This window comes from Candidatus Zixiibacteriota bacterium (assembly GCA_020853795.1).
In the GTDB taxonomy this organism is placed as follows: Bacteria; Zixibacteria; MSB-5A5; order CAIYYT01; family CAIYYT01; genus JADJGC01.
The window spans coordinates 1-46,509 of the sequence record JADYYF010000174.1 but is presented as its reverse complement, the minus strand read 5'-3'; the positions used below and the strand labels follow the sequence as shown (position 1 = coordinate 46,509).

Below are 46,509 nucleotides of genomic sequence, written 5' to 3'. Positions count from 1 at the left end.
TCAAGAATACCGGCGACGGCCGATTGATCTTGATCTCATCCATACCGCAATGTCAGAGTTGAATACTACCGCCATCTGACGCACACAAAATCGCCGCCCGGTCGATCCGACCCGGCGGCGGTGTCTTTTCGTGAGGTTTCGTCAAACCGCTTGACGCCTTCAATTCGGGAAGTGATAATTCACCGTCGTAAGCTCTGATGTTGTGAAAAAAGGAAGATGTCGAAACCCCGCTGCCATCTCAAAAGCTATGACTAGCTGCAGAACTTGCGTTGACGATGGGTCTTTACTATGATAAATCCTTATTACTACTTGTTCTACAAGCTGTCACGCTCTTTGAACCGGAAAGGCAATAACGAGTGGGGGCCCATAGGGGCCATGACGTGGTTTAACGGATGGTATGCTGTCGCTGCCTATTCGCAGCTGTTTCCTCCCTCGCAAGCGGGCTCTGTGAATAATCACAAGATCGTAATTGGTACTTTAATCTTGGGCCTTTTTGTCACAAACTCAGTCCTGTTCCTGAATAAAAAACGGGTTGAGAAGATCATGAGCCAGTACAAACGCGAGTCCGAGCGAAGCCGACGGATTGGCAGATTCTTGGTGATTCTCTATATCGTGCTGTCGTTTGCGCTGATCTTTCTTGCGTGAGACTGCTGCACGGCTGGCAACGGACTACTATATCGACTTTTGCGATCAGGAGCTCATTCATCAGGTGTTCGATTATAAAACCCCTAACGAAGTCGCGGCCATATGGCCCACCCAGCATGCTGCGTGAATCTGTCTTGACTTCAGGGGATCACTGCGACTCCAGGTGAGGCAATTGGTGGTATTGCCGGTGGCCTTATAGGCGGAATTTTTGGCGGCCTTGGGGGTTCCGAACCGGGTGCTGCTGTTGTGCGGTCGTATTACCAGTGTGAGGGTCTATGATAAAGTTTTGGAACATAGTTTACTATTTTGCCTATAGGGGCGATCATAAGCTCCGGCTACTTTTTGACAAGTATGTTCCATTAAAACATATTCTCAGAATTCCTTTGGTCAGGAACTTCTACGCTAAACGAGGAGTAACAGTTAACCACATCTACGATGCTGTAGATAAAGCATTCAAGAGACCCGATTTCGGTCTCAGCATTACGTTTGCAGGGGGCCTGATGTGCATTCTGATCTTCGCGATATGCTTTGGTCTTGCGCTTGTGTACGAAGGAATTCTTCGGGATAGTCACAGACTCTCGATTTACCATGAGGGTGGATTCGTCCTTGTATCCTTAATTGTAAACTACTTGCTGCTCTTCAGGCGTGATAAATACCTGAAGTACTTCAAGGAACTTGAAGAAATGAAAGGTGCCGAACGAAGGAAGTGGGCATGGATTAGCTTTGCCGTGATCTTCGGCATTTTGCTCTTTGCGATCGGTAGTTTTGTATTCATGGCTTACCGAACATAGTTCGTCAGTCGCCCCTCATCTCGCGGCTGGTTGTCTTCGATGATAGCTGAAGGGGTCTTGATCAACGAAAATGCTTCAGCCGCGTCACCGCCGCAGAATCTTCTCCATCGCTTTTCCCTTGGCCAGTTCATCAATCAGCTTGTCCAGGTAGCGAATCTTCTGCATCAGAGGATCTTCGATCTCCTCCACGCGAATCCCGCACACCACGCCCTTGATCAGCGCGCTATTGGGATGCAGGCGTGGTGCCTGAGCAAAGAAGGTCTCAAAGTCGTTTCCCAGTTCGATCTGTTTCTTCAATCCTGCCTGGTCATAGCCGGTCAGCCAGCAGATGATTTGATCAACTTCCTTCTTGGTGCGTTTCTTGCGTTCCGCCTTTTGAACATACATCGGGTAGACGCTCCCGAATTTCATCGAGAATACTTTATGCTTCGGCATCTTCATTCCTCCTGCGTGTGAATCGCCAAATCAATAGGCGTCCGAACCTGGTGAAAGTTAGTATACGATTCGGTCGTTGGCAATCACCTTTCGGCGGAGTGTAGACCTATGAAATCAACGCACCGGCGTGGGCAGGGATGATTGGGTGGCCGGCAAGACAAACGCCGCCGGGCGTTTCAGCCGGCGGCGTTGTCGCTGTAATCAGTACGAATCGCTGGTTCGCGTGTTTCCGAGGCTACTCGAATTTGAGCGTGAACGGCTGCGATCCCGAATGCCGTTGCATGTTCTGGCGCATGATTGCGAGGGTCGCTTCGTATGAGTGCCCGGCCTCGAAAGCGACATCCTCCGCCGGATTCGGCGCTGCCAGCGTGCGCCACAGCACGAGGTTCCAGCGGCTCATCTGCGCGTCGTATTCCGCCTGAGCGTTGACGTCATAGCGCGACTTGTTGCCCGTGTTGAAGGCTTGATTGTAGATGTAGCCGGAGATATGATCACCCGGTTGCCAGTTCTGACCGACAAACATCAAAAGAGTCGTGTCCTGTGTGAACAGCTGATCGCCGGTGAACAGCGGACCGGAGGTATGCATCAGCCGCGGCTCGCTGAAATTCGTGTCCAGGTCGCGGGCATTGCGCTGGTACAGCGCAACGTCGAACTGATCGTACTTCTGCTGCGCCCCCCAGAAGAAATCTTCCGCGATGCCGAAGGGATCGGTTCGGCCGGCACGCCAGATCCAGCAGTCGATATTGCCGCCGCCCGTGGTATAGTGCGTTTCGCCGATGTCATTGGGGGTATTGAGATGGCAGGTAGAACCGCAGTTGGCGCGCTCACTACCGTTATTGCCGTAGTCGATGAAGAGCGCCAGCGCGTCCTCGTTCTCCCAGAGGTTCCGAAGCCGCTCACCGATATTGAGCAGTTGGTTTCCGTTCTTACCCTTGATGGTGTCGGTGACCTGAAGGAATGGTGTCGGGCCCTCCTGGAAGATCCAATGGCCCGGCTTCTTCGTCTCCGACGAGTCGACCCAATTGAAGCGCATGTACAGATTCTGGCCATCCTGGATGGCTTGCACCCGGACGACACCGGGGCCGAAGTAACTGCCGTAAGCCGAGTCCGTCCCGATCCAGATCGACGCGATGTCGATGTCGTCCCAGACCGGGTCGTTTATGATGTCGCCGGTATTGGGCGGAGTTGTCACCGCCGCGACCTTGACCTCGCGGTCGCCGCCAGCCCCGACGACCGGCTCATCGTCTTTGCCGCAGCCGATCATCATGAATCCGGCCAGCACGACGGCCAGCCCGAGGGACAAGAGTTTTCTCAAGTTCATTATGTCTCCGTTCTTACGACGCTCTTTTCGATGGTAACCAGGGGAAACTAACACGGTGGTCGAGTTTAGTCAAATTCATTCGGCCTTGATAATCATCAGGGTCAGGTCGTCCGGCTGCGTCTCCGGATCGCGGAACCGGATCACCTCATCAACGATCGTCTCGCGAATTTCTCGGGCAGAGCGATTACCATTCGATTTTACCAACTCGACCAGACGGTCAGTTCCAAATAATTCCTGCCGGGGATTCTCGGCTTCGGTGACGCCATCGGTATACAGCACCAGGATGTCACCGCTCCTTATATGTATCGGCCGTTCCTCGTATTCCTTGTCCGACTGGATTCCCAGCGTCCAGCCGCCGGTCGTTAGGAATTCGACCTCGCCGGTCACCCGCAGATGAATCGGCGGGTTGTGGCCGGCGTTCGCAAAGGTAAAGATCCGGTTCTTGGCGTCCAACACGCCATAGACCGCCGTCACGAATTTCCCGCGTTCGACCGATTCGCAGATCAGGTTGTTTACCTTGCGCAGAATTGTGCGAATCGCATAGTTGTTGCGGATTTCGGCGATCAACGACGCCCGGTAGGAGGCCATGATCAGTGCCGCCGGAACTCCTTTACCGGAGACATCGGCAATCGTGACTCCCAACTGGTGATCGACAATCGGGATGAAGTCAAAATAATCTCCGCCGACCTCGTCGGACGAGATGTTCACGGCGTCAAAATCGAAACCCGGATAGCGCGGCGGTACCGCCGGGATGAACGACTTCTGAATTTCCCGCGCCACCTGGAGCTGGTCTTTGATCTTGTTCTTCTCCAACGTCTCCTGAATCAGTTTGGCACGCGTAATTGACACCGAGGCCTGATTAGCGAAAGCGGTCACCATCTCCAGATCGGACGGGGAATAGGCGTCGAGTCGGTCGGATTCGAGATTGAAGGCGCCGATCACCTCGTTGCCGGAGAAGAGGGGTACTACCAGCTCCGAGTTCGTGGTTTGGCGGGTCTTGACGTAACGCTGATCTTCGGCCACGTTCGGCACAATCACCGGCTCGCCGGTCTTGGCCACCCATCCGACCAGACCTTTGCCCGCTTTCAGGCGCAGCAGCGCCGGGGTGTCGTCCTCGTGATACCCCTGCGAAAACAGCTCGTCGATCATTTCGCCCTTGTGGCTGAGGATGTAGATTCCAACGGCGTCAAACGCAATCAGCTTCTCCAGTGCCGCCACGATGCTCTTGAAGACCTCGTCGAGCCGAATCGACATCGACAAGATCGTTCCGGTCTCCTGGAGCAACTCCAGCTCGAGTTCGATCCGGTGGAGGGCATCGATCAGCACGGCATTGCGCAGGCGCAGCTGGTACTCGCTGAGGTTCTCACCGACTTGCTCAACCAGACGCTCGAAGCCCGCGCCGCCGTACACCAGGAACATTGCCGGGATTGATTCGACTGCCTCAAAGGGGAATCTGCGGAGACGGTTGACCTCCAAGGCAGAATGCTTTTTCAATTCACCCACGATCGGGCTGTCGCCGATCTCCGGCTCCGCTGCGAAATGTTCGTATTCGGTCGAGATGATGTCCCGCAGCGAATAGCGCTTGCGCTCATCGGCCTCGAGCAGATGAATTTCGAGTTCCAGACGCTTGCGATGATAGACCAGTACCGCCAGCGAGGCGTCCGCAAGAAACGGGCGCAACTGGTCATGCAGCTCGGCAATATAGTTCAGCCGACTCTGGGAGAAAGCTCGTTCCCGATTGGCTGGTTTGGCTGTTGTGTCCGTCATTGATCTCCACTCTGCTCCGCTGGGACGTGCCTGCGAATATCCGTCGAGAATACACCCGACATCTGTCGGAGGCAAGTCCAAAAGCTTGAGTCAGTGTATACTCCGTTTGAGTAAGCTGGTTGCCGGTTACGAAATAAAAAGCAGCTTGACAGCGCTAACTCGATGATTTAGGTTCACTTTCAACATCGCTAACGATTTTCGGCGCTAATAGCTTAATCGGGAAGTGGGTGAAATTCCCGCACAGCCCCGCTACTGTAAGCAGCTACGAAATCCCCACCATGCCACTGGGAAACCGGGAAGGCGCGGGAGAGTAGGTTGGAAGCTGACAAGTCAGGAGACCTGCCGAGAGTCATCATCGTTCACTTATTCCTGCGCGGGTTCAGGAGTTGGTCCTGACCGACTTGACACAGGTCGGTTTTTTCATGCCCGCCCGTGGAGTTGTTGTATGACTGACTTCTTCCGGGCCTTTTTTCCGCGACGCACCTCGGCGGCACCCTCATTGCCGCAGCGATTCTGCCTGCGTCACTTCTTGGCCGCAGCTGCCGCCCCAACAATCCTGCTGTCGCTGCTGGCAGTCACCTCTGTACGGTGCCAGGACTTCGGGGAAATCACCGGCGTCGTCCGCGATTCACTGCTCGAAGTGCCCGTTGGCGGCGTATTGGTCACGGCGCTTCCGCAGGGAGTCACTGTCACCACAGATTCCCAGGGTCGATTTCGGCTCTCGCGGCTCACCCCGGGCGTGATGTCGGTGCGTTGCGAATCAGCGTTCATTGCGTCGAAGCAGTGGGAGGGCATCCTGCTGCGCGAGGGCATGAGCATCGATCTGTCGCTGTGGGTGCGGACCACCACCATCGAGTTGCCCACGCAGACGATTACCTCCAGCCGTTCCGTTTCGCCGGGAAGTGTCTTATACAGCCGAGTTCAGATTGCGGCATCATCGGCGCGTACGCTCGGCGATTTCCTGGCGCAAACGGGTGTGCAATTGGAATCCGATGGCCGCACACAGTATGCCTCGCTGCGGGGCTTTTCACCGCAAGGCGTACTCATCTTGCTTGATGGGGTTCCCCTGAATCCCGATGGTGGCGCCGCCGATCTCAGCACAATTCCGATTGAGAGTATCGAACGCATTGAAGTGGTCAAGACCGGCGGTTCGGCGCGCTTCGGTGCAAACGGTCTGGGCGGAGCGGTGAGTGTCACGACCCGGCGGCCGCTATTGATCAGCGATCCGGCGGTGCAGGTTTCGTTTCAGCGCGGGAGCTTTGACCAGACTGCTGCCGCTACGACGGCCGATGCACAACTCCTCGGCGCCGCTGTGGCATTGAGCTATGACTACTCGCAGCAAACGAACGATTACAGCTACACCCACCCGTACCTCGGCGAACTGCAGCGCCGCAACAACTTCCGTCGCACCTATTCGCTGTTTGCTTCAATTCGACCCCGACGCTGGCAACGGCTGTCGGTAATCATCCAACAAGCCAACAGCCACAGCGGGCTGCCCGGGGCGATCTTTCAAGAGACGACCGGCGCAACTCTTGCCAAGCGGGAAAATCTGCTTCTTGCAGCCAACTATGATGCGTCCGCCCTCCGGGTCGGTGTTGCTCTTCGTCAGATCGGTCAGTACTTCCGCGATCGTGAGGCTTATTTGCCTTATGAGAAGAACTACCTGCAGATCCTGCGGCGGTTCCACGTGGACTGGAGTCCGTCGGTCGCCTCGTGGTTCGAGCCGCACGTCGGTGGGGAAGTTGCCGGTGAGACATTTTTCAACGACGATCTCGTCACGCCGGGCCGCTCGCTGCCGCAAGGACGGCGGCGCACCGAGTCCTTCGTCAGCGGGATCAGGCTGTCGCCGGCTTATCGGTGGCTTGCTGGGTTGCTTGAGGGCAACTGGCGTCTGGATCGTATCGATGATAAGAGCCACGCTGCGCCGTATCTTGGTGCGGCCGTGCGAACGCGCCGGCCATTCGTTCTTGGTGTGCAGGCGAGCTATGCTGAGTCGTATCGACTTCCGCCGCTCGATGCGCTGTTTTGGCGCGATGATGTTTTCGTCGAGTCCAATCCCGACCTTAAGCCCGAAACAGCGGCTACGCGCGATCTCGGCTTCTTTTTTCGCCACGAAGCACCGATTATTTTCGAATTCAGGAACACTTGGTTTTCCAGCCGTCTCGCCGAAATGATTGTCTGGCGGCGGCAGTTTGACGGCAAGTACCGGCCGGTGAATCTCGATCGTGCCCGACATTCCGGTACTGAGTTCGAGATCAAATTGGCGACTCACAATCACCGGCTGGAATTGAGCTACACGCGCAACACTCTGAACGCCGTGAACGAGTCAACGGGTTCGGGTTACGCCGGGAACACGATTCCCTTCAAACCAAATCGCACCGAACGACTCACCGTGTCCGCGCTGCTGAAGAGGTTGCGGATGGATTACAGCTACAGCTTCACCGGTGAGCGCTACATTCGTGAGGCGAATTCCAAGGCGCTGCCGGGTTTCGCGCTGCACGATCTCATATTGGAATACACGCTTGCGGTCGGGCCGACGAGCAGCACGATTCGCCTGGCCGCCTACAACTTGTTCGATCAGCGCTACGAGCTGCTGGAGCGCATGCCGATGCCGCCGCGCAGCCTGGCGCTCTCATATCGTATCGCAATCTAACAACGGGGAGAATCAACTATGCTTCTTCGACATCTATCCTGGATCGTATTGCCAATCCTGATGTGGGGCTCATTGGCTGTGGCCGATCGCAATCTCGTCGTCGTCAATGGGCTGGGTGAGACGTTCGACTTAGTCAACTTGAGTGACAGCACTGTTACGCTTGGTGTCGATCAACTTGGTCTCTATCCCAACGACTTCGTTGTCAGTGCCAATCGGGGTATTGCCATTAATTCCGGCAGCAATGATCTCTACTTCTACGACATGACCACTCTGACGCGGGTCGGACAGCTCTTTGTCGGCGCCGGCCGGAACCCTTACAACGGTGCATTTCTCAACGCCGACACGTTCTATGTGACGAATCTGGTCGCTTCGACAGTGACCAAGATTGATGCCGGCGATCGCACGGTCATAACCGAGTTTCCCGTAGGGGACAATCTGGACAGCGACAGCCCGCAGGGAATCGTCATCCGAGAGCGCCGCGCCTACATCTGCCTGACCAGCTTCAACGAGTTGTTTGAATACGATCAAGGCAAGCTTGAAGTCTGGGACTTGAGCGCCGATACGCTGGTCAAACGCGTTACGGTGGGTGTCAATCCCCAACTTGCTCGCTTCGGTTACGATGGATACTTGTATATCCTTTGTACCGGTAACTATGCCGATATTGGGGGCAGACTGTTCAAGTTCGACCCGGCGACCCTGAGCCTTATCGACTCGCTTGACATCGGTGGTTCGCCGGGCGGGCTTGCCATCACCAAGACGGGGGTCGCCTTTCTCGCCGCTGGCGGCTGGCCGCCGCCGGTCAAACGCGATTCCAGAGGATTGCAGCTTGTGGAACGGAGACTTGCCCGATCACAGCAGTCCGGCGGACTCGTCTTCACAGTCGATCTCGCGAGTTGGAGCATCGTGCATGGACCCTCCAACCCCATCAACACTTGCTGGGGTGTGACGTCTGCGTTGGCGATAACTGATTCGACAGTGGCTGTCTGCTGCTTCGCCGATGATCGCCTGGTTGAGATCGATGCTCAAGGAGACGTACTGAAGTCGTTCGACGTTGGCGATGGCCCAGCTGTATCGGCCAAGTCACCTGATTGCCTTGTTCCCAAGGGTGACGCCGATAACTCCGGGGCGGTCTCCGTTTCGGATGCCGTTTACCTGATCAATTTCATTTTTGCCGGCGGCCCCGAACCGCAGGTCGAGGGGTCCGGCGACGCGGATTGCAGCGGTTCACTCTCGATCAGCGATGCCGTCTACTTGATCAACTTTATTTTTGCCGGCGGACCGCCGTCTTGCGGTTGTGCCGACTAACCGGTTATCGAACACTTGAGGTTGACTCAGGAACCTATGCATTTGTTTGCATAAAAAGCTCATCGAAAGGGGTGAATTCTGTCTCCGTTGCCGGCGAGACAGATCCAGCGTCCGCATGTCATTGTAAGTTGCTGTAAGGCAAAACATTCAAAGACTGTCCTTAAGTGACTCTTTAGCAATTTCGGCACTCGAATTGCTCCGAAGTTGAGGTTGCGTACTTCTGTTTTTGATTGCGACTCGCCAGGAATTCTGGGAGTGGTGCGCGCCGGACCAACCGGCCGCCCGAAGTTGACTTCGGGTATCCCCCCTCCACCACTCCCTTTTTAATTTCCTCCTCCAGCTTAGCTTGCTCTGACTCGCTTTCGAGCGTATTATCCTGCGATGATTCCCCTTGTTCCGGCAGAGCCTTATCTTCTTGGCCAGAGAAACGCGACGCTGGCCCAGCATCTTGGATACGATGGCGGCGAGAGGCTGCTCATCATTAATGCTGACGATTTTGGTCTGACTCCAGCAGTCAACCGGTCAATCGCCGAGTTGTTTGAACTCGGCTTGATAAGCTCCACGACGCTTATGGTTACCGGCAGGGCATATGACGAGGCTGTCAGGCTGGTCAAGGACGGGTCGATTCCGGATTGTGGCTTGCACCTGACGTTAACGTCGTCATTGCCTGATTCGCCGGCCACACCGATTCTTCCGGCCGCGGAAATCCCAAGCCTGGTTGACAGAAACGGTCACTTCTACCTGAATCGCGACGATTTTTTCGCCAACGCCAGACCTGAAGAGGCCGAGCGTGAGGCGATTGCTCAAATCGAAAGAGTCTTGTCTATGGGTGTGAACTTGACGCACCTTGATAGCCACGAAGGCACGCTGCAACTGCTTCCGGAATTCGCAGAGGTCTACATCCGCCTTGGCGCGCGTTTCCGCCTGCCGATGCGCATGGGCTCACGCATGCTGGTGCGCGAACTCGGACACGAAGACGACTGGATAAGCCACGCACATGATCTGGGGCTGCACTTTCCCGACAACTTCGTCTACGTGCCGATTGATGCATTCGCGAGCTTTGAAGAGAAGCTGTCTTACAAGCTGAAACTCATTGACGCTCTTCCCGCAGGGGTGACGGAGCTGTATTTCCATCCCGCTCGCGCCACGTGGCTTAGCGAGTTAGACGGAGTTCACGTCGACGACGGGGCGGGATTGATTTGGCAGGTTCGCAGTTGGGACTACCGGATCCTGACCTCACCCGAACTGCGACAACGTGTGGACTCGGGCGCCTTCCGCCTGATTAGCTTCCGGCCACTCCGCGAACTTGTCCGCACTTGAATAGTCGAGATTCATTTCACAAAGTCTGACAGAAAGATGCCACCAAAAGGATGACCGGAGTCGTCTGACGACAACCCCGGTCCGTTGGGTACAGGGTAGGATAAGGAAGGGTCCCCGAGGAGCAACCTGAAGCGATTTACCTCAGGCCCTTCCGGTAGGATTACTATCAAATCGTCAACATCTGGCGATGTTGTCTGATTTCAATGTCATCTACCAATTCTAACGTCCGCACTGCTGCAAAGTTCCAAGCGTCTCACTTGATTTGTGACTTCATCCACTTGGTTGTTACAGACTTTGGACGTTCAATCGGCCAGCCCATCGCCCGCGCCACGACCGCCTGAGCACAGACGCCCAGAGCGCGCGAAACGCTGAAGAGGACCGTGTAATAGTCAAATTCGGTTAGGCCGAAGTGGTACAGCAGCGCGCCCGATCCGGCATCAACGTTCGGCCATGGATCTTTGATCTTCTGTACTTGCTGCAACACCCCCGGCACGGTATTAAACACACGCTCGACGATCTGGAACACCTCGTCCTGCGCGATGTGCTTCTTACCCCAGTCGAGGAACGCCGCGAAGCGCGGATCGGTGATCCGAAGCACGGCATGGCCGTATCCCGGAACCACTTTGCCGGAATTTAAGGTTTCCCACGCAAACTGCTTGAGCTGTTCCTCGCTCGGGACGCCGCCGAATTTTTTCTTCACATCAAGAATCCAGTGCAGGCATTCCTGATTGGCCAGACCGTGCAGGGGACCGGCCAGGCCGTTGAGGCCGGCGGACAGCGAGTAATAGAGGTCGGACAGCGCCGAATTGACGCAGAACGTGGTATGTGCCGAGACATTGCCCGATTCATGATCGGAATGCAGCACCAGGTACAGGCGCATGCAATCGGCAAACTTGCCCTGCGGATCGGGCAGTCCGAGCATCTTGACGTAATTCTCTGACCAAGTCAGCTTGGGATCGGAGGCAATGCGCGCGCCCTTGCCAAAACGCATCCGGTAGACGCCGGCCGCGATTTCAGGAAGGCGAGCGATGATGTCGAGAGCATCTTCCAGGGTCCACACCCAGTAGTCGCTCTTCGGCATGCCCTGGTCGTAATGCAACCGGAACTTCGATTCTTTCTCCATAACGAGAATGGCGGTATTGAACATCGCCATCGGATGCGAGTCCTTCGGCATCGCTTCGAGGACCTTCCAAACGTACTCCGGCACCTTAGCACGAGCCTTGAGATCCTTGTCGAGATCGGCGAGTTGCTCCTTGGTGGGGAGTTCGCCGGTCAGCAGCAGCCAGAAGGTCTCTTCGGGAGTCTTGTCGACGAGTTGGCCGACCGGAATCTCCCGGATGATCAAACCTTTGTCCGGCGGAACTTCGGAAGTGTCGCACACCAGCCCCTTCACGCCGCGCATACCGCCATAGGCCTGTTCGATGGTCACTTCGGAAATCTTCAGATTGCCGAATTGCTTGACCATTTCCCGAATTTCCGTCGCCTTCTTTGGGAATTCGGCTGCTAATTTTTCTCTTAGTGCTGTCATTTTCACTTCTTGTGCTACGGTTGCCATGTTGTACCTCCTCCCGCCGGACTGAGCAATGGCAGGGAAGAGGTCGCTGTCATGTCGCCCCTCCGGGCGTAGTTATGTGAATTAATTCACAATTCTATCTGTCCTATATATGTATGAAGGCAAATCTTGTCAAGAATTATTTGGGGATTTTTGGCGAATGAGTAGTGATTGCCCGCATCGTGATTCTGCGCAATTTGAGGCAACCCGACTTTGCAGAATGGGTATTTGCGGAAATAGTCCGAATGGGAAGCACATGGGAAGTCGGCTTTGCGCATAGTCGGTAAGACGGGGTCACCTTCCCACAATATTGTCAAGAGACTATCGGCTTGCAGGGGGAATTCCAATCAGCTAATCTCGAACCCATGCTTTGCATCTTCTGTCGCATCATCGAAGGATCAGCGCCGACCAAGATCTTCTATCAGGACGAGAATGTCATCGTCTTCCATGATATCGCGCCGAAGGCACCGATTCATCTGCTAATCTGCCCCAGACAGCACTTCGAGAACTTCCTGAGTGCGCCGCCGGAAGTGCACGGGCATCTGGCTGCAGCGGTGCGTAAAGTGAGTGAGATGCTGGGCGAGCGCGGCAGGGACTTCCGCATCCAGATCAATAACGGTCCCGGTTCGGGGCAGATCGTCTTCCACCTCCACTATCATTTTCTGGCGTGGGACTAAGCCGCTGAGAGCAAAAATCCGATCCTAATCAGAGCGGGCAGGGGGAACTAACTACGGAGTAACGATGCGGTCGATTGGGACAAGTGCCATCCTCCTGATACTGATAGTGATCCTACCACACGCGAGCGCAGGTGGGTTCGATTCTGCGGTGCCGGGGCAGCTCTCCTGGACATTATCGCTCGGTGCTGGTGCCCAGAAGGGCGCCGGAAGCAACTTCCACACTCTGACTGGCGTGGGGATGGCAGTTGGCATTGGAGCGAACTTGAGCCTCGCAATTACTCCAACCTACTGCGGCGTCGTGGCGAGCGGTCGGTCAGGCGGAAGCTACCTCATCGACCTGCCGCTCTCACTGAACGGCCACTTCGCCGTTTCAGCTAAGGTCAAACTCGCCATCGGCGGCGGGATTGGTATCGGGTTCTCCGACATGCGCGAATGGTCCAAGTCGAACCGTGCGCTGACGGGGCATCTCGGCGTATCGGTTTCGTTGTACGACCGCCAATCCTCGAATATCGCCACGGAACTGCGGCTGGTGAAAGCCTCGACGAGCACCGGCAACGCAACCCTCGGATACCTCCTGCTGCGATACGCCATCGCTCTTTAGTCAGTCGCTAATCGGTTCGCGTGTGCTGGTCGCTGGTACCGTTGTCGTAGAGCCCGAGGAAAGTGACCACGCGGCCGCTTTCGTCGCGCAGAAACTGTGCGCGGAAGTAATCGACGTTTTCAATCATGAAGCGATCATTCCCCAGCGGGACCAAAGTAGACGCGGGATTCTGTTCGCGCTGGTAGCGGAGCTTGCCGTTCTCCAGCCAGACCCGGCGCGGGCCGTAGGTGCCGACATATTCTGCGAGCTTGGCTTCATCCAGCTGCGTCGGTCGAACGCGAGCCGCGATCGCTTCCGCCGCCCACTGCAGCCGTTCTTTTTTGCGGAGATCGGTCGATTTTTCCGAGATCGACTGCAGCGCCGCTAAATAGGCAACATCGAGGGCCTGTTGCGGATCGACCTCGATGTCGGGCGCAACACCAACGCCCTCCCAGTTGGTCCCGGTAATTGGGTTAATGGCGCGACCAAAAGGCACGGCAACCTGAACATTGAGACTCGCAAAAAGCCGCTCGTTAGTCGGATGCGCGCCGCCGCCCGTGGTCTTGCCGATGATCGTGCCACGCTTGAGGCTCTGGAGATTGTAGGCGAATTCCTCGCCGCCGGAGAAAGTAAACGGGCTGGTCAGCACATACACCGCGGCATTCGGCATCTTGTTGCCGGGGACGTACGCCTGGGTCCAGAACTGTTGGATCGTATCTTGTGCGCGGATATAGAAGCTGTTCAGGTGGACCGGCGTCTCGAACAAGTAGCTGGTGATGAGCTGGATCATCGACGGATCGCCGCCGCCGTTTTGGCGCAGATCGAAAATCACCGCGTCGCAGCCGCTGAGGAAATTCATGGCGGCTATGGCGGTGCTGCCGGCGATCTCGGCGGGCACAAAGCCGCGCAGGTCCAGGTAGCCCACGTTACCGTCGAGGATCTCCAGTTTCCGGAAGCCGTAGTTACTCGCTTTCATCTCCTCATACCACGGATTCGGAGCCAACGAGTCTCGTGCGGCTGCCATTTCTTTGAGTTGATTGTCGCTGACGAAGTGGACGCCGAGATGGCGGTCGTTTGAGATCGAGCGCAGGTCTTCCGTTATTCGCATGGCAAACTCCCGACCGCTGGTGATGGATTTGTAAGCGCCTTTCCGGAATTGATCATGAATGAATTTGCTCATCGCCTGGGCCTTGTCGAGGAAGACGTATTCGTCGACCAGAGCCTTCGCGATGCTGTCGATAATCGCCGCTTGCACCTTGGCGTCAAGCGTCCGATCGCTGGTTTCGGTCGAGATTATGAGCTGTGCACTGGCGCGCTCACTTGAACAAAGCGCCAGCATAAAAGCGAGGCTCAGTATCAGAAGAACCAGATTCGGGTGTGACCGGAAGCTCATGTCATCTCCTCTTCGAAATTGTTAGGGGCTCGGTAGCCGTAGGCGCATGTAGATTGTTGCGCGGGTGTAGCGCGTAGCCCAGGGTGCGGTTGTTCTCAATTTGCGAAAGCCAAGCTTGCGATAGAGCAGGTTGGCCGCGGTCAGCTTGGGGCTGGTCGCGAGCACAACCTCCCGGGCCCCCAGCGTAGCGGCTTGCTCGATGCAGTGCTGCGCCAGTCGGCGACCGATACCGCGGCTGCGAAAGCGCCGCGTCACTGCCATTTTGGCAATTTCGTAAACGGCATCGTTGTGCCGAACCAGCGCCGCTGTCCCGACGATCGCACTGCCGGCGCGGGCCAGGAAGACCCGGCCGCCGTGCGCGAGAATGTGGCGGTCGGGATGATCGAGCATCTTCAGGTCGGCCGGCTCGACCCGGAAGTACTCCTGCAGCCACTCGACGTTGAGCTGCTTGAATAGTTTTTGGTAGCGCGGCTCGAAGTCGATGACTTCAACGGGCGCGTACAATTCCGGATAGAGCCGCTCGACCACCCGGTCGTACATCTCTCGTTCCGCCAGCGAATCTTCGACCCGATCCAGAGTGCTCAGGAAATCGCGGTCGACCAGAGCCAGCAATTCCTCATTGCAATAGCGGATTACGCTCCACATCGGCTGCAACGCCGTGACCGTCTGGCGTCCGAGTCTGCTCAGACTCAGCAGGCGCTTGCGATCATCGCGCCGATCGCGCGTGGAGACGAGCAGGCCGTTTTTTTCCATCTGGCCGGCGATCTGATTGACGGCCGGGTGGGTAAATTTCAACTGCTCGGCAATTTCCGTCACCGCCAGGGGACTGTGCTCGAAGAGCAGGAAGGCGACCGGAAACCAGCGCGCCTCGAAATTCACCTCGTGTTCGGCGTAGATGCGGGAAATGTCGCGAGCGAGGCGGTCGCTCAGCCGTTTCAAGCGGCTGGCAAGAGCCAGAGCGCCCAAGGTTCGGATTGTGTCTTGACCTGTCGCGGTCATGATGGTCTTCCTCCGCTCAGTTTCGATTTACGTAAGTACTTACATAGAAGTTCTGTTAACGATCGTTAAAAGTCCGACAATCGCTGTCAGCGCACCGGAAAAATAAGCTTGCGGCGAGGAGAAATTCGACAAGAATCGACTGGGTCGGAGGCGCGCGGGAAAATCAGCCAACAGCGCCGCCGGGGAGCCGTATCGAATAACGGATTACGGCGTCAAGGAATCGCTTGACAGCCGGGGGAGCGCGAGCTAATTTATTTAGCCTTAATTGATTTTGGGGCAGAACCCTTATCCAGCGTGAGAGGAGGTTGAGCCAAGATTGACAGGAGTCAAAGTTCGTGACGACGAGTCATTCGAGAAAGCGTTGCGGCGCTTCAACAAGCTGTGCGAGCGCTCGGGGATTCTTTCGGACATCAAGAAGCATCAGCATTTTGAGAAGCCGTCGGATCGTCGCAAGCGCAAGATGAACGCAGCTAAGCGCAAAGCGCGCAGGTTCAATCGGGAAGACTGACGATGTCCGTGCTGGAGACGCTGAATAACGATCTGAAGGAAGCACTCAAGGCGGGGGACAAGGCCAAAGCCGAAGTTATTCGCGGACTGAAATCCGACATCAAGTATAAGGAAATCGAGCTCAAGCGGCCGCCGACCGATGAGGATGCAGTCGCCGTGATTTCGACCGCCGCCAAGAAACGACGCGATTCAATCGAGCAGTTTCGGGCGGGGGGGCGCCAGGATCTGGTGGATAAAGAGAGTCACGAGCTTGAGATCATTACCCGTTATCTGCCTCAGCAGCTCTCGGACGAGGAAGTGAATTCGATAATCGCCGCGGCCATCGCCGCCATCGGTGCCAAGGCACCGGGCGACACAGGCAAGGTGATGAAGGAAATCATGCCCAAGATCAAGGGTCGTGTCGACGGCAATCGTGTGCGTGAATTAATCGCCGCCAAACTGGCGGGCTGAACGACGATCGAGAATGACCAATGCGACCCGCCCGGTGGTTGTGCCGGGCGGGTTGTTTTTTTCCTGGACGAAATCCCGGCGCGGGACTTTCGAGAAGTGCAGAAGCGGCATCGAAACGACAGGATGAGAGTATGGACAGTGAACCGCAGATCAGTTATGACGATTTTCGCCGCGTCGACATGCGCGTCGGCGAGATTCTGGAAGTGCTCGATTTTGAGCGCGCGCGCAATCCGTCGTACAAGGTCCGCGTCTCATTTGGGGCAGAGGTGGGCGAAAAGTGGTCCAGTGTTCAGGCAAAGACGGCTTACAGCAAAGAGGAACTCGTCGGCAAGCAGGTTATTGCCGTAGTCAACTTCCCGCCGAAGAACATCGCGGGTTTCATGTCGGAAGTGCTGATACTTGGGGTCGAGATGGCTGATGGTAGCTTGTCGCTGCTCGAACCGGGGCGACGCCCGGCCGTGATCGGGTTCCGAGTCTATTAGAAACCTGACAACACCATCGGGATGGGGAGGGTTAATTCCCCCTTGCAATTCGGCAGGAGGGATCGTATACTCTCAAGTCTCTGGACGATAGTATGTTTGATTCGTTATCGGAAAAATTAGAGAAGGTTTTCAAGAATCTTCGCGGCCAAGGCAAGCTGACGGAGGATAACGTCCGCGAGTCCGTCAAGGAAGTTCGCCGCGCTCTTCTCGAAGCCGATGTCAACTTCAAGGTTGTCAAGGAGTTCATCGGTGCGGTCGAAGCGAAGGCCTACGGTCAGGAAACGCTGCGCTCGATTTCCCCGGGCGAGCAGGTCGTCAAGATCATCCATGACGAGTTGGTGACCGTCCTCGGTGGCGAGAATGCGCCGATCGCGTTCCGCGCCACGCCCGGCAAGCTGGTGGTCTGCGGACTCCAGGGGTCGGGCAAGACCACTCTTTGCGGTAAACTGGCATTGCATTATCAGAAGAAAGGCCAGCGGCCATTGTTGGTGGCCGGTGACGTCTATCGTCCCGCCGCAGTGAAACAACTTCAGGTGCTCGGCAAGTCGATCGATGTGCCGGTATTCCACATCGACAAAAAACCGCCGCAGATTTGCGAAGAAGCGCTGGAATACGCGCGAGCCAACAATCTGACGCTAGTCATTTTCGATACTGCCGGCCGGCTCCACATCGATCTGGAATTGATGGAAGAGCTCAAGGAGATCAAGCGGCGGGTCACTCCGGATGAGATTATCCTCGTGGCCGACTCGATGACCGGCCAGGATGCCGTCAACGTCGCCCAGCAGTTCAACGAAGCGCTCGATATAACCGGTGTGGCATTGACTAAGTTAGACGGTGATGCTCGCGGCGGCGCAGCGCTGTCAATCCGCCACGTCACCGGGAAGCCGCTGAAGCTGGTGTCGATCGGGGAGAAACTCAGCGATCTCGAGCTCTTCTACCCGGAGCGGATGGCGTCGCGCATCCTCGGGATGGGCGATATCGTATCGCTGGTCGAAAAGGCGCAAGAGACCATCGACCTCAAAGAGGCCGAGAAGCTCGAGAAGAAGCTGCGCAAGGATCAGTTCACCTTTGATGACTTCTACCAGCAGTTGCAGCAGCTCAAGAAAATGGGCTCACTTGAGTCGATTCTGAAAATGATCCCCGGTGTTTCGAGTGCTATGCGCAACGTTGATATCGATGAATCACAGATGAAGCGCGTCGAGGCGATTATCCTGTCGATGACGCCGGAAGAGCGCAATCGACCGCAAATCCTAAACGGCTCGCGCCGAGCACGTATCGCCGACGGCTCGGGGAATTCGATTCAAGAGGTCAATCGACTGATCAAGCAGTTCCAGCAGATGCAGAAGATGCTGAAACAAATGCGGGGCGGCAAACTAAAGCGGATGATTCCAGGCAACTTTTTCAATTAGTTAAGTACATTAACTTTACGTATCTTGTATTGGAGGAATGAATTGGCAGTCAAGCTGAGACTCAGACGTATGGGCGCGAAGAAGCGTCCCATTTATCGCATCGTTGCCATTGACTCGCGCCGCGCCCGTGAGGGACGATTTGTCGACATGATGGGGTATTATAACCCGATCGTGAAGCCGGCGCTGGTGAAGGTAGACGAAGAAAAGATCTTCAAGTGGCTAAAGCAAGGCGCGACGCCGTCCGACACGGTGCACACGCTATTCTCGCAGATCGGGATTAACGAGAAGTGGGAACTGCTGCGCGCCGGCAAGGACGGTTCCGGGGTCGAAATTAAGACCACGATCACGGAAAGGAAAAAGCGCACACGCAAGGCGAAGGCGGCCACGGCTGCGCCGGCGGCGGGAGAAGCTTCGGCATAGATTCGGGTTAATTCTATTGCAGTGAAGGGAATCGCTTCACTCCCCCAAGTTTGGCGCAGGCCGGTCGATTCACTGAGTGCGATTGTCAAACGAGGTAGATACTGGTAATCTGCACAGACTGGAAGGTGGAACGTGAAGGATTTCGTCGAGACGATCGTCAAGGCACTGGTAGACAACCCGGACGCCGTTCGATTACGGGAGATTGAAGGCGAGCGCACGACAGTATTCGAACTCCGCGTCGGCCCGGGTGATCTGGGCAAGGTAATCGGCAAGGCGGGGAATACGGCGAAGGCGATTCGCACGATTATGCTGGCTGTTTCGGCCAAGCACGGCAAGCGAGCAGTACTGGAGATACTCGAATAGATCAAGAGCTAATTGCGATCGGCAAAATCGTCCGCGCCCACGGCATCAACGGCGAGCTCGTCGTAATCCCGCTGACGGACTTTGTCGATCGATTTGACGACTTGGAATCCGTCGTCCTCGAAGCGCCGCAACCGCGCCGACTGGCCGTCCGCTCGGTGCGGGCGCACAAACAGCAGCTGCTGATCGCCCTCGAAACCATCGATACCCGCAATGACGCCGAAGCGCACATCGGCGAATTCCTCTCCGTCACGCGCGCCGAGTTGGTGGAACTGCCGGAGGGGACTTTGTTTCAGTTCGATGTCGTCGGCATGGAAGTTCGATCGGAAGACGGCGAGGATCTGGGAAAGATAGTGGAGATCATCGAAATGCCGGCCAATGACATCTGGCGAGTGGAAGGACGGCGCTCGTTCAACCTGCCGGCCAGCGGCAATATCATCTTGAAGGTCGACCGGACTGCGCGCGTGGTGACGATCCGGCTTCTTGAGGGGCTGTTGGATTTGCAGTAATGAAGATTACCATTCTCACAATCTTCCCGGAATTTTTTGAAAGTCCGCTGCGGCAGTCGCTGTTGAAGAAGGCGATTGACTCCGGCGTGCTCGAAGTCGAGCTCATCGATATCCGTAAGTACTCAACCAACAAGCATAACACGGTGGATGACACCCCGTTCGGCGGCGGCGGCGGAATGGTCATGAAGATTGAACCGCTGTACGATGCGCTTTCTACCGCGCTGTATGAAAGTGATACCCAGAACCGCCGGATCGTGCTAACCTCCGCCGCAGGCAGGAAATACGACCACGCGACGGCGGTGAAATACTCGCTCTTCGACCATCTTATCGTTGTTTGCGGACGCTACAAGGGCGTCGACGAACGCATTTCTCGATTTTTCGACCTTGATGAAATCTCGATCGGAGATTATATAATCAACGGCGGCGAAACGGCCGCCCTTGTTATCTTGGAGTCGGTCTTCCGGCTGCTCCCCGGTTCAATCCACAAGATTGAGTCGGCCTTAAGTGACTCGTTCAGCGACGAACTTCTGGGAGCGCCAGTATGGACGCGCCCGGCCGAGTTTCTCGGTCAGCGAGTGCCGGATGTCCTCGTGGAGGGCGACCATGCCCGCCAGGAGCGTTTTCGTCGGTGGTGTGCGCTGAAGCGCACCGTTGAAAACCGCCCCGACTTGCTCTGGCGCGCGCAGTTGTCCGATGAGGATCGCGGTATGCTGGAAAGCATCGCCGCCGGCCGTGAATTTGAAAATTGATTTTTGATTGGAGGATAGAATGAATCAGTTGGTGCGCAAGATTGAGGAGAAGTATCTGCGCGAGCAGAAAGTTGATTTTTCGCCGGGTGATACCGTGGCGGTACACCAGAAGATCATGGAAGGCGATAAAGAGCGCATCCAGGTGTTCCAGGGCGTTGTCATCGGTCGGCGCGGCGGCGGCACTGGAGCGAGCTTCACCGTGCGCAAAGTGACGCAAGGAATCGCGGTCGAAAAGGTCTATCCGCTGCACTCACCGAATATCGCGAAGATCGAGAAAGTACGCACCGGCCACGTGCGGCGCGCCAAACTCAACTACTTGCGCGGCCGGTCGGGTAAGGCGGCTCGCATTGGCGAGAAGCGTACCGAGGAACAGGCAACGGAATAACCCGTAGTCTACTGGAGAATGAGACGGCGTCCGGTCACGAACTGGGCGCCGCTTTCTTTTGCCGGTTGCCAGTGCGGGCAGCGTCGAAGTTCTGCTTGCCCAAATCATTTGAAGCGCCAACCTTCTTCGTATGCGGCGCTCGCGACTGGAAATCGAACTACGCAAGCAGGGCACAAACTGGATCTGTGGCGTAGATGAAGCCGGCCGGGGGCCATTGGCCGGACCGGTCGTGGCTGCGGCTGTGATTCTCCCCGCTGATTTCGATGCGCGGGGTATCGTGGACTCCAAGAAACTTTCAGAACCGCGGCGCGAGGCTTGTTTTGAGCGAATTACGCGGGAATGCATAGGCTTTGGTGTCGGTCGCTGTGACCCGGAATTGATTGATGAAATCAACATCCTTCAGGCGACATTTCAGGCCATGCGTCAGGCGCTGGGACAACTCACGCGGACACCGGAGATTGTCCTCGTCGACGGCAACCAGCGCATCCCCAATTTGTCGATTGCACAACAGACGATTGTTCAGGGGGACGGCAGTGTCGTGGCGATCGCCTGCGCGTCGATCATCGCGAAGGTTACGCGCGACCGGATTATGCGCGAGTATCACCGGTTGCATCCGGAGTATGGGTTCGACCAACACAAGGGCTATCCGACCGTACAGCACCGCGCCAACATCGCGCGTTTCGGCGTTCTACCGATCCACCGCAAGAGCTTCAATTTGCTCGAGCCCCAGTTCGAACTTGCGCTCAGCATCTCCGACGACGGCAGCCATTAGATGAACCGGCGGGCGACCGGATCACGCTTCGAGGCGAGCGCAGCGAAATTCCTCGAAGAGCAAGGCTGCCAAATTATCGCACGGAACTATCGTAGTGGACACCACGAGATTGACTTGATCTGTCTCAAAGATGAAGTCGTAATCTTCGTCGAAGTTAAAGGCTCGCGCTCGGAGAAGTTTGGCGACGCGGTCTACAAAGTCGATCAGCGCAAACAGCAGTCCCTCATCGCCGCGGCGCAAGGCTTTATTCAACAATTCCGACGGAAAGTGGCGGGATTCCGATTTGACGTGGTAATCGTAACGGAAGCGCCTGACGGTCGACAGCGGATCGAGCACCGCCCCAACGCCTTTACTCTTTAGTCTCCAGCGGCTTGAGACCCAGTTCTAAGCGACGTTCCTTCACGCGGGCTTCAATCATGTCCCAGATCACGACCAGCCGTTCCGGTTCAAGATTCAGTTCCGACTTCACCTCTAGCAGCGAAGAGTCGGTAAAATTGAAGGCGGTCAGGATCGAGTCACGCTCACGGTAGAACACCCTGCCCACCGTGTCGCTGCGTGCGGCCAGCAGGGACAACTCGACGTAGCAGTTCACGAAATCAGTTTCGCGGGGATGACTCGGTTGCGGCCGCAAATGGAAGTACGCAAGTGCAGCGACGGCGATGACGACGAGGACAATGGTCAACCATGGGCGCATAATTCAAGATCACTGTTTCGCGAGTGAATGTCAATCGTCGCGCTTGGCAGTTGGCGGCAGCGCCGGATCAATGAAGAGCGACTTAACGTTTTGATAGGTTACCTGTCCGGGGGCACCCTTGCGCATTTTGCGCACGTAACGCCGTTCGGTATAGATCACCGGTACCTGCGTGACCTTGCGCATCTCGGAGTAAAACGCCGCAACCGCCGCCGCCTCCTCGATCGAGCGTCGTGATGGCTGGCGATTCTTGTCGGGCCGAACCAAGATAACGTGCGACCCCGGAACCTGTTGCGCGTGAAACCAGAGATCGTAACTGCGGGCTACCTTGAACGTCAGTTCATCGTTACCTTCGGAGTTCTTGCCGATCAAGATCTTCTCTCCGTCGCTGCTGCGCAGTATGCGGTAGTACCTGGATTGTTCGGGAGCGTCATCATCGGACCGCTTCAGTTTGGCGGAAAGCCCCAAGGCCAGGATGAGGTCGCTGAGTGCCTCCGGCGAGCCGGCTCGGTCTATCGTGTTGGCTGCGTCCGAGAGGGCGTCGATCTTGGCGCGAGCCTTGGAAATGCGCTCGGTGAGGAGCGGCTTGGAGCGTTGGAGCTTCTTCGCAGTCTTGTAATAGCTGGCTGCCGACTCAAGGACGCTCTTGCCCGGCAAGAGTTCGATTTCGACCGGTGCGCCCGAATCGAAGTCGGTAACCGTGACCATGCCGTCCCGCGGGGTCGTTTGCGGATTGCTCATCAGCAGGTCCCCCCAGCGGCTATACTTCTCGGCGGAAGCGCATCCAACGAGGTCGATCGCGAGCTTGCCGATTAATTGTCTCAGCCGACCAATCTCGCGATTGATGCGGTTGCGCCAGCTTCGTCGGACTTCGGCAAACTGCCGTTCCGACTCATCCAGTGACTCGATGGAGTGAAACAGCTCGATCAACGGCGACGTCGCGAGCGGTAGACTGCTGTTGGCGTCATGAACTTCGTATCGATCACCCTCGAAGCGCAGCGTGTATCTGCGCTGATGGTCCTCATAGACCAGGACTTCGCCGGAATGCGGTGGCTCGGCCAGCGGCGGTGGCGCCTGGTAGAGCGCGCGTGGTCGCAGTCTTCGTTTGTCTTCAATCACGCGCAGCGCCTGAACGATAGTACCGGACGCATCGAGCAGAAAGGCATTGCTCTGTCCGCCAAAGAGTTCGAAGACAATGCGGAAGTTCTGCGGTGCGACCTCCTCGGACGCGCGCGATAACTCGATCGTGATGAGGCGATTGCGACGATCGCCCTCGACGGCGGTCACGGTCGCCGGGGTCGCTTCCTGCCAGATTGCAAAGGTATCGGAGCTGTCAGGCCAGCCGGCCGCCGGGAGAAAACTGGGCGGCGCGAAAGAGAACAGCAGATGCAGCTTCGGCGTCGAGGCAAAAAGGAAACGAAATGTCTTGCCGCGCTTGTTGTATTCGACTTTATGCAGAAGCGCGCCCGCGACAGCCCGATCCAGTTCGCGCGCAAGGAAATAGGTGATGATGGCGCTCTTGGGAATCATGCAGTTGTCGAAGCTAAGTTCTGCCGGCGCCAAAGTCAACAAGGACACTTTTCCGTTGACACCGGCAACTTGGGGGTGTTCTTTGCCAAACTTGAATTTAGCACGAGGGCAAGTATGATCAGAAGCATGACCGGCTACGGTAAAGCCGCGGTCAGCGTTAACAAGAAGAAGGTGTCGATCGAGATCACCTCGGTCAACAATCGGTTCCTCGAATTGTCCCTGCGCCTGCCGCGCGTCTTTGCGGAATATGAAAGCGACTTGCGCGAGGCGATTACCGGAATGGTGTCACGCGGCAAGTTGTCGGTGCTGGTTACGATGGAGGACAACAACGTTTCGCCGCAGACGTTGATTCTCAACGAAGAGAACGCCGCCCTCTATTATAAGATGTTCGCCGACCTCAAGAAGAAATTCAAGTTGGCCGGCGAGATCAGTCTTGCCGATTTCACCGGTTTGCCGGAGCTGTTCAATGTGGCGGCGGCAGCGGCGCTGTCGAAAGAGGAAGTGGCCAAGCTGGTTGATGGCGTCAAGCATGCGGTCGAATCTCTGAACAAGATGCGCCAGCGCGAGGGCAAAGCGTTGGGCGACGACATGATTATGCGGGTGAAGTTGATCTCGAAGGCGATCGACAAGATCGAGAAAATCTATCCGCAAACGGTCACTCGCTACCGCCAGCGCTTTCAGGAGACACTGAAGAAGTTGCTCGACGACAGCACCACACGTAGCGCCGACGAAACCCGTTTGCGACTGGATATGGAACTGGCGCTGCTGGTCGACAAGGCCGACATCACCGAGGAGTGCGTGCGACTCCGCAGCCACTGCGACGCCTTTGCGGCGGCAATCAAAGCCGAAGGCGATACCGGGAAGCGACTGAATTTCATCCTGCAAGAGATGAATCGGGAAGCCAATACCATCGGCTCCAAGGCGGCGCTGTATGAGATATCCGCCGAAGTCATCCGCATCCGCGAAGAGATCGAAAAGCTCCGCGAACAGGTACAAAACATCGAGTAATGGAAGTGAGCGCCAGCAATTTGCGCCGGCTGAACAAGCGTAAGCCGTTGATCGTCGTTTTGTCGGGCCCGTCCGGGGTCGGCAAGTCGACGCTGGTGGAGCGGCTGCTTCAACGCAACCGGAATTTTGTTGAGTCGGTTTCGGCGACCACGCGTATCAAGCGAGCAGGGGAGCGGCACGGTCGCGATTACTTCTTTATGACACCGGCGACCTTCCGGAACAAATGGCGCCGCGGCGAGTTTATAGAAACGGCTCGCATTTTCGATGCCTGGTACGGTACACCCAAACAGGCGGTGTTGAATGCGATTGCCAAGGGCCGGACCGTGTTGTTCGATATCGACATCCTTGGCGGCCGGGCGATCAAACGCTGGCGCCAGGAGGCGATCCTGATTTTCGTGATGCCGCCCAGCTTGGCGGTTCTCAAACGGCGATTGCTCGGTCGCAAGACCGAGTCGTCGGAGTCGGCGCGGAAGCGCCTGGGGCGCGCGCTAAAGGAAATGAAAGTTTGGACGAAATATGATTACGTTGTCTGCAACGATGACCTGGAGGCGACGGTGGCGCTGATCGATCAGATCATCCGAGCCGAATCGCAGCGGGTGACACGGTGCGGGACAATCAACCTAATGGAGTAACCGATGGATCGCCACAGAGATGAAACGCTGCTGATGAGCAACCTGGACAAGATTACGCTGAACCATTATGAGGCTGTCCTGGTCGCCGCCAAGCGCGCTCGCTACGTCAATCTCAAACGCCTGCAACAATTACAGATGATGAATGAAGACAGCGAGTACAATTTCGATTATCGCAAGGTCACAACGCTGGCGCTGGACGACCTTTTGAACGACCGCATCAAGTACGTCTATCGCAGTCAGGAATAAGCATTGGCAAAAAATCTCGTCATCGTCGAGTCGCCGACGAAGTCCAAGACCCTGGCCAAGTTCCTCGGTAAGGAATTCACCATTAAGGCCTCGGTGGGTCACGTCCTGGATCTGCCCAAGTCGAAGCTCGGCATTGACCTGGAAAACGGCTTCCAGCCGACCTATCAGGTGATCAAGGGGAAAGCTCCGATCATCAAGGAGTTGAAGGAAGCGGCCGCCAAGGCAAAAGCTATTTTCCTGGCACCTGACCCGGATCGTGAAGGCGAAGCGATCGCCTATCATATTGCCTCCAAATTGAGCGGGCTAAAAATCCCAATCCGGCGGGTCACGTTTAACGAGATAACCAAGAAAGCCGTTTTGGCCGGGATCGAGAATGCGACGGCAATCGACCAGAAGCTGGTTGATGCGCAGCAGGCGCGTCGAATCCTGGACCGCCTGGTGGGTTACAAGGTGAGCCCTGTGCTGTGGCAGACCATCTATTACGGTCTTTCTGCTGGGCGCGTGCAGTCGGTAGCGCTCCGAATCATCTGCGAGCGCGAAGCGCAAATTGACGCGTTCAGGCCGGAGGAATATTGGAAACTTCTCGCGGAGTTCGTCACTGCCAAGAAGGAGAAGTTTGAAGCTCGGCTCTTCAAAATCAAAGGCGGAGATTTCAAAGTCTCGTCGGCTGGAGAAGCTGAGAAGCTGAAAGCCGACGTCTTCAAGCAGAATTTCGCCGTTGATAAGGTTGAGACCGACAAGAAGACACGGCGGGCGCTTCCTCCTTATATAACCTCGACGCTGCAGCAAGACGCGTCGATCCGGCTGAGTTTTGCCTCGGCCAAGACCATGCAGGTTGCCCAATCCCTGTACGAAGGCGTCGAAATCGGCGATGAAGGACAGGTTGGCTTGATCACCTACATGCGTACCGACTCGGTCCGAATTGCGGATGAAGCCGTGGTTGCTGCAAAGAATTTTATTGTAGAAAATTACGGTCCGGAATTCTATCCGGAGACTCCTAACGTCTACAAGACCAAGAAAAATGCTCAGGATGCGCACGAAGCGATCCGTCCGACGTACCTGGAGTATCCGCCGGAAAGAGTAAAGAAGTACCTCTCGCGCGACCAGTACCGGCTTTACGAACTGATTTGGAATCGGTTTTTGGCGTCGCAGATGGCTCCGGCCGAATTCGATCAATTGACGGTTGATGTGGTAGGCGGACCGTACCAGTTTCGCGCCACCAGCACGCGGGTTACCTTCGACGGATTCCTCAAAGTCTATTCGATGACGGCCGAAGAGGATCCGAACGGCAACGGCAACGGCGAAGTCAAGAAACTGCCGAAGCTGGCCGTCGGCGACAACCTCAAGCTTAGCGAGGTCACTCCGACCCAGCACTTCACCAAGGCGCCACCACGGTTTACTGAGGCCTCGCTGGTAAAGGAACTCGAGTCCAACGGCATTGGCCGGCCGTCGACCTACGCGCAGATCATCACGACGCTGAAAGCGCGCAAATATGTCGAGGTGCAACAGCGGCGCTTGTTCCCGACGGAACTGGGCAAGACGGTCAACGGGATTCTGGTTAAAGAATTCCCCGACATCTTCTCCGTCGAGTTTACCGCCCAGATGGAAGGCGAACTCGATAAAGTGGAGGAAGGCGACTTCACCTGGCAGCAGGTTCTCGAGGACTTCTACGGTCCGTTTTCAACGCGGCTAACCGAGGTCGAAAGCACGCAGCACGAAATCAAGGCATCGATGCAAAAAGTCTCCGACATCACCTGCGACAAGTGCGGGCGTCCGATGGTGGAGAAGTGGGGGCGTAACGGACGATTCCTGGCCTGCTCGGGATATCCGGATTGCAAGAATACGCAGCCGCTGGACGCGCAGAAAGATGCGCCGACTGATGAGAAGTGCGAATTATGCGGTTCAGCGATGGTTATCAAGACGGGTCGTTTCGGCAAATTCATGGCCTGCTCGGCCTATCCCGACTGCAAGAACACCAAGCCGATTTCCACCGGCATCAAGTGTCCAAAAGATGGCGGGGATGTCGTCGAGCGGCGCAGCCGTTACGGCAAGCCTTTCTGGGGCTGCGGCAACTACCCGAAGTGCGATTTCGCCTCCTGGTATAAGCCGGTGGCGCAGAAGTGCCCATCCTGCGGCGCCGCCTACATGGTGGACAAGGAGACGAAGCGCGACGGCCACCACCTCTACTGTCCAACCTGTCATCACAAGCACTCGCTCGAGACCACCCCGGAAGTAACTCCGGCCTGATGTCGCCGAAACGGCGTTGCGGCCTGCCGTTGAATTCCTGACATTCTTGCGTATGCCCGGCGTGTTGGCTGACAATATCCGGCGTTACACGAAGTATTTGGGCGAAGTGCGGAAGTACTCGCCGCATACCGTGCGCGCCTATCGCAGCGACCTCGAACAATTCGTGCAGTTCCTTAACCGGCAGTCGATTGAAGAGGACAAGCTGATGCGGTCGTTCTATCCGGTCGTACGAACCTATCTTTATCACCTTAAAGCGGAACAGAAGAAGAATCGCACCATCGTGCGCAAGCTCTCGGCCATTCGCAAGTATCTGTCATATCTCTTGCGCGAAGGACACCTGAAGGAGAGCGCTGAGCTGGAGCTACGCGGATTCAAGGTCGAGAAATCGTTGCCGGTGTATTTGTCGGAGGCGGAGGCGGCGCAATTGATGGATCTGCCGGCGGGTGACGGCTGGCAGGCCCGTCGCGACCGGGCCGTTCTGGAGCTGTTCTATCAGTGTGGTCTACGACTGGCGGAGCTGACTGAACTGACGGATGCGGCGATCGACTGGAACGCGCAGTTGCTGCGGGTTCTGGGCAAGCGGAAGAAGATGCGCCTGATGCCGTTTGGCGCCATCGCCGGTCAGCGACTGAAAGACTATGTGGCGGCACGCGATCAGGCCTTCGGCAAGGGACTACCGCGACTCTTCGTGAATCGCTTCGGTCAACCGATTACCGCTCGTTCAATTGCCCGCGTCGTCGAGAAGTACACGCGGCAATTGCGAGAAGGCAACCGTGTTTCTCCGCACAAACTACGGCATTCGTTCGCAACGCACATGCTGGACAATGGCGCCGATCTGCTGGCAATTTCCGAACTGCTGGGCCATGCCTCGATTGCCACGACGCAAATCTACACCCACGTCTCGACGGCCGGGCTCAACAGAGAGTACTTGCAGGCGCACCCGCGTGCGGCCAAGCAGTCCAAGCGGCGACCGTAGTCGGTCAATATCTTGCTGGATTTCCCCCGCCAATTCGCACTTATTAGGGCAACGCCCTGGCGTTTTGCGCGATGGCTGCGATTAAGACGAGGAGAATCAGTGTTTCACGCTACAACGATACTGGGACTGCGACATAAGGGGCACGTGGCAATCGGCGGTGACGGCCAAGTCACGCTGGGTGACACCATCGTCAAAGCAACGGCGAAGAAGATCCGAACGCTGGCCGGTGGCACCATTCTGGCAGGTTTTGCCGGCTCATCGGCCGACGCTTTTACTTTGTTTGAGCGCTTCGAGGCAAAGTTGGAGGAGTTCTCCGACAACCTGCCACGGGCCGCGGTCGAATTGGCCAAGGATTGGCGACGCGACAAATACCTGCGTCAACTGGAAGCACTCCTGGGTGTGCTCGACAAGGAGCATGCGCTCGTGATTTCCGGCTCTGGCGATGTGGTGGAGCCCGACGACGGCATCATCGCCATCGGCTCCGGCGGTCCGTTTGCCCTGGCGGCCTGCCGCGCCATGGTGGCAGAAACCAAACTTTCAGCCGAGCAGATCGTCAAGCGGGCACTGGAGATCTCAGGGGATATCTGCATCTACAGCAACAAGTTCATCACGATCGAGAGCCTAAAATAGGTTTGATTTCGCAGATCAGCGGCGTTATACTAACCCGCTCTCGTATGTACGTGACCGCGGAGGAGCATTGGACAAGCATCTGACCCCCCGACAGATCGTCGAGGAGCTCGATAAATACATCATCGGACAAGACAAAGCCAAGAAGATGGTCGCGATTGCATTGCGCAATCGCTGGCGGCGGCAGGCCGTGACGGATGAGATCCGTCAAGAGATCATGCCGAACAACATCATCTTGATCGGTCCGACCGGCGTCGGCAAGACAGAGATCGCCCGGCGGCTGGCCAATCTCGCCGGCGCGCCATTCGTCAAAGTCGAGGCCTCGAAATTTACGGAGGTCGGCTATGTCGGTCGCGACGTGGAATCAATGATTCGCGATCTGGTCGAGCTGGCCGTGCAGATGGTGCGGAAGGAAAAGTCGGAATCGGTGCAAGCCAAGGCTGAGGAAATGGCGGAGGAACGAATCCTTGAATTGCTTTTGCCGCGTCGCCGGCAGCCGCGCAACGCCGAAACCGCGGAAGATCCGCTCATCGAAGAGAAGTACCAACGGACGCTGGAGAAGCTGCGGCGCCAACTGCACGAAGGCTTTCTCGACACGCGCGCCATCGACATCGAGATTCCCGCCAACCGCTATCCGGTCGTCGAGATCTTCACGCCGCAAGGGATGGAGGAATTGGGCGTCAATTTCCAGGAGATGTTCTCCGGGATCATGCCCAAGAAGAAGAAGATCCGCAAGCTCACGGTGGCCGAGGCGAAGAAGTATCTTAAGGAAGAGGAGGCTGCCAAACTCGTCGACATGGATGAAGTTGTCACCGAAGCTTTGCAGCGCGTCGAGAATTCCGGGATTGTCTTCATCGACGAGATCGACAAGATCGCTGGCGCCGAAGGACCGGCTTCCGGTCCAGATGTTTCCCGCGAAGGGGTGCAGCGCGACATTCTGCCGATCGTCGAAGGTTCGAGCGTGTCGACGAAATATGGCATGGTCAAGACGGACCACGTCTTGTTCATCGCTGCGGGGGCTTTTCATTCGAGCAAGCCGTCCGACCTGATTCCGGAATTGCAGGGGCGATTTCCGATCCGCGTCGAGCTTGATCCGCTGACGGAGAAGGAATTTGTGCGCATCTTGCGCGAGCCGAAGAATGCACTGCTGAAGCAGTACACGGCGTTGATGGAGACTGAAGGCGTGAACATCACGTTCGATTCAGCGGCAGTCGAGGAAATCGCGCATCTGGCGGCGCTGCTGAACGAGTCTTCGGAGAACATCGGCGCCCGGCGGCTGCATACGCTGATGTCCAATCTATTGGAAGATATCATGTTCAACGTTCCCGATGAGAAAGTCGGTAAGATGAAGATTACCAAGTCGCGGGTGCAGAGTACATTGAAGGAAATCATCGAAGATGAAGACCTCCGCAAGTACATTCTTTAAGCTGCTGATCCTGTTTGGCCTCGTGTTGGCAGCTGTACCGGCATCTGCCCTGGACTACCCGGCGTTGAAACCGAAACCGGAGGAAGAGAAGCCGCCAATGGAAGAGCGGCAGGCAGAGGTCAGAGCCGAACAGCTGCTGGACAAAGCCGTGGATGAGAATCTGTATATCGTCGGGCCCGGCGATGTGTTCATCATCCAGTTCTACGGTGTCTCGACTGAACCGTTACGGGTGGAAGTTCTGCCGGAAGGCGTGGTGGCAATCCCACAGGTAGGGGTGGTGACACTTGGGCAGATCGCACTCAAAGAGGCGAAAGAACGTATTCGCGCCGCCGTGGCCGGCCGTGTTCGCGATCGCTCGCTCGACGTGCATCTGGCAGCGGTGCGATCATTCAAGGTTAGCGTTACCGGAGCGGTAGCCGAGCCTGGCGTCGTTGTCGTTTCAGGAGCTGACCGCGTAACCGAGGCGATTCAGAAGGCGGGCGGATTGCAGGTCAAGGCATCGCAACGCAATATCAAGTTGATCAAGGATTCGGACACGACCCGAGCGGATATCGCGCGCTTCTATGCGACCGGTGCCGTCGCTGCCAATCCCTATCTAAATGAGGGCCACGTTGTCTTTGTGCCCGTCGTTTCGGATACCTTTGACAAGATCGAGGTCTATGGCGCCGTCAACGCGCCGGGAGTATTCGAGTATCGCCACGGCGACCGCATCTCTGATTTGGTCGAGCTGGGTTTCGGGCTATCGGCGGACGCCGACCGCGAGACGGCGGAGTTGATTCGTTTCAGTCCCGAGGGTCGCGGCAAAAACTCGATCAAGGTTGACTTGGCGACGATACTCGAAAATCCGAGCTCCGCCGGCAACCTGGAGTTGGCGCCGGACGACCGGCTATTCGTACGCGCAATCGCCGGCTATCGCCGCAAGGAGCAGGTCGTGCTGGCCGGGGAGGTCAAGTATCCGGGCGTCTACCCGATTCAACCCGGCTGTGAGACGCTCTTGCAGCTTCTGCAGAAAGCCGGCGGCATCCTGGATAAGGCGTCATTGTCCGAAGCGGAGATGTTCCGGAAACCGCAGTTCATTTCGACCCAGAAGACGAGCTTCGAACAGCTTCTCCAGTTGTCAACCGACAAGTTGTCGGAATTTGAATTGCAGTACCTCAAAGAGATTTCCTCGGAAAAGACCGGTAAGGTTGCTGTTGATTTTGAACAACTGCTGAGCGGGGGGCGGAGCGAGCTGGACATTCCGCTGGTAGACGGCGATTTCGTGCGCATCCCGGCTAAAAGTTTTGCCGTGACGGTGATGGGCCGTGTGGTCAATCCGGGGCTGGTGCCGTACAAAGAGGATGCCACGGTCGACTACTACATCAAGGCCGCCGGCGGCTACGGCTACAAGGCAAATCGTGGCGACATTCGCATTATCAAGGCCAATACCGGCGCGGTCGTCAAGTCGGAGAGTAATACGCGCGTGGCGATGGGCGACCGGATCATGGTGCCACAAAAGAAGGGCATCAACGTCTGGCAGTTCCTGAAAGACACCGGGTTCTTCCTGGCGAACATCGCGACGATCTACATCGTTGTTGACCAGGCGGTTAATTGAAGCTTACCCTCGCAGAGGAAACGAATGAATAGTCAAATTGTGGCCGCATCGGCCCGCATCGATCCCAGCGTTCGCCTGGGCCATTTCTGCGTAATCGGCGAGCAGGTGACCATCGGTTCCGGCTCAGTGCTGGGCGCAAATGTCGTTGTCTACGCCGGTACCATGATCGGCGCCAATGTGCGGATTGACGACGGCGCTTCGATCGGCAAGCAGCCAATGCGGGCGGCGAACTCGGCGGTGACCAAAGAGCAGGAACTGCCGCCGACGACGATCGGGGACGACTGCATCGTCGGCAGTAATGTTGTGATCTACGCCGGCGCGACGATCGGCAAGAAAGTGCTGATCGCCGACCAGGCGACAGTACGGGAAAATGTAACGATTGGCGACTTCACGATCGTCGGCCGCGGCGTAGCAATCGAAAATTTCTGCAAAGTCGGCGCGTACTGCAAACTCGAGACGAACGTCTATCTGACGGCCTACTCCGAGCTGGCGGATCGCGTGTTCATGGCGCCGTGCGTGGCAACTTCCAACGACAACTTCGTCGGACGCACCAAGGAACGCTTCAAATATTTCAAAGGTATAACCGTCAAGCGCGGCGGCCGCGTCGGGTTGAATGCGACCATCTTGCCGGGGAAGGTTGTCGGCGAAGATGCGTTGGTGGCGGCCGGTGCGGTGCTGACCAAGGATGCACCGGACCAGATGATCGTGATGGGCTCGCCGGCAAAGCCGCTGAAACGCGTGCCGCCGGAGCAGCTGCTCGAGAATCAATAAGTCACAAAGGATACAGTCTTTGGAAGTTCCACTTCTGGATTTGCGCCGCGAGTACGAGGCACTGCGCTCGGAATTGGACCGCGCCGTGCTCGAAGTCATGGCCGCGACGCATTTCATCAACGGCCCGCAGGTCAAGCGCTTCGAAGAGCAGGTGGCTGCGTACCTCGGTGTGCGGCATGCGATCGGAGTGGCCTCCGGCACGGACGCGTTGTTGCTGGCGTTACGCGCGGTCGGGGTCGGTCCCGGGACCGAGGTGATCACGACGACTTTCTCGTTTTTCGCGACTGCAGGGGCCGTGGCGAATCTCGGGGCAACCCCGGTCTTTGTCGATATCGATGAGAGCACGTTCAATATCGATCCGGCTCAAATCGAAGCGAAAATCACCGCCAAGACGAAGGCGATTATTCCCGTGCACCTGTTTGGGCAGAGCGCCGATCTCGATCCGATTATCGCGATCGGCAAACGCCATCAGGTCGCTGTTATTGAAGACGCAGCCCAGTCCCTGTCGTCGAAGTACAAGGGCCAAATGTCGGGAACGATCGGTGACATCGGCATCTATTCGTTCTATCCAACCAAGAATCTCGGTTGTGCGGGCGACGGCGGACTGGTGGCGACAAATTCTGACGAGTTGGCGGCGAGGCTGCGCAGTCTCAAGGCACACGGCGCCAAGGTGAAGTACTATCACGACATCGTCGGTTACAACTCACGGCTCGACACAATTCACGCCGCGGTCCTGCTGGTCAAATTGCCGCACCTGGACGGATGGTCACGGGCGCGGCGGGCCAATGCGGCCTACTACAACGAGCGGTTTGCCGGCTCCCGCGTGCAGACGCCGGCCGAGCAACCGTACGCGTACCACATCTACAACCAGTATTCGATTCTGATCGACAATCGCGACGGTCTGCGGGATCAACTCCGAGCGGCCGGCATCGGCTATGAAATCTACTACCCCTTACCACTGCACCTGCAGGTGTGTTTTCAGCACCTTGGCTATCGTGCGGGGGACTTGCCCGTTGCCGAGCGCTGTGCCCGACAGGTCATTTCCTTGCCGATCTACCCGCAATTGAGCGAGGCGGAACGAGACTATGTCGCCGCGACGGTCCTCAAACTTGTCTCGTAGAGCGCGGATCGTCACGATCGTTGGTGCGCGGCCGCAGTACATCAAGCTGGCGCCGCTCCAGCGCGCGCTGGCGCCGCTGGGCCTCGATCATCGCATCATCAATACCGGCCAGCACTACGACTATCAAATGGCGGGGGTGTTTTTTCGCGAACTTGAGTTGCCCAAGCCGGCGGCCAATCTTGATGTCGGATCGGCTGATGCTGCGGAGATGACGGCGCGCATTCTCGAGCGCTGTGCCGTTGAGTTACGCCGACTCCGTCCCGACTTGGTCGTCGTCATCGGCGATACCAACAGCACGCTGGGGGGAGCGCTGGCCGCCGCACAATTACACCTGCCGCTGGCACACATCGAGGCCGGGTTGCGCTGCTTTGACTTGGACACGCCGGAAGAACTCAACCGTCTCGTCACCGACCACGTGGCGCGACATCTGTACTGCCCGACGCCGCAGGCCGTCGCCAATCTGAAGACCGAAGGGATCGCAACCGGCGTGAGTTTGACCGGCGACCTCTTGTATGACGTCCTCACTGACACTTTGCCGGGAGCGCGTGAAACCAGCGCGATTCTGGAAAAGCTGAAGTTGACACCGCAGTCCTACTACGTCGTCACTCTGCACCGTGCTGACAGCGTTGATGATCGCGTGAAACTGACAACTTTGGTGGAGATGTTGTCTGCACTTCCGGCGCCGACGATCTTTCCGGTCCATCCGCGCACCAGAGAACGACTGCGCTCGTTCAAGCTGTTGGGCCGGTTGCGACAGAGCAAGTCCGTGCGGCTGGTGGAGCCGGTCGGCTATCGACAGATGCTGGCATTGATCCGCGGCTGTCGGATGTTGTTGACCGATTCCGGCGGTCTACAGCGGGAGGCGTACTTCCTGCGCCGACCGACGGCGCTCCTGCGCGAAGTCACCGAATGGGTCGAGATCGTTCGCTCCGGCGGCAGTGTGGTCGTCGGTTTCGACCCGGAGAAGCTTCGGAAGACTCTGACCGGGCATCGATTTTCCTTCTCCAATCGCACGTTCTGTCGGACCGGAGCTGCCTCGCGCATCGCCCGCAAACTGGCGGCGGCGGCGCGGTAGGTACGGGCCGGAAGCGGCGCCGAAATTGGCATTGACTGGAATTACAGCCCTCGGTAAAATGAATAGATATGCAGGGTGACAAGTCCGAGCAGATGGCGAAAGTCCGCCGCGAAGCCGTGTTGGTCGCGGCCGACCTCGTTGCGATCCAACTGTGTTTCTTCCTGGCGGTCTTGCTCTTTCACAACCTGCGCGAAGTGCGCGAGTCGTTAGGGGAGACCCTCGGATACTTCTACGGCCTGCCCAACCTGGTGGTCACGATCTATTGGCTCGGTCTCCTGTGGCTGTCGCGACTGCTGCGGAAGTTTTTCCCCCAGGGGCTCTACGGCGAGTTTCTCCGCATCTTCAATGTCGTATCGCTGGGCGTGGTGCTGCTGATCTTCGTTACGGTTGATTCTGCCGATCCCAACTCCTTCTTCTCGACCTCGAAAATCCTGATCTTCACCTACTGGATCTCGCTCATTCTGACGCTCAGCTTGAATCGGCTGCTGCTGTTTCGTTCGCCTTCGGGAGCAATGAGCGAAAACGCCGAGCAGATCGTTTCGCCGCTTCTGATTCCGCGCCGGCTCCTGATCGTAGCGCTGGACATTCTGATCATCTCGGGGGGGTATTACCTCGCGTTTCTGATTCGTTTCGAGGGGTCGCTGCAGCCGCAGGTTCTCGCCAGTCTTCGATCTAGCATGCCGGTCGTGATCATTCTGCGCTTCAGCATGTTGCTGTATTTCCGGCTTTACTCCGGTTATTATCGCTATGCATCGATCAACGATCTGACGCAGATTCTCAAGGCCGTGTCCGCCGGCAGCATCCTGATTGCGATCCCGACCTACTTCTTTGGGTACGGCGAAGTCCCGCGCGGCGTGTTCATCATCGATTGGCTGCTGCAGGTGATTTTGCTCGGCGGTTCGCGCTTTCTGCTGCGCGCGGCGCGCGAGTTGATGCCGCAGGTGCTTTTGCCGGGTCGCCGCACCTTGGTGATCGGCGCCGGCTCGGCGGGAGAAATGGTCTTGCGCGAGCTGCGGAAAACACCGATGGGTTTCAAACCGGTCGGCATTATCGACGACGATCCGAACAAGCACGGCATGCGCCTGCACGGCGTCACGGTCCTGGGCGGCAGCGAAGACTTGGAGCGTCTGGCTGCCCGCTACAAGGTCACCGACGCGATCATTGCCATCCCGTCGGCCACCGGCAAGCAGATGCGGAGTCTGATTGATGCCTGCCGGCGCGCACATTTGAGCTTCAAGTCGCTGCCACCGTTGCGCGAGATCATCGGCGGCCAGGTGGCGCTCAGTCAGGTGCGTAACATCAGCGTCGAAGATCTGCTGGGCCGGACGCCGGTGCGGCTCGATTCCCAGCGGCTGGCCCGGTTTATCGAGGGCAAGCGGATACTGGTTACCGGCGGCGCCGGTTCCATCGGGTCGGAGATTTGCCGACAGGTGATGCGATTCCACCCGGAGCGGCTCGCCATCATCGATCGGGCTGAAAATCGACTCTACGAGATGATGCTGGAATTTCAGCAGAGCGGCAGCGAAGTGATGGAGCCGCACGTCGGTGACATCAACGATCTGGGCAAGATGGAACGGCTCTTCGAGCAGCTCCGACCGCACGTCGTCTTCCATGCTGCCGCCTACAAGCAGGTGCCGCTGATGGAACAGTTCCCCGAAGAGGCTGCCCGGAACAACATATTTGGCACGCGCGGACTAATTCAACTGGCCGACAAGCACGACACTGGTGCGTTCGTCATGATCTCCACCGACAAGGCAGTGCGGCCGTCGAGTGTCATGGGCGCCAGCAAGCGCATCGCCGAGATTCTGGTGCAGTGCTTTGCCCGGCGCTCGCAGGTGTCGTTCCTCACGGTGCGTTTCGGCAATGTCCTGGGTTCGGATGGCTCGGTGGTGCCGATCTTCCGCCGCCAGATCGAACACGGCGGACCGGTAACGGTGACGCATCCCGACATGACGCGCTATTTCATGACAATCAAAGAAGCATCGCTCCTGGTCATGCAGGCGGCGACCATCGGCCGCTCCGGCGACATTTTGGTCTTGAACATGGGCGAGCCGGTGAAGATTCTCGACTTGGCCAAGGCGATGATTACGCTCTCGGGGGCTGTCCCCGACGAGGATATCGCCATCGCCTTTACCGGCCTGCGGCCCGGCGAGAAATTGAACGAAGAGCTGTTCGAAGAGGAAGGCTTAACCTCCTCGGAGCATGAAAATATCCTGGTGGCGCGCGCGACCGAATTCGACTGGGAGACAATTCAGACTGAGTTGCGGCGGCTCGAAGCGGCCGTGCGTGCCCAGGATCGCGCCCAGATCATCCAGATCTTTCGCGAGATCGTCCCGGTTTACCAGTCCGCGGCCATTCAGGTTTAATCGTCCAACTAAAGGAAAGCAGAATGCTCGATCTCAAGTTCATCCGCGAGAACACCGACCTGGTGAAACGCGGTGTAGCTAATAAAAACAGCAAGGTTGATATCGACCAAATCCTCGACAGCGACCGGCGGCGCCGGGAATTGTTGACGGCGCTCGAAGCGCTGCGCGAGAAGCGCAACAAGGTCACCGGCGAAATCGCCGTGATGAAAAAGAACAAGCAGGATGCCTCCGAGCAGATCGCGGCCATGAAGGCCGTCGGCGACCAGATTGCCGCTGACGAGGAGAAGCTGCGCAGCGTCGAAGACGAACTGAATAGCCAATTGATGTGGGTGCCGAATCTGCCCGATGTGTCGACGCCGATCGGACTCGATGAATCGGGCAACGTCATTCGGCGTTCGTGGGGCGAACCGAAGCAATTTGACTTCGCGCCGCAAGCGCACTGGGACCTTGGCGCCAAGCTGGGCATGTTCGATCTTGAGCGTGGTTCAAAGATCTCGGGATCGGGTTTCATTCTATATACCCACGCCGGCGCCCAGTTAGAGCGAGCACTGATCAACTTCTTCATCGATACGCATGTCACCAGACACGGCTATTCCGAGGTCTTTCCTCCGTTCATGGTCAACACGCAGACAATGACCGGTACCGGCCAGTTGCCGAAGATGGCGGAGGACATGTACCAGCTGGCGGACAAATCGCTGTGGCTGGTGCCGACGGCCGAGGTGCCGGTTACGAATATTTATGCCAACGAAATTCTGGGTCCGAAAGACGTTCCGAAGCGACTGGTGGCCTACACGCCGTGTTTCCGCCGCGAGGCCGGCGCTGCCGGCAAGGATACGCGCGGCTTGATTCGCGTCCATCAGTTTGACAAGGTCGAAATGGTGCAGATCGTGCGGCCAGAAGAATCACTCAACGACCTGGAAGTCTTGACGTCGCACGCCGAGACGCTGCTGCAACTGCTGGGGCTACACTATCGGGTTTGCGAGTTGGCCTCGGGCGACCTGTCCTTTGCGGCAGCCAAGTGCTATGATCTGGAAGTTTGGGCGCCAGGGGTCGGCAAGTACCTGGAAGTGTCCTCTTGTTCAAACTTCGGTGATTTTCAGGCGCGGCGGATGAATCTGCGCTTCCGACCGACCGAAGGAGAAAAGCCGATCTTCCCGCACACGCTCAACGGCTCCGGGCTGGCATTGCCGCGAACGGTGATCGCGATCATGGAATCGTATCAAACCGCCGACGGCAAGATCGTGGTGCCGGAGGTCCTGCGGCCATACATGCGAGGGCTCGAGATCATCGGATGATCCGCTCGTCGATCGGGAATCAGGCCGGCTACACTACATTGCCGGGTGTTTTCAAGGCCTTCATCCTTTTCGGCACCATTGCGGTGGCGGCGTTGTTCATGATCTACACGCAGTTCTTGATCAACGGCCTCCAGGAGAACATCAAGCGGGATGTCCGGATGTGGGCCAAGTTATGGGAGCTGGCGGGGGCCGAGGATTCCTCGCCGCGCGTCAATGCGGTGATTTTCGAGGAGATCATTCAGAAGGCGTACTTTCCGATAATTGTCACCGACCACCATCGCAATCCGGTGCTGTGGGCGCGCATACCCGGGATCGCCGACAACGATACGACGCCGGCGGCGCTGGCCCGAATCAAGGAATATCGCGATCAACTGGTGGCGGACAGCCGTGAAACGCCCGTGGCGTGGCACGGCCAGGTGATTCAGTATATCCTTTACGACTATCCGCCGCTGGTGCGCCAATTGCAGTTGATGCCGGTGATCGAGATTGCGGTCGTGGCGGTGTTTTTGATCGTCGGGTTCGTCGGCTTCCGCAATATCCAGCGCGCCGAGCAGCGCAATATCTGGGTCGGCATGGCCAAGGAGACGGCGCATCAGCTGGGCACGCCGTTGACGTCGCTGATGGGTTGGCTCGAACTGCTGGAGACGGATCATCGCGAGGGCAAGTACGCCGGAGCAACGGGCACTGATCTCGGCACGGTGGTTGAGAAGATGCGGGTGGATCTCAGCCGCCTCGATCGTGTCGCGAATCGCTTCGGGCGGATCGGATCGGTTCCGGAGACCACACCGCATGCCATCAACCCGTTGGTTCAAGAAGTGGTCGACTATTACTGCCAGCGCCTGCCGCATCAGGGGAAAGGCATCTGCATCAAGTTCGAGCCGACCGCAGAGATCTATGCCAGCGTCAACCCGGAGCTCTTTACCTGGGTGGTGGAGAATCTGATCAAGAACAGCATGCAGGCATGCGATCAGAAAACCGGCGAAATCACTATTCGCACTGGAAACGTTGACAACAAGGGGCAGGTGACAATCAGTGTGACCGACAACGGCCCGGGAATTCCGCCGAAAAATCAGGGAAAAATCTTTCAGACCGGGTTTACAACGAAGAAGAGGGGGTGGGGGTTGGGGCTGACTCTGGCGCGCCGCATCGTGCAGGAGTACCACCGCGGGCGAATCGAACTTACCGAGTCGGTGCCGCACGAACGTACCACCTTTCGGATTACTCTGCAGTCCGCGAGGCCGGAAGGAGCGGAGAAAGGACAGCATACATGAGCGTCGATGTGAAGCGGGTCTTGTGGGTCGATGATGAGGTTGATCTGCTCGAATCGCATCGAATTATCCTTGAAGGCAAGGGGTTCAAGATCACGCCGGTAGCTTCCGGCGAAGATGCGTTGCAGGAAGTCGCCAAATCGAGCTTTGACCTGATTCTGCTTGACGAGATGATGCCCGGCATGGACGGACTGACCACCTTGGAGGAAATCAAGAAGATCAAGCCCCACATTCCGGTGGTGATGGTGACCAAGTCTGAAGAAGAGCACTTGATGAACCAGGCGATCGGGCGCAATATCGCCGAATATCTGGTGAAGCCGGTCAATCCGTCGCAGGTGCTGGCGGTCGCGAAGAAGATCCTCGACGCCAAGAAATTGCAGACCGACACCGCGACGCGCGGCTACGTGCAGAACTTTAATCAACTCCGCGCGAAGCTGTACGGTCCGATGGAACCGGCCGACTGGGTGGAAATCCATAAAACGCTGTCGCAGTGGGACGTGGAGTTCGAAAAGATCAACGATGAGGGCCTCAAGCAGAGCCACCAAAGTCAGAAGCGGGAATTCAACGCCGAATTCTTCCGCTACGTCGACAAGAACTATCCGCGCTGGGTCAAGACCGAAAGCGGACCGGTCATGTCGCCGCATGTCTTCAAGACGTTCGTAGCGCCGCTAATCAATGACAAGAAGCCGACTTTTTTCATTGTCGTCGACTGCATGCGGTTGGATCAGTGGATGGTGATTGCCCCGATCATCTCCGAGTACCTCGAAATTACGCTCGACTACTATTTTTCCGTGCTGCCCACGGCGACGCCGTTTGCACGCAACGCCATCTTTTCCGGCATGTTTCCGGACGATCTGGCAAAGCGGAAGCCGGAAATCTGGGAGGGCGGCACAGCGGACGAGCGCAGTTTGAACCGTTTCGAAGACGAGTTACTGATTGAACAGTGCAAGCGGTTGAAGATCAAAGCCAGTGGCGAGCCAAAGTACTTCAAGATGAGCGATCTGAAAGAGGAAGAAGGATTCGTCAAGAAATTGTCGTCATATCAAAACGTCCCGTTGATTGCCGTCGTATTCAATTTCCTCGACATCCTGGTTCATGGCCGCTCGCAGTCGCGGGCGCTGCAGCAGATTGCGCCGGACGAAGCGGCGTTCCGTTCTTTGATTCTTTCCTGGTTCAATCACTCGACGCTGATTGACATTATCAAGTATGTCGCGCAAATCGGCGCCACTTGTGTCCTGACGACCGACCACGGCGCCGTGCTGGGTACGCGCGGAACGGTCGCTTACGGCAAGCGCGACACATCGACGAATCTGCGCTACAAGTACGGCGACAACCTCAATTGCGATCCCAAAGAGGCGTTGCTGATCAAGAATCCCGATGCTTACCGGCTGCCGCGCTTCAATCTCGCGACGACCTTTCTGATCGCGACCGAAGACTTCTATTTTGTCTATCCGACCAATTATAATGAGTACAACCGCCAGTTCCAGAACAGCTTCCAGCACGGCGGGATTACTCTCGAAGAAATGATCGTGCCGGTGGCGACACTGCGTCCCAAAAAGTAGATGCTGCTGTTGGACACTGTCACCAAATCGGAATCGGAGACCGCGGCGGTCGCCGAGCAGTTTGCCGCTCGACTGCAGGCGGGAGACACCGTGCTGTTCTATGGCGAGTTGGGTGCGGGCAAGACGACCTTCATCCGAAGTCTGGTCCGGCACTTCGCCTCCGACATCGCGGTCTCGTCGCCCACGTTTGCGTTAATCAACGTCTACCCGACCAACCCGATGATCTACCACATTGATCTCTACCGACTGGCGAGCGAGGCCGATCTCTTCGACCTCGGAATGGACGAGTATCTCAACGCCGGCGGAATTACGTTGATCGAATGGGCGGAGAAATGCGGCTCGTTGACGCCGGAACGCGCCTACGCTGTTCGCATAGCGATCTCGGACGCCACGGAACGAAGCATCAAGATCGAAGAAAACGGATATGAAAGTCCTGGCGATTGACACCTCCAGTGACCGCCTTCTGATCGGTCTGGCCGATGGCGACCGGATTCGCGCCGAATACAATGGCGTGGTCGATCGCAACCACTCCGAACGAATCGTCATCGCTATTGACAGCGTTCTGCGAGAAGGTGATATTAGTCCGACCGACCTGGATGCGCTGGCGGTTTTGACCGGGCCCGGCTCCTTTACCGGACTTCGTGTAGGAGTCGCCACGGCGCTTGGTTTGGCGCAGGCGTGGCGTAAGCGCATCCTCGCAGTAAGCAATGTCGAACTGGCGCGGCAAGTGTGGGGCGCAGTTCCGGAGGCACCGGTTTTGGCGATTCACTGCCGCGGGGACGAGTACTACGTGGCTGATTTCGAACGCGATCTGCGATTAGTCTCGGCAGCCGAAGCGGCCCGCGAGTTTGGCGACAAAGTTTTTGTCGGCGCCGGCGCGGCGCGATTAGCTGACGCGGCGGCCCATTTGAAGCGGCCCCTGCGTGTAGAAACACCGGCCACCTGGTCGGGCGGCACCATGGCGCTCGCGATCGCGCGCAGCGCAGCGCAATGGCCGGAATTGGATCCGGTCAATCTGGACGTGAATTACATCCTCAAGTCGCAACCGGAAATGCGCCGCGACCGCTCGCAGCCGGAGATTGTCGACTTGACCGCAACCGATATAACGGATGTGATGGCGATTGAACAGGAAGCCTTCAGCGATCCCTGGGACCACGAAAATTTCGCCGCCGATATCGCCAACGAGCATGTGATCACGCTGGCCGCCCGCCTGCAGGGCCGCTGCGTCGGATATTTGAGTTGCATTGCGCTTGAAGATTACGGATATATCGCCAACGTCGCGGTGCATCGCGATTACCGCTCGCGCGGGATCGGACAGGCTATCCTGAACGAACTTGAGGAGCGGTTGCGGCAGCGGTCAATCGACAGCATGGTGCTGGATGTCCGCGTCTCGAATCAGCCGGCGATCAAGTTCTACGAAAAGTACGGATTCCAGGTCTTGACGCGCCGTAAGGGCTTCTACTCCAAACCGCCGGAGGATTCATTCACCATGCTGCGGATAGGAACGAAGTGACAATGGAATGGTTTAAACGTAAACCGGCGCCACCCCCAACCGAGCGCAAGGAAATCCCCGACGGCCTCTGGACCAAATGCAATTCCTGCGGCGAAATCATCTACGTCCGCGAGCTGGAGAAGGATCTCTGGGTCTGCCGCAAGTGCAGTTATCACTTCCGGATTCGCTCGACCGACTACATCGATATCATGCTGGATAAAGACAGCTTCGTCGAGCTCGATACTGAACTGGTCTCGCTCGACCCGCTGCAGTTCAAGGACTCGAAGCGTTATCCCGACCGCATTGCCGAAGCCCGCAAGAAGACTGGCCGTAACGACGCCGTGATCAGCGGCATTGGCAAAATCGACGGCCGCGAAATCAGCTTTGCCGTCATGGACTTTGCCTTTGTCGGCGGCAGCATGGGCAGCGTCGTTGGCGAGAAGATTGCCCGCACCATCGAACGGGCTTTGAATCGGCAGATTCCCTTGGTCATCGTCTCCTGTTCCGGCGGTGCCCGCATGCAGGAAGGCATACTATCGCTGCTGCAAATGGCGAAGACATCCGGCCTACTCGCGCGGCTCTCTGAGACCAAAACGCCGTTTATCTCGATCCTGACCAACCCCACCACGGCCGGGGTGATGGCCAGCTATGCCTCCTTGGGGGATGCGATTATTGCCGAACCGGGCGCCTTGCTCGGATTTGCCGGGCGACGGGTGATCGAGCAGACCATCGGCCAGAAGCTGCCGGAGAATTTCCAGACTTCGGAGTTCTTCCGCGATCACGGGTTTCTCGACAAGATCGTTCACCGACACGAACTGCGGCACACCGTTTCGCTCCTGATCGACTACTTCACGCCGTAAGCTATGCGCTACGACGACGCCATTAAATTCATCTTCAATCTCGAGTTGTTCGGGATCAAGATGGGACTGGACAATATTACGCGCTTCCTCGCGCGCCTGGGTGATCCGCAGAATTCGTACAAGACCGTACACGTGGCCGGCACCAATGGTAAGGGCTCGGTGAGTTCGATGCTGTTTGCGATTCTCGATGCCGCCGGTTATCGGTGCGGCGTTTTCACGTCGCCGCACCTGGTGGACTTTCGCGAGCGGGTGCGGACCTCGGGCGGCAACATCGACAAACGCTCGTTGGCGCAGTTTGTCGACGAACAACAGCAGTTCATCCGCGACGCGCGCGTTACGTTTTTCGAGTTGTCGACGGCGCTGGCCCTCTGGTACTTTCGCAAGCAGTGCGTCGAGATCGCGGTGATTGAGGTCGGCCTGGGTGGACGCCTCGATGCGACCAATGTGCTGCTGCCGGAGGTGTCGATCATTACGCACATCGACTACGACCACACCAAGATCCTGGGCAAGTCGCTGACCGAAATCGCGCGGGAAAAGGCCGGCATCATCAAGACCGCCATTCCCCTCGTCACCGGTGAGCGGCGCCCCGAACTGCTCCGGTATTTCCGTGACGTCTGCCGGGAGCGCGGCACGCGACTGTGGCGCGCGCGTCCGGCGGTTGCGGAGGTTCAGTATCGCGGCCGCGACATGCTCGCCCGCATTGCGCTGAACGGTAATACGCCCACGCCCGTCGTGCTTAGCCTGCCGGGCGAGCATCAATTGGCGAATCTGGCCGTCGTCCTGAAGGCCATCGAGCAACTGAGGCGCCGCGGTCTGAAGATCTCGGATGCGGCGATTCGGCGGGGACTGAAGCACTGCCGCTGGCCGGCGCGCTTCCAAGTCGTCAGCCGCCGGCCGACGATCGTGCTCGACGTGGCGCATAACGCCGACGGCATGCGGGCCTTGACGCGAACGTTTCAGCGGGCGTTTCCCGGTCGCAAAGCCCTGGTCTTGTGTGGATTCCTGGAACGGCCGGATCACGATGTGATCATGAAGATACTCGCGCGCATCACGCGCCGCGCGGTCCTGACCCGGCCGGAGTCGCATCGTGCCGCCGAGATCGAAGGTGTCATCTGGGCGGCGGTCGGCGCCGGCATCGACTTTGATGTCAAACTGTCCGTTGCCGATGCTGTCGATCGAATCCTGCAATTAGCCGGCGCCACTGACATCGTATTAATCTGCGGATCACACTATACCGTAGGCGCGGCGATCCAGCGCCTGCACAAACTGCGCGACCGCGGGCAACTTGCGCTGACAGTTGCCGATATAACCTTAATGAATGGCTAAGCAGACGAATCAGACCGGCGCCGATCCCGAACGCGTAAACCCGCCGACCCAGTTGGCGGAGCTGACCGAGGCCAACAAACGGCTGAAGCGTAAAATCTTCGATCTCTACACCATTTTTGAGATCTCGAAGCATCTGAACTCGGTGTTGAATACCGAAACTCTGCTCGACGGCATTATCCTGACCTGCATCGGCCAGATGGGCGTCAACGGTGCCGCCATCTTCATCGTGCGTAGCCACGAAAATGACAATCTCTATCTCTCCAAGCATAAGGGTTTGCCGATCGAGCCGACGCGCGAAATGACGATCGCCGAAGACAGCCCGGTGCTGCGGCTCTTTCAATCGGTCCACAGTCGACCAATCTCCTACCGCGAACTACGCGATCGCCTCGGCGAATGCAATGAAGTTGAGATTCTCGGGGCACTGGAGTGCGAATATCTGATCCCGATGTCGCTGCAGAACCGGGTGCGCGGACTCTTGTCGGTGACGCGCAAGATTTCCGGCACGGAGTTTTTCGAAGACGACCTGGAGTTTCTCGCGATTCTGGCCAACCAGTTGTCGGTGGCGGTCGAAAATGCGCGCTTGTTTGATTCGGAGAAAGAGGTGCTGGAGCAGCTTCGGCGTGCCCAATTGCAGTTAGTGCAGGCGGAGAAATTGGCGGCACTCGGCCAGTTGTCGGCGCGTGTGGCCCACGAGGTCAATAACCCGCTGGGGATCATCAAGAACTATCTGCAACTGATCCACGACGATTTGACCGGCGCGCGGCAATCCGTCGAGCACGTGCAGATCGTCACCGAGGAGGTCGATCGCATCGCCGGGATCGTGCGCCAGCTGCTGGACATGTTCAAACCGCGGCACGAAGGCTTCGCCGACACTGACGTCGAAGCGGTAATCGATGAAACCATGCTGCTGCTGTCG

At 57.3% G+C, this 46,509-nt stretch carries 45 protein-coding genes and 1 riboswitch; of the genes, 37 read left to right on the top strand and 8 right to left on the bottom strand.

Translation table 11 applies throughout. The features are described from left to right. Positions 1 to 920: 920 nt before the first annotated feature. Complete coding sequence (locus IT585_13520; GenBank protein ID MCC6964267.1) at positions 921 to 1,436, top strand: hypothetical protein; 516 nt, start codon at positions 921 to 923, stop codon at positions 1,434 to 1,436. Between the two features lie 84 nt (positions 1,437 to 1,520). Here IT585_13520 and IT585_13515 read toward each other — a convergent pair whose 3' ends face one another. The 3 genes from IT585_13515 to IT585_13505 all read right to left on the bottom strand — a co-directional run bounded on the left by IT585_13515 (position 1,521) and on the right by IT585_13505 (position 4,959). Continuing rightward, positions 1,521 to 1,871 carry a DUF2200 domain-containing protein gene (locus IT585_13515; GenBank protein MCC6964266.1) on the bottom strand — a complete coding sequence of 117 codons (351 nt, stop codon included), beginning with the start codon at positions 1,869 to 1,871 and terminating at the stop codon, positions 1,521 to 1,523. 235 nt (positions 1,872 to 2,106) lie between these two features. Then, a complete protein-coding gene (locus IT585_13510) occupies positions 2,107 to 3,192 on the bottom strand; it encodes a hypothetical protein (protein ID MCC6964265.1) in 1,086 nt (361 codons plus the stop codon). A 75-nt stretch (positions 3,193 to 3,267) separates the two neighbouring features. Continuing rightward, positions 3,268 to 4,959, bottom strand: a complete 1,692-nt coding sequence (locus IT585_13505) for a SpoIIE family protein phosphatase (protein MCC6964264.1) — start codon at positions 4,957 to 4,959, stop codon at positions 3,268 to 3,270. Between the two features lie 182 nt (positions 4,960 to 5,141). Further along, positions 5,142 to 5,321, top strand: a riboswitch (cobalamin riboswitch). Between the two features lie 83 nt (positions 5,322 to 5,404). Between IT585_13505 and IT585_13500 the strand changes: the two genes are divergently transcribed. The 3 genes from IT585_13500 (at position 5,405) to IT585_13490 (ending at position 10,237) form a co-directional block, all read left to right on the top strand. Beyond that, positions 5,405 to 7,612: a TonB-dependent receptor gene (locus IT585_13500; protein MCC6964263.1), complete on the top strand. Its 2,208-nt coding sequence runs from the start codon at positions 5,405 to 5,407 to the stop codon at positions 7,610 to 7,612. 18 nt (positions 7,613 to 7,630) lie between these two features. Then, positions 7,631 to 8,917 (top strand): hypothetical protein, encoded by a 1,287-nt coding sequence (locus IT585_13495; protein MCC6964262.1) that lies wholly within the window; start codon positions 7,631 to 7,633, stop codon positions 8,915 to 8,917. A 381-nt stretch (positions 8,918 to 9,298) separates the two neighbouring features. Then, positions 9,299 to 10,237, top strand: a complete 939-nt coding sequence (locus tag IT585_13490) for a ChbG/HpnK family deacetylase (GenBank protein MCC6964261.1) — start codon at positions 9,299 to 9,301, stop codon at positions 10,235 to 10,237. 253 nt (positions 10,238 to 10,490) lie between these two features. Here IT585_13490 and IT585_13485 read toward each other — a convergent pair whose 3' ends face one another. Beyond that, positions 10,491 to 11,765 (bottom strand): citrate (Si)-synthase, encoded by a 1,275-nt coding sequence (locus IT585_13485; protein ID MCC6964260.1) that lies wholly within the window; start codon positions 11,763 to 11,765, stop codon positions 10,491 to 10,493. Positions 11,766 to 12,154: 389 nt separating this feature from the next. On the opposite strand from IT585_13485, the gene IT585_13480 reads away from it, so the two are divergent. Next, positions 12,155 to 12,466 carry an HIT domain-containing protein gene (locus IT585_13480; GenBank protein MCC6964259.1) on the top strand — a complete coding sequence of 104 codons (312 nt, stop codon included), beginning with the start codon at positions 12,155 to 12,157 and terminating at the stop codon, positions 12,464 to 12,466. Positions 12,467 to 12,728: 262 nt separating this feature from the next. Continuing rightward, a complete protein-coding gene (locus IT585_13475) occupies positions 12,729 to 13,067 on the top strand; it encodes a hypothetical protein (GenBank protein ID MCC6964258.1) in 339 nt (112 codons plus the stop codon). A 7-nt stretch (positions 13,068 to 13,074) separates the two neighbouring features. Here the strand turns inward: IT585_13475 and IT585_13470 are convergent, their stop codons facing one another. Further along, positions 13,075 to 14,439, bottom strand: coding sequence for a S41 family peptidase (locus IT585_13470; GenBank protein ID MCC6964257.1), 1,365 nt, complete (start codon positions 14,437 to 14,439; stop codon positions 13,075 to 13,077). Between the two features lie 21 nt (positions 14,440 to 14,460). Next, positions 14,461 to 15,438 (bottom strand): bifunctional helix-turn-helix transcriptional regulator/GNAT family N-acetyltransferase, encoded by a 978-nt coding sequence (locus tag IT585_13465; GenBank protein ID MCC6964256.1) that lies wholly within the window; start codon positions 15,436 to 15,438, stop codon positions 14,461 to 14,463. A 316-nt stretch (positions 15,439 to 15,754) separates the two neighbouring features. On the opposite strand from IT585_13465, the gene rpsU reads away from it, so the two are divergent. The 11 genes from rpsU (at position 15,755) to IT585_13410 (ending at position 21,841) form a co-directional block, all read left to right on the top strand. After that, entirely contained in the window at positions 15,755 to 15,946 is a 192-nt protein-coding gene (gene rpsU, locus IT585_13460; GenBank protein ID MCC6964255.1) for a 30S ribosomal protein S21, read from the top strand. 2 nt (positions 15,947 to 15,948) lie between these two features. Next, positions 15,949 to 16,395 carry a GatB/YqeY domain-containing protein gene (locus IT585_13455; protein ID MCC6964254.1) on the top strand — a complete coding sequence of 149 codons (447 nt, stop codon included), beginning with the start codon at positions 15,949 to 15,951 and terminating at the stop codon, positions 16,393 to 16,395. Positions 16,396 to 16,526: 131 nt separating this feature from the next. Further along, positions 16,527 to 16,877 carry a tRNA-binding protein gene (locus IT585_13450; protein MCC6964253.1) on the top strand — a complete coding sequence of 117 codons (351 nt, stop codon included), beginning with the start codon at positions 16,527 to 16,529 and terminating at the stop codon, positions 16,875 to 16,877. A 92-nt stretch (positions 16,878 to 16,969) separates the two neighbouring features. After that, positions 16,970 to 18,286: a signal recognition particle protein gene (gene ffh / locus IT585_13445; protein MCC6964252.1), complete on the top strand. Its 1,317-nt coding sequence runs from the start codon at positions 16,970 to 16,972 to the stop codon at positions 18,284 to 18,286. Positions 18,287 to 18,328: 42 nt separating this feature from the next. Beyond that, the gene (rpsP, locus tag IT585_13440) at positions 18,329 to 18,706 is read left to right on the top strand and encodes a 30S ribosomal protein S16 (GenBank protein ID MCC6964251.1); all 378 of its coding nucleotides are present in this window, start codon (positions 18,329 to 18,331) and stop codon (positions 18,704 to 18,706) included. 132 nt (positions 18,707 to 18,838) lie between these two features. Continuing rightward, a complete protein-coding gene (locus tag IT585_13435; GenBank protein ID MCC6964250.1) occupies positions 18,839 to 19,069 on the top strand; it encodes a KH domain-containing protein in 231 nt (76 codons plus the stop codon). Further along, positions 19,066 to 19,575 carry a 16S rRNA processing protein RimM gene (gene rimM, locus IT585_13430; GenBank protein MCC6964249.1) on the top strand — a complete coding sequence of 170 codons (510 nt, stop codon included), beginning with the start codon at positions 19,066 to 19,068 and terminating at the stop codon, positions 19,573 to 19,575. The genes IT585_13435 and rimM overlap by 4 nt, the downstream gene beginning before the upstream one ends. Further along, positions 19,575 to 20,324, top strand: a complete 750-nt coding sequence (gene trmD, locus IT585_13425; protein ID MCC6964248.1) for a tRNA (guanosine(37)-N1)-methyltransferase TrmD — start codon at positions 19,575 to 19,577, stop codon at positions 20,322 to 20,324. Before rimM ends, trmD begins: the two co-directional genes overlap by 1 nt. Before the next feature lie 19 nt (positions 20,325 to 20,343). Then, the gene (gene rplS / locus IT585_13420; protein ID MCC6964247.1) at positions 20,344 to 20,709 is read left to right on the top strand and encodes a 50S ribosomal protein L19; all 366 of its coding nucleotides are present in this window, start codon (positions 20,344 to 20,346) and stop codon (positions 20,707 to 20,709) included. Between the two features lie 130 nt (positions 20,710 to 20,839). Next, positions 20,840 to 21,481, top strand: a complete 642-nt coding sequence (locus IT585_13415; GenBank protein MCC6964246.1) for a ribonuclease HII — start codon at positions 20,840 to 20,842, stop codon at positions 21,479 to 21,481. Beyond that, positions 21,482 to 21,841 (top strand): YraN family protein, encoded by a 360-nt coding sequence (locus tag IT585_13410; protein ID MCC6964245.1) that lies wholly within the window; start codon positions 21,482 to 21,484, stop codon positions 21,839 to 21,841. Here the strand turns inward: IT585_13410 and IT585_13405 are convergent. Further along, entirely contained in the window at positions 21,831 to 22,175 is a 345-nt protein-coding gene (locus IT585_13405; GenBank protein MCC6964244.1) for a hypothetical protein, read from the bottom strand. The two genes, IT585_13410 and IT585_13405, sit on opposite strands and share 11 nt — an antisense overlap. Positions 22,176 to 22,205: 30 nt before the next feature. Further along, entirely contained in the window at positions 22,206 to 23,744 is a 1,539-nt protein-coding gene (locus tag IT585_13400; GenBank protein MCC6964243.1) for a DUF814 domain-containing protein, read from the bottom strand. A 72-nt stretch (positions 23,745 to 23,816) separates the two neighbouring features. Here IT585_13400 and IT585_13395 point away from each other — a divergent pair, with 72 nt between their 5' ends. From IT585_13395 to IT585_13300, 20 genes are all read left to right on the top strand, one after another. Continuing rightward, positions 23,817 to 24,710: a YicC family protein gene (locus IT585_13395; protein MCC6964242.1), complete on the top strand. Its 894-nt coding sequence runs from the start codon at positions 23,817 to 23,819 to the stop codon at positions 24,708 to 24,710. A 5-nt stretch (positions 24,711 to 24,715) separates the two neighbouring features. Continuing rightward, complete coding sequence (gene gmk, locus IT585_13390; protein MCC6964241.1) at positions 24,716 to 25,342, top strand: guanylate kinase; 627 nt, start codon at positions 24,716 to 24,718, stop codon at positions 25,340 to 25,342. 3 nt (positions 25,343 to 25,345) lie between these two features. Then, positions 25,346 to 25,588 carry a DNA-directed RNA polymerase subunit omega gene (locus tag IT585_13385; GenBank protein MCC6964240.1) on the top strand — a complete coding sequence of 81 codons (243 nt, stop codon included), beginning with the start codon at positions 25,346 to 25,348 and terminating at the stop codon, positions 25,586 to 25,588. 3 nt (positions 25,589 to 25,591) lie between these two features. Continuing rightward, positions 25,592 to 27,835 carry a type I DNA topoisomerase gene (gene topA / locus IT585_13380; protein ID MCC6964239.1) on the top strand — a complete coding sequence of 748 codons (2,244 nt, stop codon included), beginning with the start codon at positions 25,592 to 25,594 and terminating at the stop codon, positions 27,833 to 27,835. A gap of 16 nt (positions 27,836 to 27,851) precedes the next feature. Continuing rightward, positions 27,852 to 28,811, top strand: coding sequence for a tyrosine recombinase XerC (locus IT585_13375; GenBank protein ID MCC6964238.1), 960 nt, complete (start codon positions 27,852 to 27,854; stop codon positions 28,809 to 28,811). A gap of 99 nt (positions 28,812 to 28,910) precedes the next feature. After that, positions 28,911 to 29,441 carry an ATP-dependent protease subunit HslV gene (gene hslV, locus IT585_13370; protein MCC6964237.1) on the top strand — a complete coding sequence of 177 codons (531 nt, stop codon included), beginning with the start codon at positions 28,911 to 28,913 and terminating at the stop codon, positions 29,439 to 29,441. A 67-nt stretch (positions 29,442 to 29,508) separates the two neighbouring features. Further along, positions 29,509 to 30,864 (top strand): ATP-dependent protease ATPase subunit HslU, encoded by a 1,356-nt coding sequence (gene hslU / locus IT585_13365; protein MCC6964236.1) that lies wholly within the window; start codon positions 29,509 to 29,511, stop codon positions 30,862 to 30,864. Beyond that, complete coding sequence (locus IT585_13360) at positions 30,836 to 32,458, top strand: SLBB domain-containing protein (protein ID MCC6964235.1); 1,623 nt, start codon at positions 30,836 to 30,838, stop codon at positions 32,456 to 32,458. Before hslU ends, IT585_13360 begins: the two co-directional genes overlap by 29 nt. Before the next feature lie 24 nt (positions 32,459 to 32,482). Next, positions 32,483 to 33,229: an N-acetyltransferase gene (locus IT585_13355; protein MCC6964234.1), complete on the top strand. Its 747-nt coding sequence runs from the start codon at positions 32,483 to 32,485 to the stop codon at positions 33,227 to 33,229. Positions 33,230 to 33,248: 19 nt separating this feature from the next. Then, entirely contained in the window at positions 33,249 to 34,349 is a 1,101-nt protein-coding gene (locus tag IT585_13350) for a DegT/DnrJ/EryC1/StrS family aminotransferase (GenBank protein ID MCC6964233.1), read from the top strand. Beyond that, positions 34,339 to 35,424 carry a UDP-N-acetylglucosamine 2-epimerase (non-hydrolyzing) gene (gene wecB / locus IT585_13345; GenBank protein ID MCC6964232.1) on the top strand — a complete coding sequence of 362 codons (1,086 nt, stop codon included), beginning with the start codon at positions 34,339 to 34,341 and terminating at the stop codon, positions 35,422 to 35,424. Before IT585_13350 ends, wecB begins: the two co-directional genes overlap by 11 nt. 68 nt (positions 35,425 to 35,492) lie before the next feature. Further along, a complete protein-coding gene (locus IT585_13340) occupies positions 35,493 to 37,790 on the top strand; it encodes a polysaccharide biosynthesis protein (protein MCC6964231.1) in 2,298 nt (765 codons plus the stop codon). 23 nt (positions 37,791 to 37,813) lie between these two features. Further along, the gene (gene serS / locus IT585_13335) at positions 37,814 to 39,085 is read left to right on the top strand and encodes a serine--tRNA ligase (GenBank protein MCC6964230.1); all 1,272 of its coding nucleotides are present in this window, start codon (positions 37,814 to 37,816) and stop codon (positions 39,083 to 39,085) included. Next, positions 39,082 to 40,356 carry a HAMP domain-containing histidine kinase gene (locus tag IT585_13330; protein ID MCC6964229.1) on the top strand — a complete coding sequence of 425 codons (1,275 nt, stop codon included), beginning with the start codon at positions 39,082 to 39,084 and terminating at the stop codon, positions 40,354 to 40,356. Before serS ends, IT585_13330 begins: the two co-directional genes overlap by 4 nt. After that, positions 40,353 to 41,915 (top strand): bifunctional response regulator/alkaline phosphatase family protein, encoded by a 1,563-nt coding sequence (locus IT585_13325; protein ID MCC6964228.1) that lies wholly within the window; start codon positions 40,353 to 40,355, stop codon positions 41,913 to 41,915. The genes IT585_13330 and IT585_13325 overlap by 4 nt, the downstream gene beginning before the upstream one ends. A gap of 9 nt (positions 41,916 to 41,924) precedes the next feature. Continuing rightward, positions 41,925 to 42,359: a tRNA (adenosine(37)-N6)-threonylcarbamoyltransferase complex ATPase subunit type 1 TsaE gene (tsaE, locus tag IT585_13320; GenBank protein MCC6964227.1), complete on the top strand. Its 435-nt coding sequence runs from the start codon at positions 41,925 to 41,927 to the stop codon at positions 42,357 to 42,359. Next, the gene (gene tsaB, locus IT585_13315; protein ID MCC6964226.1) at positions 42,340 to 43,428 is read left to right on the top strand and encodes a tRNA (adenosine(37)-N6)-threonylcarbamoyltransferase complex dimerization subunit type 1 TsaB; all 1,089 of its coding nucleotides are present in this window, start codon (positions 42,340 to 42,342) and stop codon (positions 43,426 to 43,428) included. Before tsaE ends, tsaB begins: the two co-directional genes overlap by 20 nt. A 2-nt stretch (positions 43,429 to 43,430) precedes the next feature. After that, on the top strand, positions 43,431 to 44,267 hold the full coding sequence (locus IT585_13310; GenBank protein MCC6964225.1) for an acetyl-CoA carboxylase carboxyltransferase subunit beta: 837 nt from the start codon (positions 43,431 to 43,433) through the stop codon (positions 44,265 to 44,267). A gap of 3 nt (positions 44,268 to 44,270) precedes the next feature. Continuing rightward, on the top strand, positions 44,271 to 45,593 hold the full coding sequence (locus IT585_13305; protein MCC6964224.1) for a bifunctional folylpolyglutamate synthase/dihydrofolate synthase: 1,323 nt from the start codon (positions 44,271 to 44,273) through the stop codon (positions 45,591 to 45,593). Then, positions 45,586 to 46,509: hypothetical protein (locus IT585_13300; protein ID MCC6964223.1), on the top strand; the 924-nt coding region annotated here is incomplete at its 3' end. The genes IT585_13305 and IT585_13300, both read left to right, overlap by 8 nt.

What these genes read in the sequence shown, in the direction of transcription:
- IT585_13500 (MCC6964263.1), top strand. Translation starts at nt 5,405, where the DNA reads ATGACTGACTTCTTCCGGGCCTTTTTTCCGCGACGCACCTCGGCGGCA.
- IT585_13330 (MCC6964229.1), top strand. Translation starts at nt 39,082, where the DNA reads ATGATCCGCTCGTCGATCGGGAATCAGGCCGGCTACACTACATTGCCG.
- IT585_13490 (MCC6964261.1), top strand. Translation starts at nt 9,299, where the DNA reads ATGATTCCCCTTGTTCCGGCAGAGCCTTATCTTCTTGGCCAGAGAAAC.
- IT585_13395 (MCC6964242.1), top strand. Translation starts at nt 23,817, where the DNA reads ATGATCAGAAGCATGACCGGCTACGGTAAAGCCGCGGTCAGCGTTAAC.
- IT585_13465 (MCC6964256.1), bottom strand. Translation starts at nt 15,438, where the DNA reads ATGACCGCGACAGGTCAAGACACAATCCGAACCTTGGGCGCTCTGGCT.
- IT585_13405 (MCC6964244.1), bottom strand. Translation starts at nt 22,175, where the DNA reads ATGCGCCCATGGTTGACCATTGTCCTCGTCGTCATCGCCGTCGCTGCA.
- IT585_13385 (MCC6964240.1), top strand. Translation starts at nt 25,346, where the DNA reads ATGGATCGCCACAGAGATGAAACGCTGCTGATGAGCAACCTGGACAAG.
- ffh (MCC6964252.1), top strand. Translation starts at nt 16,970, where the DNA reads ATGTTTGATTCGTTATCGGAAAAATTAGAGAAGGTTTTCAAGAATCTT.
- serS (MCC6964230.1), top strand. Translation starts at nt 37,814, where the DNA reads ATGCTCGATCTCAAGTTCATCCGCGAGAACACCGACCTGGTGAAACGC.
- IT585_13455 (MCC6964254.1), top strand. Translation starts at nt 15,949, where the DNA reads ATGTCCGTGCTGGAGACGCTGAATAACGATCTGAAGGAAGCACTCAAG.
- IT585_13470 (MCC6964257.1), bottom strand. Translation starts at nt 14,439, where the DNA reads ATGAGCTTCCGGTCACACCCGAATCTGGTTCTTCTGATACTGAGCCTC.
- IT585_13305 (MCC6964224.1), top strand. Translation starts at nt 44,271, where the DNA reads ATGCGCTACGACGACGCCATTAAATTCATCTTCAATCTCGAGTTGTTC.
- IT585_13410 (MCC6964245.1), top strand. Translation starts at nt 21,482, where the DNA reads ATGAACCGGCGGGCGACCGGATCACGCTTCGAGGCGAGCGCAGCGAAA.
- IT585_13485 (MCC6964260.1), bottom strand. Translation starts at nt 11,765, where the DNA reads ATGACAGCACTAAGAGAAAAATTAGCAGCCGAATTCCCAAAGAAGGCG.
- IT585_13495 (MCC6964262.1), top strand. Translation starts at nt 7,631, where the DNA reads ATGCTTCTTCGACATCTATCCTGGATCGTATTGCCAATCCTGATGTGG.
- IT585_13310 (MCC6964225.1), top strand. Translation starts at nt 43,431, where the DNA reads ATGGAATGGTTTAAACGTAAACCGGCGCCACCCCCAACCGAGCGCAAG.
- rplS (MCC6964247.1), top strand. Translation starts at nt 20,344, where the DNA reads ATGAATCAGTTGGTGCGCAAGATTGAGGAGAAGTATCTGCGCGAGCAG.
- IT585_13480 (MCC6964259.1), top strand. Translation starts at nt 12,155, where the DNA reads ATGCTTTGCATCTTCTGTCGCATCATCGAAGGATCAGCGCCGACCAAG.
- IT585_13415 (MCC6964246.1), top strand. Translation starts at nt 20,840, where the DNA reads ATGCGGCGCTCGCGACTGGAAATCGAACTACGCAAGCAGGGCACAAAC.
- IT585_13360 (MCC6964235.1), top strand. Translation starts at nt 30,836, where the DNA reads ATGAAGACCTCCGCAAGTACATTCTTTAAGCTGCTGATCCTGTTTGGC.
- IT585_13510 (MCC6964265.1), bottom strand. Translation starts at nt 3,192, where the DNA reads ATGAACTTGAGAAAACTCTTGTCCCTCGGGCTGGCCGTCGTGCTGGCC.
- IT585_13325 (MCC6964228.1), top strand. Translation starts at nt 40,353, where the DNA reads ATGAGCGTCGATGTGAAGCGGGTCTTGTGGGTCGATGATGAGGTTGAT.
- IT585_13340 (MCC6964231.1), top strand. Translation starts at nt 35,493, where the DNA reads ATGCAGGGTGACAAGTCCGAGCAGATGGCGAAAGTCCGCCGCGAAGCC.
- trmD (MCC6964248.1), top strand. Translation starts at nt 19,575, where the DNA reads ATGAAGATTACCATTCTCACAATCTTCCCGGAATTTTTTGAAAGTCCG.
- IT585_13355 (MCC6964234.1), top strand. Translation starts at nt 32,483, where the DNA reads ATGAATAGTCAAATTGTGGCCGCATCGGCCCGCATCGATCCCAGCGTT.
- tsaB (MCC6964226.1), top strand. Translation starts at nt 42,340, where the DNA reads ATGAAAGTCCTGGCGATTGACACCTCCAGTGACCGCCTTCTGATCGGT.
- IT585_13505 (MCC6964264.1), bottom strand. Translation starts at nt 4,959, where the DNA reads ATGACGGACACAACAGCCAAACCAGCCAATCGGGAACGAGCTTTCTCC.
- IT585_13515 (MCC6964266.1), bottom strand. Translation starts at nt 1,871, where the DNA reads ATGCCGAAGCATAAAGTATTCTCGATGAAATTCGGGAGCGTCTACCCG.
- IT585_13520 (MCC6964267.1), top strand. Translation starts at nt 921, where the DNA reads ATGATAAAGTTTTGGAACATAGTTTACTATTTTGCCTATAGGGGCGAT.
- IT585_13450 (MCC6964253.1), top strand. Translation starts at nt 16,527, where the DNA reads ATGGACAGTGAACCGCAGATCAGTTATGACGATTTTCGCCGCGTCGAC.